This is a genomic window from Lysobacter oryzae DSM 21044, from assembly GCF_059568595.1.
Genome location: NZ_JCANTQ010000014.1, coordinates 55,764 through 111,952 on the forward strand (window position 1 = coordinate 55,764; position 56,189 = coordinate 111,952).

The 56,189-nt window shown below is 69.1% G+C and carries 51 protein-coding genes (2 of these 51 cut by a window edge); 18 read left to right on the forward strand and 33 right to left on the reverse strand.

The window, feature by feature from the left end:
- The 13 genes from BP05_RS14180 to BP05_RS14240 all read right to left on the reverse strand — a co-directional run.
- A protein-coding gene (locus BP05_RS14180; RefSeq protein ID WP_496364580.1) for a phytoene desaturase family protein crosses the window boundary here: on the reverse strand, positions 1–194 show its 5' end (the start). The gene continues 1,390 nt to the left of window position 1, outside the view; 194 of the gene's 1,584 nt are visible here — the first part of the coding sequence; its start codon is at positions 192–194; the stop codon falls past the left edge of the window.
- A gap of 81 nt (positions 195–275) precedes the next feature.
- Positions 276–1,487, reverse strand: a complete 1,212-nt coding sequence (locus BP05_RS14185; RefSeq protein ID WP_496364582.1) for an aminomethyl transferase family protein — start codon at positions 1,485–1,487, stop codon at positions 276–278.
- A gap of 20 nt (positions 1,488–1,507) precedes the next feature.
- Entirely contained in the window at positions 1,508–2,824 is a 1,317-nt protein-coding gene (locus tag BP05_RS14190) for an aromatic ring-hydroxylating oxygenase subunit alpha (RefSeq protein WP_496364584.1), read from the reverse strand.
- An 83-nt stretch (positions 2,825–2,907) separates the two neighbouring features.
- On the reverse strand, positions 2,908–4,233 hold the full coding sequence (locus BP05_RS14195) for an amino acid permease (protein ID WP_496364586.1): 1,326 nt from the start codon (positions 4,231–4,233) through the stop codon (positions 2,908–2,910).
- A gap of 31 nt (positions 4,234–4,264) precedes the next feature.
- Positions 4,265–5,578, reverse strand: coding sequence for a Xaa-Pro dipeptidase (locus BP05_RS14200; protein WP_496364588.1), 1,314 nt, complete (start codon positions 5,576–5,578; stop codon positions 4,265–4,267).
- Between the two features lie 30 nt (positions 5,579–5,608).
- Positions 5,609–6,763, reverse strand: a complete 1,155-nt coding sequence (locus BP05_RS14205) for a DmpA family aminopeptidase (protein WP_496364590.1) — start codon at positions 6,761–6,763, stop codon at positions 5,609–5,611.
- Positions 6,760–8,832: a S9 family peptidase gene (locus BP05_RS14210; protein ID WP_496364592.1), complete on the reverse strand. Its 2,073-nt coding sequence runs from the start codon at positions 8,830–8,832 to the stop codon at positions 6,760–6,762. Before BP05_RS14210 ends, BP05_RS14205 begins: the two co-directional genes overlap by 4 nt.
- A 3-nt stretch (positions 8,833–8,835) precedes the next feature.
- The gene (locus BP05_RS14215) at positions 8,836–11,421 is read right to left on the reverse strand and encodes a CehA/McbA family metallohydrolase (protein ID WP_496364594.1); all 2,586 of its coding nucleotides are present in this window, start codon (positions 11,419–11,421) and stop codon (positions 8,836–8,838) included.
- Between the two features lie 6 nt (positions 11,422–11,427).
- Positions 11,428–12,750, reverse strand: coding sequence for an acetyl ornithine aminotransferase family protein (locus BP05_RS14220; protein ID WP_496364596.1), 1,323 nt, complete (start codon positions 12,748–12,750; stop codon positions 11,428–11,430).
- An 11-nt stretch (positions 12,751–12,761) separates the two neighbouring features.
- On the reverse strand, positions 12,762–13,583 hold the full coding sequence (locus BP05_RS14225; protein WP_496364598.1) for a CoA-transferase subunit beta: 822 nt from the start codon (positions 13,581–13,583) through the stop codon (positions 12,762–12,764).
- Positions 13,580–14,419, reverse strand: a complete 840-nt coding sequence (locus BP05_RS14230; protein ID WP_496364977.1) for a CoA transferase subunit A — start codon at positions 14,417–14,419, stop codon at positions 13,580–13,582. Before BP05_RS14230 ends, BP05_RS14225 begins: the two co-directional genes overlap by 4 nt.
- 13 nt (positions 14,420–14,432) lie before the next feature.
- Positions 14,433–16,001: an aldehyde dehydrogenase family protein gene (locus tag BP05_RS14235; protein ID WP_496364600.1), complete on the reverse strand. Its 1,569-nt coding sequence runs from the start codon at positions 15,999–16,001 to the stop codon at positions 14,433–14,435.
- Between the two features lie 28 nt (positions 16,002–16,029).
- Positions 16,030–17,370 (reverse strand): aminotransferase family protein, encoded by a 1,341-nt coding sequence (locus BP05_RS14240; protein ID WP_496364602.1) that lies wholly within the window; start codon positions 17,368–17,370, stop codon positions 16,030–16,032.
- Positions 17,371–17,541: 171 nt separating this feature from the next.
- On the opposite strand from BP05_RS14240, the gene BP05_RS14245 reads away from it, so the two are divergent.
- The 4 genes from BP05_RS14245 (at position 17,542) to BP05_RS14260 (ending at position 24,325) form a co-directional block, all read left to right on the forward strand.
- Entirely contained in the window at positions 17,542–18,357 is an 816-nt protein-coding gene (locus BP05_RS14245) for an IclR family transcriptional regulator domain-containing protein (protein WP_496364604.1), read from the forward strand.
- A gap of 8 nt (positions 18,358–18,365) precedes the next feature.
- Entirely contained in the window at positions 18,366–19,547 is a 1,182-nt protein-coding gene (gene pcaF, locus BP05_RS14250; RefSeq protein WP_496364979.1) for a 3-oxoadipyl-CoA thiolase, read from the forward strand.
- A 123-nt stretch (positions 19,548–19,670) separates the two neighbouring features.
- Complete coding sequence (locus tag BP05_RS14255; protein WP_496364606.1) at positions 19,671–21,707, forward strand: tetratricopeptide repeat-containing sulfotransferase family protein; 2,037 nt, start codon at positions 19,671–19,673, stop codon at positions 21,705–21,707.
- Positions 21,708–21,790: 83 nt separating this feature from the next.
- Complete coding sequence (locus BP05_RS14260; protein ID WP_496364608.1) at positions 21,791–24,325, forward strand: TonB-dependent receptor; 2,535 nt, start codon at positions 21,791–21,793, stop codon at positions 24,323–24,325.
- A 60-nt stretch (positions 24,326–24,385) separates the two neighbouring features.
- Here the strand turns inward: BP05_RS14260 and BP05_RS14265 are convergent, their stop codons facing one another.
- Positions 24,386–25,330 (reverse strand): DMT family transporter, encoded by a 945-nt coding sequence (locus tag BP05_RS14265; RefSeq protein ID WP_496364610.1) that lies wholly within the window; start codon positions 25,328–25,330, stop codon positions 24,386–24,388.
- Between the two features lie 84 nt (positions 25,331–25,414).
- Between BP05_RS14265 and BP05_RS14270 the strand changes: the two genes are divergently transcribed.
- Positions 25,415–26,308 carry a DUF2785 domain-containing protein gene (locus BP05_RS14270; protein WP_496364612.1) on the forward strand — a complete coding sequence of 298 codons (894 nt, stop codon included), beginning with the start codon at positions 25,415–25,417 and terminating at the stop codon, positions 26,306–26,308.
- A gap of 82 nt (positions 26,309–26,390) precedes the next feature.
- Complete coding sequence (locus tag BP05_RS14275; RefSeq protein ID WP_496364614.1) at positions 26,391–26,744, forward strand: TfoX/Sxy family protein; 354 nt, start codon at positions 26,391–26,393, stop codon at positions 26,742–26,744.
- Positions 26,745–26,757: 13 nt separating this feature from the next.
- Here BP05_RS14275 and BP05_RS14280 read toward each other — a convergent pair whose 3' ends face one another.
- The gene (locus BP05_RS14280; protein ID WP_496364616.1) at positions 26,758–27,654 is read right to left on the reverse strand and encodes a LysR substrate-binding domain-containing protein; all 897 of its coding nucleotides are present in this window, start codon (positions 27,652–27,654) and stop codon (positions 26,758–26,760) included.
- A 162-nt stretch (positions 27,655–27,816) separates the two neighbouring features.
- On the opposite strand from BP05_RS14280, the gene BP05_RS14285 reads away from it, so the two are divergent.
- From BP05_RS14285 to BP05_RS14295, 3 genes are read left to right on the forward strand one after another with little or no spacing between them, the layout of a single operon-like run.
- On the forward strand, positions 27,817–28,212 hold the full coding sequence (locus BP05_RS14285; protein ID WP_496364618.1) for a cupin domain-containing protein: 396 nt from the start codon (positions 27,817–27,819) through the stop codon (positions 28,210–28,212).
- 4 nt (positions 28,213–28,216) lie between these two features.
- Positions 28,217–29,116: a DMT family transporter gene (locus tag BP05_RS14290; protein WP_496364620.1), complete on the forward strand. Its 900-nt coding sequence runs from the start codon at positions 28,217–28,219 to the stop codon at positions 29,114–29,116.
- A gap of 31 nt (positions 29,117–29,147) precedes the next feature.
- A complete protein-coding gene (locus BP05_RS14295) occupies positions 29,148–29,453 on the forward strand; it encodes an antibiotic biosynthesis monooxygenase family protein (protein WP_496364622.1) in 306 nt (101 codons plus the stop codon).
- A gap of 139 nt (positions 29,454–29,592) precedes the next feature.
- Here BP05_RS14295 and BP05_RS14300 read toward each other — a convergent pair whose 3' ends face one another.
- From BP05_RS14300 to BP05_RS14335, 8 genes are all read right to left on the reverse strand, one after another.
- Complete coding sequence (locus tag BP05_RS14300) at positions 29,593–30,447, reverse strand: DUF72 domain-containing protein (RefSeq protein ID WP_496364624.1); 855 nt, start codon at positions 30,445–30,447, stop codon at positions 29,593–29,595.
- Positions 30,448–30,571: 124 nt separating this feature from the next.
- Positions 30,572–32,407 (reverse strand): DUF885 domain-containing protein, encoded by a 1,836-nt coding sequence (locus tag BP05_RS14305; RefSeq protein ID WP_496364626.1) that lies wholly within the window; start codon positions 32,405–32,407, stop codon positions 30,572–30,574.
- A 109-nt stretch (positions 32,408–32,516) separates the two neighbouring features.
- On the reverse strand, positions 32,517–33,497 hold the full coding sequence (locus BP05_RS14310; RefSeq protein WP_496364628.1) for a hypothetical protein: 981 nt from the start codon (positions 33,495–33,497) through the stop codon (positions 32,517–32,519).
- Positions 33,498–33,517: 20 nt separating this feature from the next.
- The gene (locus tag BP05_RS14315) at positions 33,518–35,554 is read right to left on the reverse strand and encodes a gluzincin family metallopeptidase (RefSeq protein ID WP_496364629.1); all 2,037 of its coding nucleotides are present in this window, start codon (positions 35,552–35,554) and stop codon (positions 33,518–33,520) included.
- Positions 35,555–35,565: 11 nt separating this feature from the next.
- On the reverse strand, positions 35,566–35,868 hold the full coding sequence (locus BP05_RS14320) for a hypothetical protein (RefSeq protein ID WP_496364631.1): 303 nt from the start codon (positions 35,866–35,868) through the stop codon (positions 35,566–35,568).
- A gap of 124 nt (positions 35,869–35,992) precedes the next feature.
- On the reverse strand, positions 35,993–36,820 hold the full coding sequence (locus BP05_RS14325) for a peptidylprolyl isomerase (protein WP_496364981.1): 828 nt from the start codon (positions 36,818–36,820) through the stop codon (positions 35,993–35,995).
- 209 nt (positions 36,821–37,029) lie between these two features.
- Positions 37,030–37,491, reverse strand: coding sequence for a DUF1579 family protein (locus BP05_RS14330; RefSeq protein ID WP_496364633.1), 462 nt, complete (start codon positions 37,489–37,491; stop codon positions 37,030–37,032).
- A 345-nt stretch (positions 37,492–37,836) separates the two neighbouring features.
- Positions 37,837–38,322, reverse strand: coding sequence for a hypothetical protein (locus tag BP05_RS14335; protein WP_496364635.1), 486 nt, complete (start codon positions 38,320–38,322; stop codon positions 37,837–37,839).
- 165 nt (positions 38,323–38,487) lie between these two features.
- Between BP05_RS14335 and BP05_RS14340 the strand changes: the two genes are divergently transcribed.
- Positions 38,488–38,862, forward strand: coding sequence for a PadR family transcriptional regulator (locus tag BP05_RS14340; RefSeq protein ID WP_496364637.1), 375 nt, complete (start codon positions 38,488–38,490; stop codon positions 38,860–38,862).
- Positions 38,859–39,782: a sensor domain-containing protein gene (locus tag BP05_RS14345; RefSeq protein ID WP_496364639.1), complete on the forward strand. Its 924-nt coding sequence runs from the start codon at positions 38,859–38,861 to the stop codon at positions 39,780–39,782. Before BP05_RS14340 ends, BP05_RS14345 begins: the two co-directional genes overlap by 4 nt.
- Positions 39,783–39,857: 75 nt before the next feature.
- Here the strand turns inward: BP05_RS14345 and BP05_RS14350 are convergent, their stop codons facing one another.
- On the reverse strand, positions 39,858–41,159 hold the full coding sequence (locus tag BP05_RS14350) for a polyhydroxyalkanoate depolymerase (protein WP_496364641.1): 1,302 nt from the start codon (positions 41,157–41,159) through the stop codon (positions 39,858–39,860).
- An 80-nt stretch (positions 41,160–41,239) separates the two neighbouring features.
- Positions 41,240–41,833, reverse strand: coding sequence for a class I SAM-dependent DNA methyltransferase (locus tag BP05_RS14355; RefSeq protein WP_496364643.1), 594 nt, complete (start codon positions 41,831–41,833; stop codon positions 41,240–41,242).
- 85 nt (positions 41,834–41,918) lie between these two features.
- On the opposite strand from BP05_RS14355, the gene BP05_RS14360 reads away from it, so the two are divergent.
- Positions 41,919–42,371, forward strand: coding sequence for a CopD family protein (locus BP05_RS14360; protein WP_496364645.1), 453 nt, complete (start codon positions 41,919–41,921; stop codon positions 42,369–42,371).
- 269 nt (positions 42,372–42,640) lie between these two features.
- On the opposite strand, the gene BP05_RS14365 is transcribed toward BP05_RS14360, so the two are convergent.
- A complete protein-coding gene (locus tag BP05_RS14365; RefSeq protein ID WP_496364647.1) occupies positions 42,641–44,341 on the reverse strand; it encodes an alkaline phosphatase in 1,701 nt (566 codons plus the stop codon).
- Positions 44,342–44,568: 227 nt separating this feature from the next.
- On the opposite strand from BP05_RS14365, the gene BP05_RS14370 reads away from it, so the two are divergent.
- Together BP05_RS14370 and BP05_RS14375 are read left to right on the forward strand one after the other, a co-directional pair.
- Entirely contained in the window at positions 44,569–45,927 is a 1,359-nt protein-coding gene (locus tag BP05_RS14370) for a dicarboxylate/amino acid:cation symporter (RefSeq protein WP_496364649.1), read from the forward strand.
- A gap of 105 nt (positions 45,928–46,032) precedes the next feature.
- Positions 46,033–46,464: a GNAT family N-acetyltransferase gene (locus BP05_RS14375; protein WP_496364651.1), complete on the forward strand. Its 432-nt coding sequence runs from the start codon at positions 46,033–46,035 to the stop codon at positions 46,462–46,464.
- Positions 46,465–46,488: 24 nt separating this feature from the next.
- On the opposite strand, the gene BP05_RS14380 is transcribed toward BP05_RS14375, so the two are convergent.
- From BP05_RS14380 to BP05_RS14390, 3 genes are all read right to left on the reverse strand, one after another.
- Positions 46,489–46,977, reverse strand: a complete 489-nt coding sequence (locus tag BP05_RS14380) for an NUDIX hydrolase (protein ID WP_496364652.1) — start codon at positions 46,975–46,977, stop codon at positions 46,489–46,491.
- On the reverse strand, positions 46,977–47,837 hold the full coding sequence (gene bla, locus BP05_RS14385; RefSeq protein ID WP_496364654.1) for a subclass B3 metallo-beta-lactamase: 861 nt from the start codon (positions 47,835–47,837) through the stop codon (positions 46,977–46,979). The genes BP05_RS14380 and bla overlap by 1 nt, the downstream gene beginning before the upstream one ends.
- A gap of 80 nt (positions 47,838–47,917) precedes the next feature.
- On the reverse strand, positions 47,918–48,316 hold the full coding sequence (locus BP05_RS14390) for a hypothetical protein (RefSeq protein ID WP_496364655.1): 399 nt from the start codon (positions 48,314–48,316) through the stop codon (positions 47,918–47,920).
- A 102-nt stretch (positions 48,317–48,418) separates the two neighbouring features.
- Here BP05_RS14390 and BP05_RS14395 point away from each other — a divergent pair, with 102 nt between their 5' ends.
- Positions 48,419–48,907 (forward strand): acyl-CoA thioesterase, encoded by a 489-nt coding sequence (locus tag BP05_RS14395; protein WP_496364657.1) that lies wholly within the window; start codon positions 48,419–48,421, stop codon positions 48,905–48,907.
- Between the two features lie 65 nt (positions 48,908–48,972).
- Here BP05_RS14395 and BP05_RS14400 read toward each other — a convergent pair whose 3' ends face one another.
- Positions 48,973–49,620: a C40 family peptidase gene (locus BP05_RS14400; RefSeq protein WP_496364659.1), complete on the reverse strand. Its 648-nt coding sequence runs from the start codon at positions 49,618–49,620 to the stop codon at positions 48,973–48,975.
- A gap of 178 nt (positions 49,621–49,798) precedes the next feature.
- Positions 49,799–50,299, reverse strand: coding sequence for a C40 family peptidase (locus tag BP05_RS14405; RefSeq protein ID WP_496364983.1), 501 nt, complete (start codon positions 50,297–50,299; stop codon positions 49,799–49,801).
- 147 nt (positions 50,300–50,446) lie between these two features.
- Here BP05_RS14405 and BP05_RS14410 point away from each other — a divergent pair, with 147 nt between their 5' ends.
- Positions 50,447–50,926 (forward strand): FKBP-type peptidyl-prolyl cis-trans isomerase, encoded by a 480-nt coding sequence (locus BP05_RS14410; RefSeq protein WP_496364661.1) that lies wholly within the window; start codon positions 50,447–50,449, stop codon positions 50,924–50,926.
- A gap of 178 nt (positions 50,927–51,104) precedes the next feature.
- On the opposite strand, the gene BP05_RS14415 is transcribed toward BP05_RS14410, so the two are convergent.
- Together BP05_RS14415 and BP05_RS14420 are read right to left on the reverse strand one after the other, a co-directional pair.
- Positions 51,105–52,211 (reverse strand): M35 family metalloendopeptidase, encoded by a 1,107-nt coding sequence (locus BP05_RS14415; protein WP_496364663.1) that lies wholly within the window; start codon positions 52,209–52,211, stop codon positions 51,105–51,107.
- 83 nt (positions 52,212–52,294) lie between these two features.
- Entirely contained in the window at positions 52,295–53,884 is a 1,590-nt protein-coding gene (locus BP05_RS14420; protein WP_496364665.1) for a M4 family metallopeptidase, read from the reverse strand.
- Between the two features lie 252 nt (positions 53,885–54,136).
- Between BP05_RS14420 and BP05_RS14425 the strand changes: the two genes are divergently transcribed.
- Both BP05_RS14425 and hutG read left to right on the forward strand, forming a co-directional pair.
- On the forward strand, positions 54,137–55,396 hold the full coding sequence (locus BP05_RS14425; protein ID WP_496364985.1) for an NAD(P)/FAD-dependent oxidoreductase: 1,260 nt from the start codon (positions 54,137–54,139) through the stop codon (positions 55,394–55,396).
- Between the two features lie 49 nt (positions 55,397–55,445).
- A protein-coding gene (gene hutG / locus BP05_RS14430; RefSeq protein WP_496364667.1) for an N-formylglutamate deformylase crosses the window boundary here: on the forward strand, positions 55,446–56,189 show its 5' portion. The gene runs 39 nt beyond the window's last position; 744 of the gene's 783 nt are visible here — the first part of the coding sequence; its start codon is at positions 55,446–55,448; its stop codon lies off the right edge, out of view.

Genomic DNA, 56,189 nt, shown 5'->3' on the forward strand with positions numbered 1-56,189 from the left:
AGCAGGCTGACCACGTAGGAGAACTGGCTGAAGCGGTAACCGGGGAAGGGCTCGGCGGTCACGGCCGCGCCGCCGACGACTTCGCGGCGTTCGAGCACGGCCACCTTCTTGCCGGCGCGCGCCAGGTAGGCCGCGGCGATCAGGCCGTTGTGGCCGGCGCCGATGACGACGGCGTCGTATTGGTTGCTGCTCATGGAACCTCTCGTTGCGGATCGGGTGCGCGCACCCGACGGTGGATGCGATGCGTGGCGGGAATGGCGCTCGCTACTGCGCGCTTACTTCTTCTTCCATTCCGGCTCGTAGAACGGCAGCTTCACCACCTTGCCGGGCGCGTGCAGCCGCTTGTGCTCGACGGTGACTTCCATCGACAGCTGCGTGCCCGGCTCGTAGTACGGGCGCTGCAGGTGCACCAGGGCGATGTACTTCTTCAGCACCGGCGACCAGGTGCTGGTCGAGGCGTAGCCGACCTGCTTGCGATTCGCCTCCGTGGAGCCGTGCATCACCGGCAGGCTGCCGCGCACCGCCATCGCCGGCACCTGCGGCGGCAGGCCGACGGCGGCGAAGTGCTTCTCCATGCCTTCCCAGTCGACCTCGAAACCCACCAGCTTCCACGCCGAGCCTTCCTTGTGCTCGCGCTCGAGCGCGCGGCGGCCGACGAAGTAACCCGGCTTGTCCAGCGCCACCGCCCAGTCCAGGCCCATCTCCAGCGGCGAGGATTTCTGTCCTTCGATCCAGGCGTGGTTGGCGGCGGTGTAGTCGACATCGATCATGAACAGCCCGGCTTCGACGCGCGCCATGTCCATCGCGAGGATGCCGCAGGGCACGATGCCGTAATCGTGGCCGGCGGCCATCAGCGCGTCCCACACGTGCAGCGCGTCGGCGGCGTCCATCCAGATCTCGTAGCCGAGGTCGCCGGTGTAGCCGGTACGCGAAATGGTGACTGGCTTGCCGGCGAGCGTGTTGGCCATCACGCGGAAGTACTTGAGCTTGTCGAGCGATTTCTTGCAGCACAGGTTGAGCACCGTGCGCGACTTCGGACCCTGCAGGCTCAACGCGGCGACCTGTTCGGTGACTTCGGTAATCGCCACGTCCATGCCGACCGCGTTCATCGACAGCCAGCGCAGCGACGGCTCCGCGGAGGTCAGGCGGAACAGGTTCTCGTCCAGGCGCGCGATCGTGCCGTCGTCGAGCAGCTTGCCCTCGTCGTCGCACCAGCCGGTGTAGCCAACCTGGCCCACGGCCATCCTGTGCACGTCGCGCGGGGTGAGCTTGTGCAGCAGGCGCGCGGCGTCGGGGCCCTCGATCATGTACTTCATCAGCGGCGAGACGTCGATCATCGCGACGCCGTCGCGGATCGCCCAGTACTCGCGGTCGAGGTGGAGGTCGTAGGAGCCGAGCACGATGTGCCCGGCCCAGCGGCGCCAGTTCTGCGGCACGCTCAGCTTCGAGGTGCGCTCGTGGAAGGGGGTGTGCTTGAGTTCGAACATCGGAAGCGGGTTCTCGGGTGTTATTCGTGTTCGGTCATTTCGCAGGAGCTGGTGCGGTGCGCGCGCACGGTCGGCGGCACCACGCTGAAGTCGCCGGCGAGCGCATGCAGGTACCAGTCGATGAAGCGCTTGGGCGTGTCCTCGAACTCCGGATGCTGCGGGCCGGGCTCGAAGAACTGCGAGTTCACCCCGGCGGCGTTGAGGGTCATGATCCGCTTGTCTTCCAGCGTGGTGACGTGCCACAGCCAGACCAGTTCGTCGCGGTCGTAGTCGATGCCTTCGCGCGCATCGCCGCGCACGAACCACACGATCTCCATGTCGGTGCGGTCGATGCCCCGCGGCACGTAGCGGAACAGGATGCAGTGGTCCGGGTAGTTGAGCATGTAGGTGAGCGGGCCGAACTGGTAGTCGCCCGCGCCGCCGTCATAACCCTTGAAGTCGCCCATCAGCGGCGCCAGCGGCTCGCCGTTGCGGCTGCCGGTGCGGAAGCCGTCGAACAGCGCATAGCGGCTGGTGTACACGCAGGAACCGAAGCCGGGCGCTTCGCGGAACATGCGGTAGGTGGCCTTCTCGATGTCGGCCACGCCGGTTTCCCTGGCGGCGCGCTCCCACATCGCGCGGTTGATCGGCGCGACCACGTGCTCGCGCTCCTTGAACGTGTGGATCTTCGAGTACGCGCGGTGCGCGGTGTCGCAGTGGTAGCACTCGAGGTAGTTGCCGAGCGCGATCTTCCAGTTGGCATCGACCGAATAGGTCTCGCGGTGCGCGATCTTCGCCTGGTCGAGACGGTACGGCGCCATCTGCGCGTCGACTTCCTGCAGGCACTCGTTGAAGTCGTAGGCGTCGGGATCGAAGTTGATGAAGATCAGGCCGAAGCGCACGGCCACGCGCGCCTGCTTCAGGCCGTGGTCCTCGCGGCGGAATTCGGGCATCGCCTCCATGTGCCGCGCCGCGCGCAGGCTGCCGTCGGCGTTGTAGACCCAGCCGTGGTACGGGCAGACGAAGGTCTTGCAGTGGCCGGCGCTGGCCTCGCACACGCGCGAGCCGCGATGGCGGCAGGAATTGATCAGGGCGCGGACGGTGTCGTCCTCGCACCGCACCACGATCACCGACTCCTCGGCGATCTCGTACAGGAAGAAATCGCCCTTCTGCGGGATCTGGCTGACATGGCCGGCGTACAGCCAGCTCTTGAAGAAGATGTTGTTCAGTTCCTGCTGGTAGGTCACCGCGGAACGGTAGAAGTAGCGTGGCAACCCCGCATCGGGCTGCTGCAGCTGGGCGGCCACCGCACGCTGCAGGTGCTCGTGGTTGTCTTCCACATCTGGGACGAAGGTCATGCGTCAGTCCGGCAAGGGAGTTCGAAAGCGCGCATCCGTGCGACCCGCTGATCTTAGTCTCCGCGGGCAGCCCGGTGCAGGCGTCACGCGCGGCTGGCGACGAACGCGCGCCAGCGCATCAGCGCGTACAGCGGCACGCCGGCCACCGCGAGCAGCAGGCCGAGCTGGAACGGTTCGCGGCCCAGGCCGACGAAGGCGAACAGGACATAGACCGTGCCCAGCAGCCCCACGCCGAGCATGCCGCGCGCGGCGGTCCGGCCGCCGCGGCGCCACAGCACGGCCAACGCCAGCGAGCAGCACAGGTACAGCGGCAGGTTCGCCGCGGTCACGACCTTGCTGAGGAAGGTGAAGCCGTCGACCAGCGACTTGCTGTAGCTCATCAGCACCATGCCGCTGGCGAATACGCCGGTCACCAGCAATGCCACGGCGGGGGCGCCGCGGCGGTTGTTGCGCGCCAGGACCGCCGGCATCACGCCGTTGAGCGCCATGGTGCGGGTGAGTTCGCCGACCAGCAGGGTCCAGCCGTTGAGCGCGCCCAGGCCGCTGACCACCACGAACAACGCGAGCCAGCGGCCGAAGCCGGCGCCGGCGTGGCGATCCATCAGGGTCGCGAACGGCGCGCTCGCGCTGGCCAGTTCCTGCTGCGGGATCAGCAGCATCGGCACGGTCGAGACGATGATGTAGACGACCGCGGTCAGGATGGTGCCGGCCATGGTCGCGCGCGGGATCGTGCGCGATGGATCCTCGACGCGACCGGCGGGCACGGTCGCGGATTCGATGCCGAGCATCGCGAACAACGCGATCGTCGAAGCGGCCATCACGTCGCCCAGGCGCAACGGCGTCGTGGGCAGGTGTTCGGTATAGGTCGCGGGCGAGGTCAGCAGCAGCCACACGCCGAGCACGGCCACGGCGACCATCGGCAGCAGTTTCAGCGCCGTCGTCGCCACCTGCACGCGGCCACCGGTGCGAACGCCGAGCAGGTTGATCGCGACGAACAGCCACAGCAGGCCCAGCGCCATCAGCGCCGGCTGGATCCCCGCGAGGGCGGGGAACACGGCATCGATGTAGCCCACCACGCCGGTTGCGAGCGCCGCATTGGTGATCCACAACGAGACCCAGTAGCACCAGATCGCCAGGAACGCGGGAATGTCGCCGAGCGTGTGGCGGATGTAGCCGTACGGGCCGTCGGCCTGGGGTAGCTCGCGCGGCAGGCGGGCGAACACGCGCGCCAGCGCCAGGCAGCCCAGCACCGTTACCAGCCAGCCCAGCGTGGCGTTGAACCCGTACGGCGCGAGCGAGGCGGGCAGCAGGAAGATGCCCATGCCGATGGTGTTGCCGACCACCAGCGCGGTGCACATCCAGAAGCCCAGCTTGCGCTGCGAATCGTCTCCACCTTGCCCTGTCTGCATGTCGCGCCCCTGTTGGTGTCGCCGCCCGCGGCTAGCGGCCATCATTACCGCACTGGGCGCCGTCCGCACAGACCAGCGTCCCGCTCCTGATCACCGCCTGCACCCGGCGCAGCACGTCGATATCGGTGAGGGGGTCGCCGGCAACGGCGATCAGGTCGGCCGCCTTGCCGCTCGCGATCGAGCCGAGCTGGTCCGCGCGACCGAGCAGGCGGGCCGGGTTGATCGTCGCCGACTGGATCGCCTGCATCGGCGTCAGGCCGTAGCGGACCATGTAGGCGAACTGGCGCCCGTTGTCGCCGTGCGGATACACGCCGCTGTCGGTGCCGTAGGCGATGTTGACGCCGGCCTTGACCGCCCTGCGGAAGCCCTGCCGCTGCACGTCGGTGGTTTCCAGGTTCTTGCGCAGCTTTTCCGCCGACCAGCCTTCCTGCCGTCCCACGGTGTCGATGTAGTCGCCGTTGTAGATGTCGGCTACCAGCCAGGTGCCGTGCTGCTTCATCAGCGCGATGCCTTCGTCATCGAGATAGGAGGCGTGCTCGACCGAGCGCACGCCGGCGCGCACGGCGCGCTTGATGCCCTCGGCGCCGTGCGCGTGGGCGGCGACGAAACTGCCGCGCCTGGCTGCTTCCTCCACCGCGGCGCGGATCTCGGCCTCGCTGTATTCGGACTCGCCGGGCTCGGTACCGTCGGTGAGCACGGCGCCGGTGGCGATCACCTTGATGAAGTCGGCGCGGTGATCGAACAGGGCGTTCACCTTCTGCCGCACCTCGGCCTCGCCCCTGGCGACGCCGCGGCGGAAGTCGTCCGGCACCACGGTGCCCTTGGGCAGTCCGGTGATCTCGCCGCCGCCGCCGGGAATGGTGATGTAGGCGCCGGCCACGAACATGCGCGGACCGGGCACGTAGCCGGCGTTGATCGCATCGCGCAGCGCCACGTCGGCGAAGCCGCGGTAGACGCCGACGTCGCGCACGGTGGTGAAGCCGGCGAACAGCGTGTCGCGGGCGTTCTTCGCCCCGATGAAGGCATCGCGGGCCGGCGTGCTCTTCAGCGGACCGGCGGGATCGGCGGACTGGCCTTCGTCGGCGACGTGGGTGTGCATGTCCATCAGGCCCGGCAGCACGGTGTAGCGCGACCAGTCGATGAGCTTCGCGCCGCGGGCCGCATCGGCCGACCACGCCGCCACCGACACGATGCGGTCGTCCTCGATGCGCACCGCCTGGTCGGCGAGCACCTTGCCGTGGTCGACGTCGACCAGGTGGCCGGCGCGCACCACCAGCGTGCCGGCGTGGGCAGTCCCGCAGCCCAGTGCGAGGGCGAGGGCAAGCGATGCGCGCAATCGGGTCATGGCAATCCTGCGATGGGAGTGGTCGTGGGATCAGTGCGGCTGGTAGCGGCGATAGCGCTTGAGCAGTTTCACCAGCGCCGCGTGGTCGATGGCCCTGGCGTAGCGGCCGCCTTCGCCGCTCATGTCGCGCGCGGCGACCATGGCGTTGACGATGGCTTCCTCGGTGGCCTGCACGGTCGCTGCGAACAGGCCGTCGAGATGGTCGTTGCCGATGAACTCGGCTTGGCCGAGCGACTTGCCTTGCGCCGCGTCGGCATTGGCGGTGGAGAAGGCGACGAAGATGTCGCCCGAACCGTTGCCGGCGTAGCTGCCCATGCGCGCCAGGCCCATGCCCGCGCGCCTGGCGACACGCTTGAGCTGGTGCGGCAGCAGCGGGGCGTCGGTGGCGATCACGATGATGATCGAACCGGTATCGCCGGTGATCGAGGCGTCGGTGTAGACCCGATCGTTGCGCAGGTGCTGGCCGACCGGCACGCCGGCGATGCGCAGGGTGTCGCGCACGCCGTAATTGGCCTGCACCAGCGCGCCGATGGTGTAACCGCGTCCCTCCACGTCGAGGCGGCGCGATGCGGTGCCGATGCCGCACTTGAACTCGTGGCAGACCATGCCGGTGCCGCCGCCGACGTTGCCTTCGGCAACCGGGCCGCCCTTCGCGTCGCGCAGTGCCTGCGCGATGTGTTCCGGCTTCACGTGGAAGCCGTTGATGTCGTTGAGATGCCCGTCCCAGGTCTCGGCGACAACCGGCAGCGACCACCAGTAGCCGCTCGCATCGGCGCCGCCCGCCTTGATGCGTTCGGCGATCACCGCGTCGCGCACCACGCCGACGCTGTGGGTGTTGGTCAGCATCACCGGGCCTTCCAGCTGCCCGGATTCGTCGAGCCAGGCGGTACCGGTCATCTCGCCGTTGCCGTTGAGCGCGAACCAGCCGCCGAACACCCAGGTGTCCAGGCTGTCGTGTCCGCGCGGCAGGATCGCGGTGACGCCGGTGCGGACCTTGTGGCCGTCGGGGCGGTCTTCGACCAGGGTCACCTGGCCGACGGCGACGCCGGCGACATCGGTAATGGCGTTGAGCGTGCCGGGCGTGCCTTCGAACGGAATGCCGAGGTCGCGGGCGCGCTCGGCCGCCGCCGCATTCGCGCACAGCGCGCACAGGAGCAGGGACGCAAGGTTGCGCATCGCATTCATGGCGTGTCCTTCAGGAAAGGGTCGTACCAGCGCAGGTTGCGCTCGAGGCGGTCGCGCAGGTAGCTCGGCACGGTCAGCTGGTGGTTCTCGTCCGGATACAGCACCAGCTGCGTCGGCACATTGCGCGCGCGCAACGCCTGGTACATCTGCTCGGCGCCGAGGCAGGGCACGTTGAAATCGGCCTGCGCGCACTGGAACAGCGTCGGCGTAGCGATGCGGTCGGCGTGCAGGAACGGGAAGCTGGCGCGGTCGTACTGCGCGCGGTCGCTCCAGGGGGTGCCCAGTTCGAGCGTGTACTCGCGCACGTACTGGTCGTGGCCGTACATCGCATACATGTTGGAGGCGCCGGCGCCGCTCACCGCCGCCTTGAAGCGCGTATCGCGCGCGATCACCGCATTGGTCAGGATCGCGCCGTAGCTCCAACCGCCGATACCCAGCCGCTGCGGGTCGGCGATGCCCTGCGCGATGGCGTAATCGACGCCGGCCAGCACGTCGCCCGCGTCGAGGTGGCCCCAGTCGGCGTAGATGGCCCTGGCGAAATCGAAGCCGCGGCCGGAGCTGCCGCGCGGATTCACCGCCAGCACCGCATAGCCGTTGGCCGCATACACCTGCCAGTCGACCATGAATTCGTGGCTGAACTGGTACACCGGGCCGCCGTGCACGCGCACGATCAAGGGCAGGCGCTGGCCGGGCCGGGCGTCGAGCGGCCGCATCAGCAGGCCGTCGAGTTGCGTGCCGTCCGCGTTGTGGAAGCTGATGTCCTCGGCCGGCGCGAGCGTGCGTGCGATGAGGAACTCGTTGTGGTCGGCGAGGATGCGCAGGCCCGCATCCTCCACGGCGGCGATGCGATACGGGCGCAGGTCGCCGTCGCCGAGCACGACGATGCGATCCCGGGCGCCCTCGCGACGGGCCACGTCGAAGTCGTAGTCGAAGCGGCTGCCATGGGTGAGATCGCGGACCGCCCCGCTGGCGGGATCGATGCGCGCGAGGTGGGTGACGCGGTTCCGCTCGACAAGCGCGTAGATGCCGGTGCCGTCGGACGACCACTGCGGCTTGTAGAAGCAGCGGTCGATCGGGGCGGGAATGGATTCGCGGCCGCTGGCGACGTCGACGACCGCGAGCTGCCAGGGCGCGTAGTAGATCCATTTGTCCTCGCCGCTGCGCAGGTAGGCGATGCGCGTGCCGTCGGGGCTCCATGCCGGCCGCGTTTCCCAGTAGGGATCGAGGTCGGAACCGCTGAAGGTCGTGAGCTGGCGTTCCACCGCGCCGGCGTGCGGCTCGACGAGGTAGATGTCGTAATTGAGATGACGATCCGGATCGGCGCCGCGCTTGCTGACGTAGGCGATGTGCCTGCCATCGGGCGACCACGCGGGCAGCAGTTCGTCGTGCGCTCCGGACGTGAGCTGCTCGGCCTTGCCGCTGGCGATGTCGACCACGTACAGGTGGGTGCGGCGCGCGTCCAGGTAGCCGGTGCCGTCCTCCTTGAACTGGTAGCGCTCGGTCACGATCGGCGCGGGATGCTTCGGCCTGGGCGTGCCCGGCGGACGTTCCGGATCGCGCACGATCGCGGCGATCCGCTTGCCATCGGGCGACCAGACGTAGTCGTCGACGCCGCTGGGGAACGCGGTGATGCGTCGCGGCGTGCCGCCCGCGGACGGCATCAGCCATACCTGGCTGCGCGCGTCGTCTTCGGCCCGGTCGTCGCCTCCCCTTCCGGGGTTTGGCTTGCGCGGCGGCGGCGGCGCGTCGGAGAGGAACGCGATCGAGCGTCCGTCGGGCGACCACTGCGGCCGCGATTCGCCGTGCCTGGGCGTGCGCGTCAGCCGCTTGCGGCCCTTGCCGTCGTAGCCGACCCGCCACAGATCGGTCTGCGCGAGGTCTTCCTTGGCGTTGATGGTGCCGACGCTGTAGACCAGGGTACTGCCGTCGGGCGAGAGGTCGGGCTCGCCGACATCCGCCAGGCGCGCCATGTCGTCCAGGCCGAAGCGCGTCGGCTCCGCGGCGCCGGTAGCCGGGACCAGCAGCAGTGCGGCGACACCCGCCAGCAGAGGCATCGCGCGCTTGTGCATCGGTCAGTTCCCCTCGGCCTTGTGCTGGAAGATCGCGCGGGCGCCACGCAGGTAGTCGAGCGTGTCGCGCTTCTCCAGCGCGGTGTTGTAGTCGTCGCGCGCATCGGCGGCGGCGATCACCCGATCCAGCCAGGCGACGAAGTAAGCCGCATCGTCGCGTGCCGGTGGCGCACCCCCTGGCAGCGCGAGCCAAACCGGATTGGTGCTGGCATACGGGTACAGGTCCAGCACCCGCGGATCGGCCGCGTCGTTCCAGGCGCGCAGCAGCAGCCAGCCGCCCTCGGCGATGTCCAGTTCGCCGTGCGCATCCAGCGAGCGGCGATCGCCCGCCAGCGCGAAGCGCCTGAGCACGCGCCCGTTCTGCACGAGTTCGACGTGGTCGATGGCGACGGGCGAACGCATCGCGACCCTATACGGCTGCGTGCCGATGCCGGCCATCGCCAGCGTGTCGCCGGGCTTGCGTCCGCCCAGCAGCAGGCCGAGCAGCGGACCGTTGCTGACGAAGGCGTGTCCCGCCTTGAGCGGCGCCAGGATCGACGCCGCATCGGCGGGTTCGTTCGCAGCGCGCGCCACGGCGCCGACATCGACAAACACCCGGTTCATGCCGACGGGCCCGCGCAGCGAGGCGTAATTCGCCATCGCATCGGTGCCGGCGCCCGCGGCGAGGCGGTAGCCGAGGTTGAGCAGGCGGTACCACACCTCCGCCGTCGCCTTGTGGTCGGCGAAGCCGACGATTTCCAGGTAATCGACTTTGCCGTGCGCCACATCGGCCGGCAGCTGGTGGGTGAGTACGGCGTCCCTGGCCGGATCGGGCACGGTGTCGAACGGATGCACGTAGCCAACCAGCCCGTGCTGCGCATGCGCGAGATCGGCGATCACGCCGTTGTGCGGCCACGGGCTGGCCAGGGCGGTGTGGCGGTAGGCGCTGAAGTCCGGGGCGAGGAGGTGGTCGCCGAGGTTCAACAGGCCCAGGTGGCCCCAGTAGCTGGTGTGGAATTCCTGCGCATGGGCGATGTTGCGCGGCGCGCCGGGCGCCGCGGCGCCGAAGTAGGCGATGTCGGGGACGCGCTCTTCCTTGTTGACGATCAGGTTCTCGACCACGTCGAGATCCTCCGCGCGCGCCTGCCAGGCCAGGCGTTGCGGATCGTTGCGGTAGTGGCCGCCGTAGTTCATGTGCACGTGCAGGTCGGCGCTGAGCCAGCGGCCGAACTCGGCCGGCAGCGGCTGCGGCTTCAGCGCGACGGACACGTTCTGCGTGCGTCCCGCGATGGCGCGTACGTCCTGCTGCCAGATCGCGTGACCGAAGCCGTGCTGCACCGAGATCGTGGTGATGCCCGCCGGCACGTCCAGCGTGCAGGTGGCGTCGCAGTGGAAATACGCGGTCTCGATGCGTTGCTTGCCGCGGTCGAAGCCGTCGTCGGCATGCATCCAGGCCGAAGCCGGGGCATGGGCGCGGCCGTCGCTGCCGCGCACGATCACGCGTGCGGGCACCGGCCGACCGTCGCCATCGGTGATGGTGAGTTCGACGCGCCCGGTCGGCACCAGCGTGCGCCGCTGTTTCGCGATCACCACGTGGCGCGCGCCACCGACCACGTCGATGACTTCCAGCGCCGTGTTGCCGTCGGCCCCGCCGTTGCCGATGTAGGCGATGTGCTGGCCATCGGGCGACCAGCGCGCGTTGCGCCGTTCGCTGTCGCCGAACGTGAGCGGGAGCGGCGCCGCGCCCTGCAGCGTGCCCAGCCACAGCTGGTGGGTCTGCCGGCCGTGGTAGCTGCTGAACAGCAGGCGCCGGCCATCGGGTGCGAGTTCCGGACGCGCGCTCCAGCTGGTTTCCTCGCTGAGCACCTTCCGGCGTTGCGACGGGTCGCGCACGGACACCGTCCAGATGTCGCCCGAGCCCCAGCCGACTTCGGCGTTGCCGACGAACAGCAGGGTCTGCCCGTCCGGCGACCACGACGGATTGATCGCGTGGTCGAACGCCGAGTAGTAGTAGCGATCCAGCGCGCTCCTGCGTTCGCCCAACAGCGGCCGCGCGTTGTGCAGCCCGCTGGCGTCGATGTCGGCGACGAACAGGTTGAAGTGGCCTGCCTGTAACGAGTTCGTCCCCTGGGTGGAAACCCACGCCAGGCGGCGGCCATCGGGCGACAGGCGCGGCTCGACATTGACCGCGCCGTTCGTGGTCAGCGCCTGCGCGCGACCGCTCGCCAGGTCCAGCCGCCACAGTTCCATCGCGGCGCCGTCGTAACGGGTGAACACGACACTGCGGCCGTCGCCGGCGACATCCGGCTGGTAGTCGTAGGCGCCGCTCGCGTGGCTCAGTTCGACCGCTTCGTCGCCGTCGAGCCGCTGGCGCCAGAGCGAGCCGGCCATGCTGTACACCAGCGCCTGTCCGTCGGGCAGGAAACTCGCCGACGACGGACCGGTGGTCAGCTGCGGCAGGTACAGCTCGCGCCAGTAGTAGCTGTGCGGCAGGTCGACCTGCTTGAGCACCGGTTCGCGTCCCGCCGCGCGGACATCGTCGCCGCCGGGCGCAACGGCGCCCGCGAGCGCGATGGCGAGCAGGGCAACGCGCGCATGCGGACGACGCATTCGCGCTCAGGTCCCGGCGAGTGCTTCGTCGAGGCTGCGGCGGAGCAGGTCGACGCCCTCGTCGATCTCGTCCCGGCTCACGTTGAGCGGCGTCATGAAGCGCACCGTGCTCGCGCCGCAGGGCAGCAGGAGCAGTCCGTTGTGGAACGCGCGGGTGATGACGCGGTCGCACAGTTCGCGCGCGGGCGTGCGCTCGGCATCGGCGTCGACCAGTTCCATGCCGATCATCAGGCCCTTGCCGCGCACCTCGCCGATGCAGGCGTAGTCGCGCGCAAGCTGCTGCAGGCGTTCGACGAAGTACGCGCCGACTTCGGCGGCATTGGCGGCCATGCCGCCTTCGACCAGGTCGAGGGTTGCATTGGCCGCCGCGCAGGCCAGCGGGTTACCGCCATAGGTGTTGCCATGCGCGCCTCGCTTCCACTGCTCCATCAGGCGCTTCTTCGCGACCATGGCGCCGATAGGCAGGCCCGAACCCAGGCCCTTGGCGAGCGTCATGATGTCGGGGCGCACGCCACAGTGTTCGCTGGCGAACATGCGGCCGGTGCGGCCCACGCCCGACTGCACTTCATCGAAGACGAGCAGGATGCCGTGCTCGTCGCACAGCGCGCGCAGGCCGGCGAGGAAGTCGTCGGGCGGCACCAGGTAGCCGCCTTCGCCCTGGATCGGTTCGACCAGGATCGCGGCGACTTCCGAGGCGGGCAGGTTGCGCTCGAACAGCATGCGGATGTAGTCGAGCGTGGCCCGGCCCTGGTCGGCGCCGGCGAACAACGGGCGGTAGGGATTCGGGTAGGGCACGTGGGTGACGCCGGGCATCGTGGCGAAGAAGCCCTTCTGCTGCGTGTACTTGCTCGAGGTGAAAGCGAGCGAGCCCATGGTGCGGCCGTGGAAGCCGCCGAGGAAGCCGATGAAGCGCGGGCGTCCGGTGACGTAGCGCGCGAGCTTCAGTGCCGCTTCCACCGCTTCGGTGCCGGACTGGCAGAAGAAGCTCATCGCCGGCTCGCCCATCGGGGCGAGACGCGCCAGGCGTTCGCCCAGCGCGGTCATCTCCTCGTGCCAGTAGTCGCTGGAGATGTGCAGGAACTGGTCGGCCGCGTCCTTGACCGCCTGCACCACGCGCGGGTGCGCGTGCCCGGTGCCGCACACGGCGATGCCGGCGGCGAAATCGAGGAAGCGGTTGCCGTCCACGTCCCACACCTGCGTGCCGCGGCCGTGCGACATCACGAACGGGTAGTCGCGCGGATACGACGGCGAGATCACGGCCGCGTCGCGCGCGAGCATGGCGCGCGCCTTCGGGCCGGGCAGTTCGGTACGGATGTGCGGGCGGGACATGACGGTGGCCATCAGCAAGGCTCGGAGGGAAGGCCGGTGCGGCGCGTCCACGCCGGCAGTACCACCGGCCGGGAATGCGCTTCGCGGGTGCGCGCCTTCAACGCGCGCAGCGTATCGAGTTCCAGCGGCGTGGGCGGCGCGAGCGTGGCGATGTCGCCTGCGAGCCGCAGTGGCCAACCTACGGCCGCGCGGGCCTCGTCGATGTCCGCTTCGGCGAACAGGCCGCTCAGCTGCAATTCCTCGCTTTGCGGATGCGGCGTGAGCACGCCGAAGTCGGTGATCACGGCGCGCGGCCCTGTACCGCGCATACCGCTGCGCGCTCGCGCGCCGTGACCCTCGAAAAAGCCCGCACTGGTGCGGAAGTCCAACTGCTCGACGCAACTGCGCGGCGAGGCCTTGAGCATCACGAACGTCTGCCTGGCGTGCGCCGCGATCTCCGGCGCGCCGCCCGCGCCGGGCAGCCGCGTCGTCGGCGCGTCGTACGCGCCGATGACGGTGCTGTTGAGGTTGCCGAAGCGGTCGACCTGCGCCGCGCCGAGGAAGCCGACGTCGACCCGCCCACCCTGCACGTACCAGGCGAAGATTTCCGGCAGCGACACCACGCACGACGCCGTATCGGCGAGTTCGCCGTCGCCGATCGACAGCGGCAGCACGTCCGGGCGCGTGCCGAGCGTGCCGGATTCGTAGACCAGCACGATGTCGGGCGCGTGGGTCAGGCGCGCGAGGTTGCAGGCCTCGCTGGGCAGGCCGATGCCGACGAAGCAGACGCAGCGGTTCCACAGCATGCGGGCCGCGGTCACCGTCATCCATTCGTCGCGGGTGGCCGCCGTCATGCGGCCTTCCGCTGCAGGCTGGCGAGGAACTCGCCGTGGTCGGCGGTCTGCAGGACGTGCCGGTCCATCCAGGCGAGGAAGCCGTCGCGCTCGCGCGCGATCGCGTCCCACTGCCGATAGAAGGCGTTGTCGCGTGCGTAGTGGCCGTGGGCGTACGACGGGTAGGCGCCTCCGGGGCAATGCGACACGGCGGTGACGATCCAGTGCGGCAGCACGATGGCATTCATCGCCGGTGCCAGCGTTTCGACGATCTCTTCCACCGTCACCAGGAGCGTGCGCGCGGCCAGCGCGGCTTCGCGCTGCGCGCCGACGATGCCGTGCAGGGCGATGTTGCCGTCGCGGTCGGCGCGCTGCGCGTGCAGGATCGTGACGTCGGGATTAAGCGCGGGCACCGCCGCGAGCTGCTCGCCGGTGAACGGGCAGGTCAGCGCACGGATGCGCGGATTGACCCGCGCCAGATCGTTGCCGAGGTAGCCGCGCAGCACGCCGAACGGCAGGTTGGCCGCACCGGCGGAGTACGCCGCGGCCATGCCGGCATGGCTGTGTTCGTCCAGTTCCAGGGCATGCGGCCATTGATGTTCGACCGCATCGCGCAGCCGGTGCAACGAGCCCACGCCGGGGTTGCCGCCCCAGGAGAAAGTCAGCCCTCGCGCGCAGCCCATGCCGATCATCTGGTCGTAGATGAGGTCGGGCGTCAGCCGGATCAGGTGCAGGTCGCGCCGGCGCTGACGGATGAGCTCGTGGCCGGCGGCGAAGGGAATCAGGTGGGTAAAGCCTTCCAGCGCGACGCTCGCGCCATCGGGCACGTGCATCCGGATCGCCTCCGCCAGCGGCAGGAACTGCACGCGCCTACTCCACCACCGTGCGCGACTGCTCGCGCAGGTACTGCTGCAGGTAGTAGAACGATGCGATCGCCTTGCCGGTCGAGCCCGATCCCTTCCAGCCGCCGAACGGCTGGTAGCCCGGCCAGGCGCCGGTGGTCGCGCCCTGCGGGCGGTTGGCGTAGGTGACGCCGGCTTCGATGTTGTCCTGGAACCATGGCACCTCGTCCGCCGCGCCATAGAAGCCGGCGGTGAGGCCCATGTCGGTGTCGTTGGCCCAGCGCATCGCCTCGTCGCGATCGCGGTAGCGGTGCAGCATCACGATCGGCAGGAACATCTCCTGCTTCCACAGCGGATGGTCGATATCGGCTTCGGCCAGCACCGGCTCCACGTAGTAGCCGCGCGCCGCCCCGGCATCGCGCAACTGCCTGCCGCCGCGCAGCAGCCTGGCGCCGCCGGCCTGGAGGTGGTGCACGTAGCGGGCGTAGTTCTCGTACGCCGACGCGTTCACCACCGGGCCGAGCCAATGCTCGCGCCGGCGCGCGTCGCCGATGTCGATCGCGTCGATCTGCTGGTTTAGTTTCTCGATCAGCGCGTCGGCGACGGATTCGTGGACGTACAGCCGCGACAGCGCCGAGCACTTCTGCCCGCCCATGCCGAACGCCGAGCGCGCGATGCCCGCGGCGGCGCGGTCGAGGTCGGCGTGTTCGGTGACGATGCACGGATTCTTGCCGCCCATCTCGGCGATGCACGGGCGCGGATAGGCGCCGCCCGCCATCTGCTGCAGCAGGTTGCGCCCGACCGGCACCGAACCGGTGAAGGTGATGCCCGCCGTCAGCGGATGCTGGGCCAGCGCTTCGCCCGCTTCGCGACCCGCGCCCGACAGGTAGTTGAACGTGCCCTTGGGGAAGCCGGCGTCGCGCAGCACTTCGGCCAGCAGGCGCCCCGACCACGGGGTGTCGGTCGCCGACTTGAACACGACCGTGTTGCCCGTGACCAGCGCCGCCGCGACCGGTCCGCCGGCGAGCGCGAACGGGAAATTGAACGGCGCGATCACCACCCACGCGCCGTACGGGCGCATCACGCTGCGGTTGCGCGAGACCACGCCGTCGATCGGATCGTTCGGCAGCGGATGCTCGAAGCCGTGGTGCTGCTCGAAGTCATCGGCGTAGTGGTGGAAGAAGTCGACGGTTTCCTGCGCTTCGCCGAGCGCTTCCATGCGGTTCTTGCCGACTTCCAGGGTCAGCGCGGCGGCGATCTCGTAGACGCGCTGCTGCATCAGGTCGCCGGCCTTGCGCAGCAGCGCCGCGCGTTCGGCGACGGGTCGCGCGCGCCAGGAAGGATAGGCGGCATGCGCGGCGCGCATGGCGGCGTCCACGTCGTGCGCATCGGCGAGCGGGAATTCGCCGAGCACCAGCTGCGTATCGATCGGGCTGCGCTTGTGCGCCCATGCCGCGGGTTCGCGGTCGGCGCCATCGAGGAACAGCGGATGGCGCTGGCCGAACCCCGCCTCGAGCCTGGCCAGCGCAGCCTCGAACTGCGCATGCATCTCCGCGGGCGGGTTGAACATCGTTGCGTAGGTCAGCCGGAACGTCATCGCACGCCTCCATTCGCTGCGGGCAGGATCAATCGGGGAAGAAGCGGGTAAGCAGCCGGTCGAGCAGGGCGAGCGCGTCGGCGAGGTCCTGCTCGCTGATCACCAGCGGCGGCGCCAGCAGGATCAGGTTGCCGCGCGTGGCCAGCGACACGCCTTCGGCCATCGCCGCATCCACCAGCGCCTTGAGTGGAGCGGAGGTCTGCGGCCAGGGCACGTGCATCGCGCGGGTGACCGGGTTGGCGACGAGCTCGACCACCGCGAACAGGCCATGCCCGCCGCGCACGTCGCCGATCACCGCGTGCCGCCGCTGCAACTGCCGCAGCTGCGCATGCAGCGCGGCGCCCAGCGCGCGCGAGCGTTCGATCAGTCCCTCGTCGGCGTACGCCTGCAGCGCGGCCAGGCCTGCGGCGCAGGCGAGGGGATGGCCGCAGTAGGTCAGCCCCGCGTACAGCATTTCGTGCTCGAGGCACTCGGCGACGTCGTGGCTGAGCACGACCGCGCCCAGTGGTACCGCCGCGCCGGTGAGGCCCTTCGCCAAGGTCATGATGTCGGGACGCCCGGCGTCGCCATGGCGCTGCCAGGCGAACCACGCGCCGCAGCGGCCGAACGCGCTCATGACCTCGTCGGCAATGAGCCACACGCCGCGGTCCGCGGTGTGGCGACGCAGCGTCGGCCAGTAGTTGTCGGGCGGGACGATGCCGTTGGTGCCGGCATTGGGTTCCATCAGCACCGCGGCGACGTTGCCGGCGCCGAGGCGGTCGATGTGGTCGGACACCGCATCCGCGGCGAGCTTGCCGCACTCCTCGGCATCGCGGCTGTTGAACGGGCAGCGGTAGGCATATGGCGCGGCGACGTGGTGGACGCCGAGCGCCGCCGGATCCACCTGGCTGCGGGTGCGCGAATCACCGGAGAGCGCCATCGCCATGTGGGTCGCGCCGTGGTACGAGCGGTCCCGCGCGATGATCGCGCCGCGTGGCTTGCGTGCGGCCTGGCGCGCGATCTTCACCGCGTTCTCGTTGGCGTCGGCGCCGCCCAGGGTGAAGAACACCCGGCCGCCTTCGAATCCCGCGCGTTCCAGCAACGCCTGCGCCAGTTCCGCACGCGGCTGCGCGCCCCACGCGTTGGTGACGAAGCACAGCCGTTGCGCCTGATCGCGGATCGCTGCCACCAGGCGCGGATGCTGGTGGCCGAGGTTGCTGCACTCGGCCAGGCTGCTCATGTCGAGGATGCTGCGGCCGTCGGCCAGGTGCAGGCGGGCGCCTTCGCCGCCGACCACGGTGGGCGCGTCCCAGTCGGCCTGGACCGACCAGCTGTGCAGGACGGAGTCGCGCTCCGCCGGCAACACGAACGCATCCCCCGATCGCCCCATGGCCGCTCCCGACTGGATTTGCAAGGCACTTCGTGCGCAATGCGCACACGATGTGCGTATTGCGCACCATGCTATGAACGCCTAATCTCGCCGTCAACTCGCATCCGGCGCGCATTCAGTCGCAGGCGCCGATGCCCTCGGGGGCGAAGAACGGGGCGCCAGGTCGAACGCATGGCTAAGAGATCCGCGGACAGCGAACGCTTCGAAGACAGCCGCGACTACGTGCAGTCCATGGCGCGCGGGCTGGCGGTGCTCACCGCCTTCGACCGCGACCATTTCCGCCTCTCCCTGGGCGAGATCGCCACCCGCGCCGACCTGTCGCGCGCTGCGGCGCGGCGGCTGATCCTCACCCTGCAGCACCTGGGCTACGTGCGCGAAGTCGGCCGCAGCTACGTGCTCGGCCCGCGCGTGCTCGAACTCGGCTTCGGCTACCTGGGTTCGCTCAACCTCACCGATCTCGCCCAGCCGCTGATGGAAGACCTGGCGCGGCAGGTGAACCAGAGCAGTTCGATGGCGGTGCTCGACGGCCAGTCGATCGTTTACGTGCTGCGCGTGCCCGGGCAACGGGTGATGAGCGTGACCCTGGGCATCGGCGCGCGCCTGCCGGCGTTCTGCGCCGCGATGGGGCGGGTGCTGCTGTCGGGGCTTACCGCGCCGGAGTTCGAGGCGTGGATCGGCTCGTGCGCACCGGCGCGACTGACGCCGCATACCGTGACCGATCCGCAACGCCTGCGCCGCATCGTCGAAGACGTGCGCGGTCAGGGCTACGCCTACGTGGAACAGGAACTGGAAATGGGCCTGTGCTCCATCGCGGTGCCGATCCGCAATGGCGAGGGCCGCGTCGCCACCGCCATCAACGTCAGCATGCCGTACCAGCCGGATGCGGCGCGGCACGCACTCACCACGATCCTGCCGCCGCTGCAGCAGACTGCGGCCGCGATCGAGAGCTGCCTGCCCGCCGCGCGCCTGGCCCCGGTTACCGCATGAACCCAGGCGTGCGGCCGGTGTATCTCTGCGACGGGATACGCACGCCGTTCGGGCGCCATCGCGGCGGACTGTCCATGGTGCGAACCGATGACCTGGCGGCATTGCCACTGCGCCAGCTGCTCGAGCGCAATCCCGGTCTCGACGCCGCGGCGATCGATGAAGTGATCCTGGGCTGCGCCAACCAGGCCGGCGAGGACAACCGCAACGTCGCGCGCATGGCCGCGCTGCTGGCGGGACTGCCGGTATCGGTGCCCGCGATGACGGTGAACCGCCTGTGCGCATCGGGACTGGAAGCGGTCGGACAGGCCGCGCGCGCGATCGCGCTCGGCGAAGCGGAGGTGGCGCTGGCGGGTGGCGTGGAGGGCATGTCGCGCGCGCCGTACGTGCTGGGCAAGGCGGACGCGCCGTTCGACCGCGGGCAACAGCTGGAGGACAGCACGCTCGGCTGGCGCTTCGTCAATCCGCGCATGCGCGCGGCCCATGGCGTCGATTCCATGAGCCAGACCGCGGAGAACCTGGCGCGGGAACACCGCATCGGCCGCGCCGACCAGGATGCGTTCGCGCTGCGCTCGCAACAGCGGGCCGCGGCCGCGATCGCTTCGGGCCGGTTCGGCGCAGAAATCATGGCGGTCGCGACCTGCGCGACCGACGAACAGCCGCGCGCCGACACCACCATGGAAAAGTTGGCGACCCTGGCGCCGCTGCTCGGCGACGGCACCAGCATCACCGCCGGCAACGCCTCCGGCATCAACGACGGCGCCTGCGCGCTGCTGCTTGCGTCCGCCGAGGCCGTCGCACGCTGGCAACTGCAGCCGCGCGCGCGCGTGCTCGGCATGGCCGCGGCCGGCGTGGCGCCGCGCACGATGGGCCTGGGCCCGGTGCCCGCCATCGACCGGCTGCTGTCGCGCCTGGGCTTGGCGCTGGACGACTTCGATGCGGTCGAGATCAACGAGGCCTTCGCCGCGCAGGTGCTGGCGGTCACGCGCGCGCTCGGCCTCGCCGACGCCGCCGCGCACGTCAACCGCAACGGCGGCGCCATCGCCCTGGGCCACCCGCTCGGCGCGAGCGGTGCGCGACTGGCGTTGACGGCGATGCACGAGCTGGATGGATGCGGGCGCCGGCGCGCGCTGCTGGCCATGTGCGTCGGTGTCGGCCAGGGCGTGGCGCTGGCGCTGGAGACGGTGCGATGACGCGCGGATCGCATCCAGGCGGCGAATGCCGCTGGCGGCGCATCGCGGGATTTGGGATGCTTCGGGACAGGTTCGGCAAAACTGCATGGCGCCGTCCGGATGGATCCTGAGCGAGGAGGTTGGATGTCGACGAGTCCGCAGCCCGAGCCAACAGCGCCCCTCGAACAGGCGCTGGCGCATGCATCGCGGCTGCTCGACGTCGATCCCGCCCTCGCCAGTGCACAGGCCAGCGAGATCCTGCGCGTCGTGCCGGATCATCCGGTGGCGCGGCTGCTGCTGGCCACCGCGCACAACGCGCGCGGCCACTCGCAGGAGGCGGCGGACATCCTGCTCGCGCTCGCAGAAGCGCAGCCGAAGTCGGCGCGGATCCAACTGGAACTGGGCATCGCGCTCGGCCGCATGGGCCGCGGCGACGAAGCCCTGGCCGCGCTGCGTCGCGCTGTCGCGCTGAAGCCGGAGCTGCCCACCGCCTGGCTCGCCCTCGGCGACCATCTGACCGCAACCGGTGACACCGCCGCGGCCGACGCCGCCTACGCCAATCACGTACGCCATTCGGTCCGCGATCCGGCGCTGCTGAAGGCTGCCGCGGCGCTGGCCGACAACCGCATCCCCGAGGCCGAGCTGCTGCTGCGCGAACACCTGCGGCGGATGCCGACCGACGTCGCGGCGATCCGCATGTTCGCCGAGCTCGCCGCCCGACTGGGCCGGCACGAGGACGCGGAGAACCTATTGGCCCGCTGCCTGGAGCTCGCGCCCGGCTTCCACGCCGCGCGGCAGAACTACGCGCTCATGCTGCACCGGGCCAACAAGCCCGAAGCGGCGCTGGCCCAGATCGAACGCCTGCTCGCCGCCGATCCGTCCAACCTGGGCTACCGCAACCTCAAGGCCGTGGTCCTGTGCCGCATCGGCGACTACGTGCCGGCGATCGCGATCTACGACGAGTTGCTGTCCAGCTATCCGCTCAATCCGAAGGTATGGATGAGCTTCGGCCATGCGCTCAAGACCGCCGGGCAGACCGAGCGCGCCATCGCCGCCTACCGTCGCAGCATCGAGATGGATCCCGCGCTGGGCGAAGCCTGGTGGAGCCTGGCCAACCTCAAGACCTTCCGCTTCAGCGAGGACGACGTGCGCGCGATGCGGCAACAGCTGCTGCGCCCCGACCTCGCCGACGAGCACCGCCTGCACCTCGAGTTCGCGCTGGGCAAGGCGCGCGAAGACGCCGCCGACCATGCGGAGTCCTTCGGCCATTACGAGCGCGGCAATGCGATCCGCCGCGGCCAGCTGCGCTACAGCGCCGACGAAACCTCCGCGCGCGTGCGGCACATCCGCCGCCAGTACACCGGCGAGTTCTTCGCACAACGCGCCGGCGCCGGCAGCCCGGCGCGCGATCCGATCTTCATCGTGGGCCTGCCGCGCTCCGGCTCGACCCTGCTCGAACAGATCCTGTCCAGCCACAGCCGGATCGAAGGCACGATGGAGCTGCCGGAGATCACCTCCATCACCCGCGCGCTGCGCGCGCAGGGCGGGGGCCATGGCATGCCGTACCACGACGTGGTCGCCGCGCTGGACGCGGACGGGCTGCGTGCCCTGGGCGAGCAATACCTGGCGCACACGCGGATCCAGCGCAAGACCGATGCACCGTTGTTCATCGACAAGATGCCGAACAACTTCATGCACATCGGCCTGATCCACCTGATGCTGCCCAACGCGCGCATCATCGATGCGCGCCGGCATCCGCTGGCGTGCTGCTTCTCGGGCTTCAAGCAGCACTTCGCCCGCGGCCAGAGTTTCAGCTACAGCCTCGACGACATCGGGCGCTACTACCGCGACTACGTCGAGCTCATGGCGCATTTCGATGCGGCCCTGCCCGGGCGCATCCATCGGGTCGTCTACGAGCGCATGGTCGAGGACACCGAAGGCGAGGTGCGGCGCCTGCTGGACTATTGCGGGCTGCCGTTCGAGCCGCAGTGCCTGCGCTTCTTCGAGAACGAACGGCCCGTGCGCACCGCCAGCTCGGAGCAGGTGCGCCAGCCGATCTACCGCGAGGGCGTCGACCACTGGCGCCATTTCGAACCGTGGCTCGGGCCGCTCAAGGCGGCGCTGGGGCCGGTGCTCGACGCCTATCCCGCCGAACCGGAATTTGCCGAACGGCCGGACTGAGACCGGAAATCGCAACAGCAGTCCGCATTGCAAGACGAAGTCGCAAGTCGAATGACTCATAACCAGAACGGGGAGGGAAGTCGATGTACCGATCGAGAAAACCTGTGGGACCCACCGGTGCACGCCGCGCCCTGAGCCGCTTGCCGTTGACCGCGGCGATCTGGCTCGCGGTCAGTGGCGTCGCATACGCGCAGGATGCCGCGCCGCCGGCGACCAGCGACCAGCAGCCGGAGCAGACGACGACGCAACCCGCGGCGCCGGCTCCGAACAGGACGGCCACGCTGGAGGCGGTCACGGTGACCGCGCAGAAGCGCACCGAAAACCTGCAGAAGGTGCCGATCAGCATCCAGGTGCTGGGCACCGAGCAGCTGGAAGAGCTCAACGTCAGCGACTTCGACGACTACGTGAAGTTCCTGCCCAGCGTGTCCTATACCAGCGGCGGCCCTGGCTTCGCGCAGGTGTACATGCGCGGCGTGGCCAGCGGCGGCGACGGCAACCATTCCGGGCCGCTGCCGAGCGTGGGCATCTACCTCGACGAGCAGCCGGTCACGACGATCCAGGGCGCGCTCGACATCCACATGTACGACATCGCGCGCGTGGAAGTGCTGTCGGGCCCGCAGGGCACCCTGTACGGCGCCAGCGCCCAAGCCGGTGCCTTGCGCATCATCACCAACAAGCCCGATCCCGGTGGCTTCGAGGCGGGCTACAGCCTGGAGGCGAACAGCGTCAGCCACGGCGGCATGGGCTACTCGGCCGAGGGCTTCCTCAACGCGCCGCTCAGCGACAGTGCGGCGATCCGCCTGGTCGGCTGGCACCAGCACGACGCCGGTTTCATCGACAACAAGGCCGGCGAGCGCACCTTCCCGAGCTCCGGCATCACCATCAGCAACGCCCGCGACTGCGTGCCGGGCCCGTCCTTCGAATGCCATGGCCGCGCGAAGGACGACTACAACGACATGGACACGACCGGCGCCCGCCTGGCGCTGAAGGTCGACCTCGGCGACAACTGGAGCATCACGCCCGGGCTGATGGGCCAGCGCCAGGTCGAGAACGGCGTCTTCTACACCGATCCGCAAGTGGGCGAGCACGCGGTCACCCACTTCTACCCTGAAAAGTCCGAGGACACCTGGTGGCAGGCCGCGCTCACCGTCGAAGGCAAGATCGGCAACTTCGACCTGACCTACGCATTCGCGCACCTCAAGCGCGACACCGACGTGGACTCGGACTACAACGACTATTCGTTCTGGTACGACACGCTGTACAGCTACGGCGCGTACATCACCGATGACGGCGGCAACCTGATCAACCCGTCGCAGTACATCGTGGGCAAGGACCGCTACAAGAAGGACAGCCACGAACTGCGCCTGGCCTCGTCCTCCGACAACCGCCTGCGCTTCGTCGCCGGCCTGTTCTGGCAGACCCAGAAGCACGACATCGAGCAGCGCTACAAGATCGACAACTTCTCCAGCGACCTGTCGATCCACAACTGGCCCGACACGCTGTGGCTGACCAAGCAGGAGCGCGAGGACCATGACGAGGCGGTCTTCGGCGAGCTGTCGTTCGACTTCATCCCGGACGTGCTGACCGGTACCGTCGGCGCCCGCCACTTCCGGGCCGACAACAGCCTGCAGGGCTTCTTCGGCTTCAGCGCGGGCTTCTTCCCCGGCGCCGCCTACGGCGAACAGGTCTGCGTCGACCAGTTCGGGCCGGATCCGGCCAGCTGGGTGCCGTTCAATGGCGCCCCTTGCAAGGTGTTCGACAAGAACGTCAAGGAAACCGGCACCCTCGGCAAGGCCAACCTGACCTGGAACATCACGCCGACCAAGATGATCTACGGCACCTGGTCGGAGGGTTACCGTCCGGGCGGCATCAACCGTCGCGGCACGCTGCCGCCGTACCTCACCGACTACCTGACCAACTACGAGCTGGGCTGGAAGACGAGCTGGGCGGAAAACCGCGTGGTGTTCAACGGTTCGGTGTTCCGCCAGGAGTGGGAGGACTTCCAGTTCGCGATCCTCGGCGCCAACGGCCTGACCGAAATCAAGAACGCCAACCAGGCGCGCATCGACGGCCTGGAAATGGACCTCAACTGGGCCGCGACCTACAACCTGCACATCGGTGCCGGCGCGGCGTTCTACGACGCCAAGCTGACGGAGAACTACTGCGGCTTCACCGACGCGAACGGCAACCCCGTGACCGACTGCGCGGACCCCGAGGCGCCCAACGGCACGCAGCTGCCGGTGACGCCGAAGTTCAAGGGCACGCTGACGGCGCGCTACAACTTCAACGTCGGCGCGATGGACGCCTACTGGCAGGTGGCGGGCGTGCATGTCGGCGAGCGCCGTTCCGACCTGCGCATCGCCGAGAACGACCTGTTCGGCAACCTCGATGCGTACAACGTCGCGGACCTGTCGTTCGGCTTCGGCAGGAACAGCTGGAACCTGGACTTCTACGTCAACAACGTGTTCGACGAGGTGGCCGAACTGAACAAGTTCACCCTGTGCTCGGAGTTCGTCTGCGGTGCCTCCGGCGTGGTGCCGGAATACCCGAACGGACAGATCTACACCTCGATCAACCAGCCCCGCACGTTCGGGATCAAGTTCTCGCAGAAGTTCTGATCGCCACGAGTTGCAACACCGCGGCAGCCCGAAAGGGCTGCCGTTTTCTTGCGCGCCCGCCTACTCGGCCGCGCCCTTGCTCTCTGCGGTGCCGAGCAGCTCCGGCTGCAGGCGCTGCGGCTGGCCCAGCAGCGGGTGGATGAAGACCGCCGCCAGGATGATCGCCACGCCGAGGTAGAACTGCCCGCTCAGCTCGCGCTGCTCGCCGAGCAGCAGCACCGCCAGCACGATCGCGTACACGGGCTCCAGGTTCACCGCCAGCTGCTGCGCGAATGCGCTCATGTGGCGCAGCGCCACCAGCGACAGGGTGAACGGCAGCAGCGTGCAGGCCAGCGACAGGGCGAGCAGGAGCAGCAGGTCGCGCGTGCCTGGCACGACCAGCAGGTCGCCGGCGAAGCTCGGGAAGATCATCGGCATCAGCGGGGCCAGTGCGGTGAGCACCAGCGCACCGGCGCCGAGCTCGAGCGCGGTGACGGTGAGCGGATCGCCGTGTTCGACCAGGCGCTTGTTGAGCGAGCCGAAGATCGCGACCAGCAGGGCCGACAACGCCCCGACGGCGATGCCCGCGCGCATGCCATGCGGGACGCCGCCCACCACCAGCACCACGCCGGGCAGCACCAGCACGCCGAGCGCCAGTTCGCGCTTGGAGAAGCGCGTGCCGGTGAGCCACGGCTCGATCATGGCCACGAACACGGTGCCCAGCGCGATGCACGTCGCGCCGACCGAGGCGTTGGACAGCTTGATCGCGCCGTAGAAGGTGAGCCAGTGCAGCGCCACCAGGGCGCCGATCCCGGCATAGGCGAGCATCAGCCGCGGTCGCATCGCCCGCAGGCCGCGCCACACCCGCGGCACCAGCGCCAGCGCGGCGACCACGATAAGCAGGCGCCACCACACCAGCGGCAACGCCGGCAGCGAGATCGCCTTGCCGAGGATGGCGGTGAAGCCCCACAGCACCACGCAGAAGTGGATCTGCAGGAAAGTCTTGCGGGTGTCGCTCGTCGCCATGGTTTGCCGGGACCGCTCGCGGGGGGATGCGTTAGTTTTGCAGAGTCGCGGCGCGAGTGACGTCGTCGGAGAGATAGCGTGCATATGGTCTTGCGCAATCTGCTGGCGCTGTGGCTGTTTCCCGCCGCCTGGGCCGGCGCGGCCTGTCCCCCGGCGGGCCATGACGCCGCCGCGTTGCAGGCGTTGAAGGCGCGCGGCTTCGTGGTGGCGGACACGTCGGAGCGCGAACGTCTGGCGGTGGAGCTGGTCGATTGCCTGGGCGACCCCGATCCCGCGCTGCGCGACGGCATCGGCTTCGAGGCATTGTCCACGTGGATGCGCGGGCAACTTCTGTCCGACGCGACGCTGCCCACCCTGCACGATCGCCTCGTGCCCCTGCTGACCGCGCCGGACCCGCAAGGCTTCCGCAGGCCGTTCGCCGCGCTGGTGCTGTCGGAGATCGCGCGCACCGACCGCATCCGCCCGTGGCTCGATCCCGCACGGCGCGCGCGCCTGGTGGATGCCGCGGCGGCTTACCTGCGGGACGTGCGCGACTACCGCGGCTTCGTCGACGGGGAAGGCTGGCGGCACGGCGTCGCGCACGGCGCCGACTTCGCACTGCAGCTGGTCCTGAATCCCGCGCTCGACGCCGGCCAGCTGGATCAACTGCGCGACGCGGTGGCGGCGCAGGTCGTTCCCGCCCGACCGCATGCCTACGTCCACGGCGAATCGCTGCGCCTGGCGCGGCCCATCCTGTTCATCGCCAAGCGCGGCCCCTACGACGCCGCCGACTGGCAGCGCTGGCTGCAGACCGTCGCCGCGCCCGCGCCGTTGCCCGACTGGAACGCGGCCTTCGCCAGCGAAGCCGGGCTGGCACGGCGCCACGACGTGCTGGCATTCCTCACCGCGCTGTACCTGCTGGTGCAGGAGCAGGATGATGCGCAGGTCCGCGAACGCCTGTTGCCGGGCCTGCGCGCCGCGCTCGAGCAAATGCCATGAACCGCCTTGTTTCCCTCCGTAACCCGGCGACCGTGACTCGCAACAACTGCGTGCCGCCCGCGGTGTGGGAGGCCGCGGCGATATGAGCGAGGCCCTGGTCGAACACCTGCGCGACCTGTTCGAGCCGCTCGGGCCGATCGCGGCGCGGGCGATGTTCGGCGGCTACGGCCTGTATTTCGACGGGATGATCATCGGCGTGATCATCGACGAGGCGCTGTACCTCAAGGCCGACGCACTGACGCAGGGCGCCTTCGAGGCCGCGGGTTGCGCGCCGTTCGTCTACGACATGAAAGGCGCGCCGTTGACCCTGAGCTACTGGTCGCTGCCCGACGAGGCGCTGGATTCGCCGCAGGCGATGCGGCCCTGGGCGGAGCGCGCGATCGCGGCGGCGCGGCGCAAGCCGGCGAAGAAGCCGCGCGCCAAGCGCAAGCCGTAGCGGTCCCTGCCAATCAGGCGTGGGTGTCTTCGCGCGGCTGCGCCAGCAGCCAGTCGACGAACATGCGCGCGGCCGGCTTCAGGCGTTTATGCGCGGGGTACACGATGTAGTAACCCCAGCGCGCCTTCAGCGCGGGTCCGGGCAGGCGCACCAGCACGCCCGCGGCGAGATACGGCGCGACGATCTTGTCGCGCGCCAGCGCGGCGCCCAGGCCGTGCACCGCGGCGTTCAGCGCGGCCGTACTGTCGGTGAAGCGATAGCGCTCTTCCACCGCGGCCCCGTGCACGTCGGCGGCGCGCAGCCAGTCGTGCCAGCCCTGGCGCGCAAGGTCGGACACCAGCGGCAGGCGCGTGATTGCCGAGGCATCGCGCACCGCGTCCACGCCCGGCAACGTCGGCGACGCGACCGGAAACAGGTAGTCGTCCATCAGGTGGTGCGACGTCAGGCCCGGCCAGTGCCCGGGGCCGTGGCGGATGCCGAGGTCCGGCCCGCCCTCGTCGAAACGGGTCAGCGCGACCTCGGTGTCGATCGTGAGCCGCACGTTGGGATGCATTGCGGCGAACTGCGGCAGGCGCGGCTGCAGCCAGGTGTAGGTGAGCGAGTGCAGGGTGGTGATGTGCACGCGGTCGTGCTCGGAACGCGCGATGCGAAGGCTGCGCACGACGCCTTCCATGTCGGCCATCGCGCTTCCGGCCGCGTCGGCGAGTTGGCGGCCTTCGGCGGTGAGCGAGACGCCGCGCGCATGGCGCTGGAACAGGGTCACGCCCAGGCGCGCTTCCAGCTTGCGCACGTGGTGGCTGACCGCGCTGGCGGTGAGATGCAGCTCCTCCGCGGCATGGGCGAAGTTCTGGTGGCGTGCCGCGGATTCGAACGCCGCGAGGGCAGGGAGCAGGTCTGCGCGAAGGGCCATTCCGAGCCTCAAATCTGGCTTGTGTCTGTCGGCGAAAGTATGCGCTTGTGCCGCTTGCGCGTCTGCCGGAAATTGCTCGCAGCCGACCGTCAGGCTCGTGCCTGCCGCCGTCGTGCTCCTCCCCCCTCGGGCGCCGCGCGCCCATCGCCAACGGATAGAGCCATGGGCCGACTGGATGCGATTTCGGTTTCCACCGTGCAAGCCGCGCTGGTGGACGACATTCCCGCCGTGCGCATCGGCGCGGGCTGCACGCGCCGCGACCTGTCCTCCGACGGCAGCGTGCGCGTGTGGGTGGTGGACATGGAGCCGGGCAGCACCTGGCCCTACGTCGACGACCACGACACCGGCGAGCATTACTACGTGATCGAAGGCGAGGTCATCGAAGGCCGCGCGCGCTACGGCGCCGGCACCTACGTGCGCTTCCTGCCGGGCACCAGCCATAGGCCGCGCACGGACGTCGGCGTGCGCCTGATCGGCTTCAACCTCGACCCGTCGGCGATGGTCGCCGCGCGCGAAGCCGCGAGCCGGGCGCATCGCTTCAACTACAGCCAGGGCTGATCGCATGAACACGCTCGCCGCCGACCGACCAGTGTCCGGAGCCCGCACCAACGCCTGGCTGACGCCGGTGGAGCTGGCCGCCCTCGGCGCGATCTGGGGCGCCTCGTTCCTGTTCATGCGCGTCGCCGCGAAGGACTTCGGTGCGATGCCGCTGGTGGAAGTGCGCCTCGGCCTGGGCGCGCTGGTGCTGTTGCCGTTCCTGTGGCGCGCGCGGGCGCAGTTCGCGTCGCCGAAGCTGTGGGGCAAGCTCGGGCTGATCGGCGCGATCAACTCGGCGGTGCCGTTCATGCTGTTCGCGTGGGCCGCGCAACGCGCGCCGGCCGGCGTCGGCGCGATCGCCAACGCCATGACCGTGCTGTTCACCGCGCTGGTCGGCTTCCTGTTCTTCGGCGAGAAGATCGGCGCCAAGCGCGCGGTTGCGCTGTTCACCGGTTTCGCCGGCGTGGTGGTGCTGGCCAGCGGCAAGACCGCCGGCGCCAGCATCGGCTGGGCGGTGGTCGCGGGCAGCGCCGCGTCGTTCCTGTACGGCATCGGCATCAACCTGGTGCGCCGCCATCTCACCGGCCTGCCGCCGGCCGCGGTGGCTTCGGCGACCCTGGGCGCCTCGACCCTGCTCACCCTGCCGTTCGCCGTCGCCACCTGGCCGCAGCACGCGATTCCGCTGCAGTCGTGGCTGTCGGCGGGCATGCTCGGCGTGCTCTGCACCGGCGTCGCCTTCGTCATGTACTACCGCCTGATCGCGCGCATTGGCGCCAGCCGCGCCTCGACCGTGACCTACCTGATCCCGGTGTTCGGCGTGGCGTGGGCGTGGCTGCTGCTTGGCGAGGCCTTAACCTGGACGATGGCAATCTCGGCTGCGCTCATCCTCGGCAGCGTGGCCATGAGCCAGCAACCGTCGCGCTGACCCGCGACCGGCCCTCCCAGGAAGCACGGCCATGATCGCCCGACTCTGGCACGGCACCACCCCACTGGATCGCGCCGACGCCTACGCGACCTTCCTCGGCGACCGGGCGATGCCCGACTACCGCGGCACGCCCGGCAACCTCGGCGCACAGGTCCTGCGCCGCGACGAAGGCGACATCGCGCACTTCGTCACCGTCAGCTACTGGCAGGACGAGGACGCGATCCGCGCCTTCTGCGGCAACGACCTGCTCCAGGCGAAGTACTACCCCGAGGACGAAGGCTTCCTGCTCGAATTGGAGCCGCAGGTCATGCACTACGAAGTGCGCTCGGCCGGGTGATCCGGGCGTTGTAGTCGAGTAGGCGTGGTAGCCCGGGTAAGGCCGCAGGCCGCACCCGGGTGAAGGCGCGGCGCGAAGTTCGTCCCCGGGTGGTCGTGGTCCGCCAGCGCGCTGCGGCGCGTTGTGGCCTGTCGCAGCACTATCCGGTCGCGGCGCCCTGCAACTGCCGGATCAGCGCCATCGCCGCGGCCGGATTGCATTCCTTCGCCGCGCTGATGAAGTAGACATAGACGTCACGGCGTTCGGCCGGCGGCGTGCCGTTGGCGCAGATGTAGGGCAGGTCGTCGGGATGCCGGCCTTGGGCCCACAGCCGCGCGCGCTGCGCCCAATGCCCCAGTTCCTCCGCGGTGTAGCCGCTCTCGACCTCGCTGCGCGAACGCATCAGGCGCGCGTACACGAAATCGGTGGTCAGGTCGGCGAACGAGGGGTACTCGCGCGAGTCGGTGAACACCGTGCCGAGGTTGCGCTCGCGCATCAGCGCGATGAAACGCGCGTCGACGAAGGCCGAGTCGCGCACGTCGAGCACGTGGCGCAGGCGGCGGCCATCGACTTCGGCGGGAAGCAGGTCGAGGAAGGCGGTGAAATCCTCGCGCTCCAGTTTGCGCTCGAACTGCCAGACCACCGGGCCGAGCCGGTCGCCGAGCGAGGCGATGCCGCCGAGGAAGTCGTCGATCTGCCCGCCGGCCTTCGCCAGCACGCGCGACTGCACGATGCGCATCGGCGCCTTGAGCGAAAACACGAAGCCCTCGGGCGTTTCCGATGCCCATTTCGCGTACGTCGCGGGGCGCTGCGCGCCGTAGTAGGTGCCGTTGATCTCGATCGTGCTCAGGTGCCGCGATGCGTATTCGAGCTCGCGCCGCTGGACCAGGCCGGCCGGATAGAAGTTGTTGCGCCAGGGCGCGAAATTCCAGCCGCCGACGCCGACGCGGATGCCGTCGATGGCGGCCACGCTGGAACCGGACCAGTCGTCGGGATGGGCGGGCTTGCGGCTCATGCGGGCCTGATCGGAGAAGGGGCCCGTGAATCGTAATGGCAGGAGGCCTTACCTGACGAAACGGCGAAGGCTCCGGGTACCGGGCAAATGGCGCGCCCCCCGGTCGGGGGCGCGCCACCGGCGGTCACTTGATGGGTTCGTCCAGCATCAGCTCGCGGGCGAAGCGGCCCGGGGGCGAGCCGAACGACAGCAGCTTGTCGTGGTACGCCTTGAGGTTGAACTTGTCACCCTCGCGCTTCTGCACCTCGTTGCGCAGGTCCATGTGCTCGCTGTAGCCGACGAAGTAGGTCGGCAGCTGCGCCGAGGTCAGCGACGCGCGCACCCACTTGCCCGCAGCCTCGCGCTCCTGCTGGAACGTTGTCACCGTCATCAGCTTCATCGCGTCGTCGCGGCTCATGCCATCGACGTGCACGGCCTGGTCGAGGATGGCGTTGGCCATCGCGCGCAGCGCCCACTTGCGCTGGATCAACTGCATCAGCGGGTCGTTGTCCATGTAGCCGGCGTCGGCCATGACCTTCTCGCCGTACATCGCCCAGCCCTCGATGAACGAGCCCGAGCCCAGCACCGCGCGCAGCGTCGACGGGTACTTGTTGGAGTGCCACAGCTGCAGGTAGTGGCCCGGCATCGCTTCGTGGATGCTCAGCTCGTGGATCGAGCGGGTGTTGTATTCGCGCAGGAACGAATCGACCTGCTTGGCATCCCAGTCATCCGGGATCGGCGACACCGCGTAGAACGTATCCAAGCCCTTGTCGAGCGGGCCGGGCGAGTCGCAGTAAGCAACGGCGACGCCGCGTTGGAACTCCGGCATCAGGATGATCTGCACCGGCGAATCCGGCGCGCTGACCAGCTGCTTCTCCTGCACGAACTTCGTCGCCTGCGCGGTGGCCGCCTTGGCGAGGTCGACGACCTTGTCGCGCGCCGGGCGATCGGCGTAGGCCAGTTCGAGTGCCGCTTCGATCGTCTTCTGCTGCTGCTCGTCGCTGGGGGCGTCGGGCATTTCCTTGGGCGCGCTCGGCTTGCCGGCCAGCACCTTGCGCGCGATGTCGTACATCTCGGCGCGGGTCTGCTTGATCGCGGCCTCGGCGCGGGTGCGGATTTCCTGGCGGGTCAGCGGCGAGTTCAGCGCGAACGCCAGCTTCTCGTCGTACAGCTTCTGGCCGATGCGGAAATCGCCCTTGGCGTTGGGCACCAGGGTCTTGTCGAGCCATGCCTGGTTCTCGGCGACGGCCTTCTTCAGTGCCTCGGCCGCGGTCTCCAGGCGCTTGCGATCGTCGCCGCTGAGCTCGCCGGCATGCGTCAGGATCATGTCGTCGACGATGCTGGTGATGCCGGCGTTCTGCTTCTGCACGGTTTCGGCGTGGATCTTCGGCACGCGCGCCAGATCGAGGTTCTCGCGCATCTGCGCGAACAGCGCCGGGATCTTCTCCATGCGCGCGGTGGCGGCCTTCAGGCGCTGCGGCATCGGCGCGAAGTCGCGCGCCATCAGCGTGTACAGCGCGCCGCCGGCGAGGCCGTTGTAGACCTGCGGGTCCCACGCCCAGCTCTGCAGCGTTTCCATCTGCCAGATGTCGTAGCGGATCTGGTTGCGCAGAATGGCGAGGTCGACCTGGTTCTCGCGCGAGAGCTTGGCGGCGTCGAGGGCGTCCACTTCGGTCAGCATCTGCTTGCTGAAATCGACGAACTTCTGCCGGCCGGCCGCGCTCAGGTCCTCGATGCGGTCGTCGAAGTCGTGCTTGCCGGTCTGGGTGGCGCTGACCGGCTGCTGCTCCAGCCAGCCATCGAGCCAGCGCTTGGAGACATCGGCGAATCTGGCGTCGGCTTCGGCCGTGGACGCCTGCGTGCTAGCGGGCGTGGCGGCGGGCGCAGGGGTTTCCTGTTTCTGGCAGGCGGACGTGGCGATCAGCAAGGCGAGGGCGAGAGTGGATGGAGCGACTCTGGAAGCAAGCGGACGCAGGCGCATGGTGGTCTGTACATCTCGGATGGGCGGCACAGCCGCGATTGCCCGAGGATATCGCCATGCCCGTCGCGATGCGCGGGCCGTTGGTTTGCACCAAGGCGAAACGGCGCGCTCAGCCGATCCGCGTTGCGCCTGCGCCGCGGTCCGCTGCTTGGGCGGCGCGTGCTGCCAGCGCGCCGGCGGCGAGGTCGGCGAGGCCATGCAGGCGCGCGCTGCGGCCCCAGGCCAGCGCCGCCACCGCGAGCTGCGCGCAGGCCCAGGCGAGCAGCCATCCCGGCCAGTGCCCGCTATCGAGCAGTGCGCGCATGCGCAGGAAGCCGAGCGCCAGTCCGATGCCCAGGCCGCTGGTGCCCAGGTAGACGAGCATGGTCGCGCCGGGACGCTGCAGCAGCAGCGCCAGTCCGCGCCGCCACGCCACCACGACCGAACGCAGGCCCGGGTCGGCGCCGAGCTGCCCGCGCCCGGCCTCGATCGTGGCGTGGACGAGCAGCGCCAGCAGCGCCGGCAGGAACCAGCCGGCAGGCGTCGGCACCAGGCCCTCGTCGGTCGCGGCGAAACGCAACGCCAGCGCTTCGATGCCGACGATCGCAGCCGAGCCGATCGCCACCGCGATGCCCACCAGCAGCAGCGACCAGGCAAGCATCCGCAGCATGCGCGGATACTCCGCGAGCCCGGCACGCAGGGTCGCGCCCAGGCGCAGGCGATCGCCACTGCGGACCTGCGCGAGGATCATTCCGTTCAACCACGGCGACAGCAGCAGCGCGAGCAGCAGGGCGAAGCCGGTGCTGGCGCCGAGGACGACGCCTGCGTCCGGCATGCCGTCGAGCGCGTCGGCGAGGAACGTGGCGGAAGCGGCGGTGGCCGCGGCGTGCGGCGAGTGTCCCGCCTGCAGGTACAACCAGAGTGTCGCAGGCAAGGCCGCCGCCACGGTGGGGAGCCACAGCGCCACCACCCAGGCCAGCAGCACCTGCGGATGAAAGCCGCTGCGTACTCCGGTCAGCAATGCGCTCCATCCGGTGCGGGGCGCGATCGCTTCGGCAACAGGCGGCGTTTCCTCGGGCGCGCGGAAGCCCGCAGTGGCGTCGGTCGGCATCCGCGGCGCGGCCTGTGCATTCACAGCTGCGCCACCCACGTGCTCGCGAACTGCACCAGCCCGGCTATCTGCTCGCTCCAGCGTGCCACCGGTCCGGCCTGCACGCGCAGCGTGCGGCCATCGTCGAAGCGGTTGCGATCGAGTCGCCGTTGCCGCTGCGGATCCAGCACCGCCGATACGGCAGGCGCCCGGGTGGTCCACTGGAAGCGGACGCGGTTGCGCGCGTCGTTCCATTCGACGGTGCGGGTGCTGCCGTCGGCAAAGGTGACGGCCAGCGCCTGCGGCACGATGGCACCGTCGCGCTGGACCACGACTTCGGTGCGATACGCAAACGTTCCTGTGCGGGGCGACGCACGCCGGCGCCGGCGATCGTCGATCGCCTGACGCACGTCGGCCGCCTTGACCTCGACCCGTGACCCGTCGCGCAGCACGTAGCCGGCCTGCGGCACCAGTTCCACGCTACTGAAACCGGCAATGCGGTCGTTGACGGGCTGGCCGGCATCCAGGATCGCGAATGCCTGCAGGAAGGGTTCCGCACGGCCGCTGGCATCGGCCATCAACCAGCGCACCTGGCCCGTATCGGGATAACCCACGCGCGCGCTGTGGCGCCAGGCCCGGAACGCGCGGTCGATCGCCGCGGTGCCCACGCGCAACTGCAGGTCATGCAGCACGCGCGCGACCCAGCGCGCGCGTGCGGCCTCGTCGTCGTCGCGTTCGCGCACGCGCGTGCGCTGTGCCGCGAGCACGGCCTGCCACGGTGCGACCAGGGCGTGCAGCCATCCGGTCCGTTTCGCATCGGCCTCGCGGGCGGGCACGAAACGATCGGCCCAGTAGCGCTGGATCCCGGCGCGGAAATCGTCGTCGGTGCTGTCGGGCAGGTACGCCGAACCGATCGCGGCGACCACGTGCCGTTCGATGTCCTCGACGGCATCCGTGCGCGGCGCGGACGGCACCGCGAACAGCCCGGGCACGGACTGCGCCGCTAGGGTCGAGGCATTGCGCGGCGCGACCACTGCGTTGACGGTGCTGGCCGGATATGTGCCCAGTGCCGCGGTGTAGCGGGCGAGGGCATCGGCCATCGAACCCAGCACGCGCACCGCCGTGGCGGCCTGGCCCGGGCGGTAGTACACGCGCAGCGTCACCGGGCTGCCGTTGCCGGCGACATACGGATACTCCAGCGGCTGGGCGAAAAAGTTGCGGTCGGCCGCCCACGCCAGCGTCGCCGCGCCGTACTGCAGGAAGTGGTAATTGCGACGCCCGTTGCGCGTGCGCGCGACGTCGAGCGTGTGGCCGCTGGACACGGCGACGTAGTCGGGGGGCACTTCCATGTGCACGTCGAAATCGGCGCGTTCGCGATCGGCCAGGCTGCCGGCGAACGCGGGTGCGTTCCAGCGCAGCGCAGGCGCGCCGCGCTCGCCGGGCAACTGCAGCATGGCGACCTGCGGGAACCAGGCGCTGGCGAAGTGGAAATTGCCCGCCCGTCCCGAACTCGCCCAGGCGCCGGGCAGGCGCGCATCAAAGCCCAATTCCAGGGTGGTGGTCGCGCCCGGGGGCACCGGTCGCGGCAGCTCGATGCGCACGACGCTGTGGTCGGTGGACGGGACGTCGCCCGTCTGCACGTACGTCCACGCGGCGTCCGTCCCGTCCTGGCGCAGGAACCTGATCTGGCTGTAGCCCCATTCGCCCTGCGCGACCTCCGGCTCGGCCCCGCGCGCACGCTGTCGCGCCATGTAGCGCGTGCCCTGGCTTTCGAAGGCGTTCAAGTCCTGGTGCAGGTACAGCGCGCACACCGTGGCCGCGCTGCGGTTGCGCCAATGCACGCGCTGGTTGGCGCGCAGCGTGCGCGTGCCGGGGTCGAGGGTCGCGCCGATCTCGTAGCGCGTCGTGCGCTCACCCGAGCGCAGCGGAATCGGCGTGCGCGTCTGCAGGTTCGCGAACGAGGCATCGCCGTCCACGCCGACTACCGGGATTTCGATGCAGCCGTTGGCGCCGGCCGCCGCTTCCGCGACCGGGACGAGGCACAGCGCGACGACGAGCACGGCTGTCGGCCGCCACATCGATGCGGATCCTATTGGCCCCATTCCGCGTCGGATTCGAACTCGACGATCACGTCCAGTTCGAACGCCAATGCCTCCACCGCCTCGCGCACCTTGCGCGCGGTGGCGTCGTTGGGCGCTTCGATCTCGAGTTCGTGCACGCCGGGGCCCTGGTCGTCGGGCAGGCCAGCGGAGCTGGAATCGTCGTCGTCCATGTGGCCCATGAGGTCGGCCACTTCTTCGACGTGTTCGATCCCTTCGATGCTCGCGAGCAGGTTGCTGATCGCGCGGGCATCGTCCTCGCTGCCGGTGATCCGCATACGCAGTTGGGGCATGGAACGGCCTCCGCTTGGGCCGCTTGAGGCTAGGCGTGGGCGCCGCAAGGGCGCGTGACGGCGATGTGCCGCACCCAAACAGAAAGGCCGCCCGGAGGCGGCCCTGTTCGCGCCGGCTGGCGGCTCATTGCTTGGGCGTACGCACCGGCAGCGGCACGTTGCACAGGTCGATGTGCCCGGCCGGGCGCTTGTACCACTCGTCGCGGCGGTTGCGGCGCGCCTCGACCAGCTGGGTGAAGGCGGGCGAATCCGTGCGCAGCAGTTCCAGCGGCACGCGGTCCTTGTCCGGCACTTCCGACGCCAGCCGGATCGCCTTGATCGGCGTGCGCTGTTCGGGCTTCTCGTAGAAGCCGAGCGCGCCGGTGCCGCGCGGCAGCACCGACAGGAATTCCATGCCCTGCACGACGCGACCGACCACGGTGATGTTGCGGTCGAGCTGGCGCGGCGACTGCCCGGTGACCACGTACAGCTCGGTGCCGTTGCTGGAATCGGCGGCGACGTCGCGACCCGCGCCGATGGCGCCGTAGCAATGCGCCAGCCAGGCCTTGCCGGCCTGGGGATCGCGCGCGGCCGGGAACCCATCGGCGAAGCCGACCTGCGGCGCCCAGCCGTCGCTGTCGGGCAGGCGGGTGAACTTCACGCCCTTGCTGGCGCGTTCGAACTCCGCGGGAAGTTTGGCCTTGGCGCCGCCGAGCGGCTTGCGCTGCTTGTCGTCCTCGGCCGCGTCGCCCCATTGCACGACGAAGTTGTCCTGCGAGCGGTTGATGCTCAGCCCGTTCCAATAGCCTTCCTTGGCCAGGGTGCGGATATTGGCCACGTGCGCCGGGGCGAAGCCGGGCGCCAGCTCGATCACCACGCGACCGGAAGCGAGGTCGAGGTAAAGCGTGTTGGCCGGGTCGAGCGTGCGCCAGTCCGCCGGCTTGGTCGCGTCGAGGATTTCCTGGGTCGACATGGGCTTGGCCGCCGCCGCATCGGGCTTGGCGGCGGCTGGCTTGGTCGCCGCCTTCTGCGCCGCGGCTTTCGGCGCGGGCTTCTTCGTCTTCGCGGCGTGCGCCGTGCTGGCGAACGCCATCAGGATGGAGAGCAGGATTACGCGGTTGACGTGCATGGAAGCTCCTGTGGGCGCGGCGATGCGGCGCGACGCGCGCCGCACGCGGTCGTTCATTCGCGGCGGTAATCCCCGCGCATGAATTCGGTGAAGTCGGATTGGCCGGGAAAGCGGTTTTCGATGACGAAGCGGTAGCGGTCGGGACCGAACTCGTAGCGGTAGCGCGCCTCGCCGCGTGGCGTCTTCTTCTCGAACAGCAGGGTCTCGCCGTCCCAGCGTCCGCGCGCGGGCTCGGGCGGGAAGCCCATGCTGTCGAACCACCACCACAGCACGTCGCCGGTGCCCGGCTCGATCAGGAAGATGCCGTGGCCATGGAAGCTGGCGCGCCCGTCCTTTTCTTCCTCGTACTCCTGGATCAACGCCATGCCATCGAGGCCGATGCGGCAATGCGTGCGCCCGGTCGCCGCGCCGCCTTCGCCCCACGGCGAGGGCGCGAGCTGCTCGGCGCCGGACCAGTGGCCATGCAGGCGGGAAAACAGGCGCTGGTGCTCGGCGCCGGGTCGCGGCATATCCATCGTGCGGGTCCGTTGTCGGTTCGCGGGGACGGACGGCGAGGATACGCGAAAGGCCCGCGCCGGCACGACCCGGTCAGGCCAGCTTCGTGACATCGTCCACATGCCGATAACCTCGCCAAGCTCCGTGCGATGAGGTAACGCGCCAAGTGTCGAAAGCGTGGACCAGCAATGCGCGAAATGCTGGCGATAGGTTAGGTCTCGCACCCCAGCCACCGGACCAGGTCCAGGTCATCGCCGTCAGCGATCCGGATGCGCGCGGGAGCGCTGGCCATGCCTTCTGTCGCTCGCTGGAGGCGCGAGCATACGTGCGGCCAGCGTTCCCGGACGCGCCGGGCCGCTTACCCGTCAGCGTGCGGACTTGCGGGCGGCCTTCTTCGCTGGCGACTTGCGCGTGCTCTTGCGGGCGGTCTTCTTCGCCGTCGACTTGCGCGCGGTCTTCTTCGCAGGCGACTTGCGGGTGCTCTTGCGGGCGGTCTTCTTCGCCGTCGACTTGCGTGCCGTCTTCTTCGCCGGCGACTTGCGCGTGCTCTTGCGGGCGGTCTTCTTCGCCGCCGACTTGCGTGCCGTCTTCTTCGCCGGCGACTTGCGCGCGGTCTTCTTCGCGGCGGACTTGCGTGCGGTCTTGCTCGCGGCCTTGCTCGCGGCCTTGCGTGCGGTCTTCTTCGCGGTTTTCTTGCGGCCGCGGGCGCCGCCGGTCTGCTTGTTGACGGTGGCCCAGCCAATGCGCTCGGCCTCGGCTTCGGAGCCGCCGCGTTCGCGCACGCTCTCCTCGATGTGTTCGGCCTGGCGCTTCTGCTTGCTGGAATAGGCGGACTTGTCTCCACGGGGCATGGACGTCTCTCCGCGCCGCGAACCGGGCGGCGCAGGCTGGCTTTATCAGGTCGCCGGTAGAGGCCGCGCGAGTTCCCGGCATGACCTGTGGCACCCCGTGACTAATGGCAGAGCCGGTATAGCGAAGTTCGCAGTAGTGTTGCCTTCAAGCTACCGGACGACGCCATGACCCCTCCCACCGATTCGCTGGACAGCCACCTGCGCAAGTTCCAGAAGGAGCTCAGTGCGGGCACCGTTTCCCTGGCCCTGCTCGCGGTGCTGGGCACCGCCGGCGAGCCCATGTACGGCTACCAGATCGCCAAGCGCCTGGAACAGGAAGGCGAGGGCGTGCTCAGCGGCAAGCAGAGCGCCTTGTATCCCGTGTTGCGCAACCTGGAGGGCGGCGGATTGCTCGACAGCTTCGTCGAGCCCTCCGTGTCCGGCCCGCCGCGCCGCTACTACCGCATTACCGAAGCCGGGCGCGAAGCCCTCAGCGGCTGGTCCGCTGCCTGGCGCGCCACCCGCGATTCCGTCGACGCCGTACTTGGGGAAACCAAATGAACGCCACCGTCCTGCCCACGACCATTCCCGACTACCTGGAGCAGCTGCGGCGCTCGCTGGCCGGCGCCGACCCGGCCCTGGTCCAGGATGCGCTGTACGACGCGGAGGAATACCTGCGCTCCGAGCTGTCGGAGAACCCGGGCAGGTCCGAGGCCGAAGTGATCGCCGCCGTCGCCGGCAGCTACGGCGCGCCGGACGAGGTCGCCGACATCTACCGCGACACCGAGGTGAAGGTGCAGAGCGCGCTGCGCACGCCGCCGTCGCGCCCAGTGGCGAACGGCCGCTCGTGGTTCGCGCGTTTCTTCGGCGTGATAGCCGAGCCGCGCACCTACGCCTCGCTGTTCTACATGCTGCTGGCGCTGGCGACCGGCATCTTCTACTTCACCTGGGTCGTCACCGGCGTGTCCCTGTCGGCGGGCCTGGCGGTGCTGATCATCGGCATTCCCTTCGTGATCCTGTACTTCGGCTCGGTACGCGTGCTGTCGCTGGTCGAGGGCCGAATCGTCGAGACCATGCTGGGGGAACGCATGCCGCGCCGGCCGCTGTACTCCACCCGGGGCAGGCCGCTGCTGGAACGGATCAAGGAACTGTTCACCGATCCGCGCACCTGGGCGACGCAGCTGTATTTCCTGCTGATGCTGCCGCTGGGCATCGCCTACTTCACGGTGGCGGTGACCGGGCTGTCGGTGTCGCTCGGGTTGATCGCCGCGCCGGTGGTGGCGCTGTTCGGCGGTACCGATGCCGGCGTCTGGATCGACGACATCAACGTTGTCGGCATCGACGGCTGGTGGGCGCTGCCGCTGTGCTTCGTCGTCGGCGTGTTCCTGCTGTTCGTGACCCTGCACGTCGCCCGCGGCGTCGGCTACCTGCACGGCCAACTGGCCAAGCACATGCTGGTGAAGACCTCGCAGTTCGACTGACCCGAGGCGGGGAAGGATGAAGAAAAGGCCCGGCATTGCCGGGCCTTTCTGCGCTGCTGACCAGACGGACCGGGGCTAGCGCTTCGCGTACTGCGTGATGAAGTCGCGCACCTGCGGATACACCTGGGTGCGCCAGCGGCGGCCGCTGAAAATGCCGTAGTGGCCGGCGCCTTCGACGGTGAGGTGGCGGTGGTCGTCCGCGGCAATGCCGGTGCACAGCGCATGTGCGGCGCGCGTCTGGCCCTGGCCGGAAATGTCGTCGAGTTCGCCCTCGATCGTCATGATCGCGGTGTCCTTGATCGCGCCGGGATCCACGCGCTCGCCGCGCACGACCCACTCGCCCTTTGGCAGCAGGTGGCGCTGGAACACCACCTCGACCGTCTCCAGGTAGTACTCCGCCGGCATGTCGAGGACGGCGTTGTATTCGTCGTAGAAGCGGCGGTGCGCCTCGGCGTCGTCGAGGTCGCCCTTGACCAGGTCCTGGTAGAAGTCCCAGTGCGACTGGAAATGACGCTCCGGATTCATCGCCACGAAACCGCCGTGCTGCAGGAAACCGGGATAGACGCGGCGGTTGTGGCCGGGATAGTTCGGCGGCACCGCGTGCACCAGGTTGGCCTCGAACCACCACAGCGGCTTTTCCGTGGCCAGGTCGTTGACCTTGGTGGGATTCTGGCGCGTGTCGATCGGGCCGCCGAACATCACCATCGAGCGCGGCGTGGGTTCGCCGCGCGCGGCCATCAGCGACACCGCCGCGAGGGTCGGCACCGTGGGCTGGCACACGCTGATGACGTGCAGGTTGTCCGCGCCGATGGTGCGGATGAATTCCTCGATGTAGGCGACGTAATCATCGAGATGGAACGCGCCGTGCTCGAGCGGCACCATGCGCGCGTCGATCCAGTCGGTGATGTAGACCTTGTGGTCCTGCAGCATCGTCTTGACCGTGTCGCGCAAGAGCGTGGCGTGGTGGCCCGACAACGGCGCCACGATCAGCACGGACGGATCGCCCTTGAATTCGGTGATGCTGCCGGGGTCGTCGGCGAAGCGCTTGAAGCGCAGCAGGCGGCAGAACGGCTTGTTCAGCACTTCGCGCTCGACCACCGGATAGCTCTTGCCGTCCTTCTCAATCGAATGGATGCCGAATTCGGGCTTCTCGTAATCCTTGCCGATGCGGTACATCAGCTCGTAGCCGGCGGACAGGCGCGAAGCGCCCGGCAGCGACGACAGCCAGCTGCCCTGCGCGCCGAACATGCGCGCGTTGGCCTCGGCCCAGTAATTCCACGGCTGCATCCAGGCGCGGCCGAGTTCGTGCAGGTGGTAGAGCAGCATCGCGTAGGGGCCCCTGTTACCCCGCTGGCGCGTTTTGATGCGCCGCAGCATAGCCGATGGGGTGCGGGGGTTTGTGAAGCGGGTCGCGGAACGGGCCGCGGCGGCGGGCGGATGTTCCCGCCTTCAGGATCTCAGCCGTCGATTTCGAGCGCGGTCGCGTGGCCGCGCAGCGCCGGCGACAACCACAGGTGTGATCCGATCCGCTGGAAGCCCAGTTTCTCGAAGCGCTGGCGGTAGAAGCGCGCGGGCCGGTTGCGGAAGTCGTGCTCGTCGCCCTCGGCGCCGTCCTCGCGGGTGAAGGTTTCCAGGAAGGCGACGCCGCCGCAGAGCTCGGCGAGGCCCGGCAGGCCGCGATCGAGTTCGCGCGCATCGAGGTAGTGCATCACGTCGCTGCACACCAGCAGGTCGACCGGCGGGCAGGGGCGCAGCAGGGCGAAGTCGCCGAACGCGGCGAGGTGCACGTTGCGCCGCGCGCCGAAGCGGCGCACCGCGTACTCGCTGCTGTCGAAACCGAGGTACTTCGCGTTGGGCCGCAGCTTGAGCAGCGGCGCGCGCCACACGCCTTCGCCGCAACCGATGTCGAGCACGGTGCGCAACGGGCGCTCGAGGTGGTACTCGGCGGTGGTCACGGCCATCGCGACCTTGCGCGCGAGACGCGCAAGGTCGCCGATGCCGCGCTGCCGGTACCAGGTGTCGAAGTAGTGCTTGTCGTAGCGCTTGCTCATCCGGTGCGTCGTCGCTGTTGTCGAGCGCCGGTCGTGAACGGCGGCAGGGCGTGTCATGCTATCGCGAGTCCTCGCGGAGCCCGACATGCACGCCTATTTCTGGATCAAGACCGCCCACCTCGTGTTCGTCATGGCGTGGATGGGCGGCGTGTTCTACCTGCCGCGCATCCTCGTCAACATCGCCGAGGCGGGGAACGATCCCGCCGTTCGCGCGCGGCTGGTGCTGATGGGGCGGCGCCTGTACCGGTTCGGTCACACCATGTTCGGACTGGCGTTCGTGCTCGGCCTGGTGCTGTGGCTGGGCAACCGCCTGGTCGCCGAATTCCCGACCATGGTGGCGCCTGGCACCGGTTGGCTGCACGCCAAGCTCGCGCTGGTCGCGCTGATGCTGGCGCATTACATCGTTGGCGGACGCTGGCTCAAGGCCGCCGAGGCGGGACGCCCGCTGCCGTCGTCGCGCACGCTGCGCTGGTTCAACGAACTGCCGGTGTTGCTGCTGGTCGCGATCGTGTACCTCGTACTCGCCAAGCCGTTCTGAGGGAGCGTTCTCGCACGCTGCGGCACGGCCGGCAATGCCGCGGGCCAGTGCCATCGCGGCGCGGTGCTCGCCAAGCCGTTCTGAGGGAGCGTTCTCGCGCGCTGCGGCGCTGCCGGTAATGCCGCAGGCCAGTGCCATCGTGGCGCGGTGCTCGCCAAGCCGTTCTGAGGGAGCGTTCTCGCGCGCTGCGGCGCGGCCGGCAATGCCGCAGGCCAGGGCCATGCGGCGCGGTGCGCGCAAAGCCGTTCTGACCCGGCGTGGCGCGACGATCAACGCGCCTTGAATGAATCCGGGTCAGGCAGCACGACCGGGACGCCGTTGGCATCGCAGTCGCCGGCGGCGCACAGCTTCTTACGTAGCGCCGGCATCGCCTGCAGCATGAAGTGGAAGATGGTGTTCTGCTCCACGCTGCCGCGCACCGCGCTGCTGCCCGGGCCGCGCGCCCAGATGCCCACGTCCTCGCCGCCGTGCGATTCCTGCGCGAGTGGCGCGATCGCTTCCTGCATGTAATCCGGGTCCCCGGTGTCTACGGCCGTGAGGTCGGGGCGTCCCGTTGCCGGCTTGTTGGTGCGCACATCGTGCGGATAGCGCTTAGCGCCTGCGGGCTGCGCATCGCTGGCGCCGGAGTAACCGGGGCCGTTGGCGTAGTTGAGCGTGGTCAGCGGCAGGCCGAGCAGGTCGCGGGCATAGGCGCCGTCGGCATCGTCCTCGCCGGTACTGCCGCGCACCTTGCCCAGGATCGGATTGCCGCGCACCGGATAGCCGGAAAAGCTCAGGGTGTGGGCGTGGTCGGCGGTGACCAGGATCAGGGTGTCGTCGGCGGAGGTCATCTCGTCGGCGGCGCGCACCGCATCGCTCAAGGCGATCGTGTCGGTGAGCGCGCGGTAGGCGTTGCCATTGTGGTGCGCGTGGTCGATGCGGCCGCCTTCGACCAGCAGCACGTAGCCGTTGCGATTGCCCTGCAGGTGGGCGATCGCGGCGCGGGTCATGTCCGCGAGCGACGGTTCGCCGGCCACGTCCTGCGCGCGTTCGTGCTCGTAGCGCATATGGTTGGGCTCGAACAACGCAAGCAGGGGCTCGCCGGCGGGCGCGGCCGCCAGTTGCCGCGCATTCCAGGCGTAGCTGCCGCGCGGATGGCGCTGGCGCCACTGCGCGATCAGGTCGCGGCCGTCCTTGCGCAGGCCGTGCTGGTGCGGATATTCGGGATCGGACTGGGCTTCCGGCATGAAGCTGGCGCGTCCGCCGCCCATCAGCACGTCCAGGCCGTTGCCATACGGCGACTCGACCAGCTGGCGCGCGATGTCGACACAGCCGTGCGCGCGGTCTCCGGCGCGCGCGAGGGCCACGTCGTTTTCCCAGTTGCGGTGCGCGGAATGGGTGAACGCGGCGCCGGGCGTGGCGTGGGTCACGCGCGTGGTGGTGACGACGCCGGTGGCCAAGCCGGTGCTCGCGGCGAGCTCCCACAGGGTCAGCATCGGCGTCCCCAGCGCCGCCGCGCAGTCGCCGAGCCTTGCTTCCTGGCCAATGCTGAGCACGCCGGCGCGCGTCTTCACGCCGGTGGCCATCGCCGACATCGTGCCGGCCGAATCGGGCGTCTGCGAATCGGTGTTGTAGGTCTTGCTCAGGGCGGTGGCGGGGAAGTTTTCCCAGGCCAGCCGGTTCTCCTCACCCGACGCGCCCTTGCGCTGGCCTTCGAGGATGCGCGCCGCGGCCACGGTGGTCAGGCTCATGCCATCGCCGACGAACAGGATCACGTTCCTGGCCCGGCCCTGCATCGCGCCCCGCCCTGCCGCCTGCGCCGCGCCATCGCGGAACCACCAGGCAGGCGTTTCCCCACCGGGCCGCTTGATCGCCGGGACCTCCACGGTGAACGACGCCGGCGGCGCGACCGCAGTGCGCGTTGCGGCGCTGGCGCAGGCGCCGAGCAGGGTGGCGAGCAGGGCGATGCCGATGATGCGGAACGAATGCATGCAGGTGTGAGCCGGAAGCAGGAAGCCGGCGGATTATGCCAAGCCGGTGTGCCGTCCTCGTGCCGGCTTCGTGCGGGCGGTTCCGCTTTGCCGGATCCGGTTGCTTACATGGCCGATTGGAACAACGGATTGCATCCGCGTGTCCCCGCGTCCACGTCCGCTCCGCTATGGTGCGGGCTTCCGCGGTGGGTCGATGCGGGCCCCGGGCGCGATGGAGGTTGCGAATGATGACGCTGGTTTCCGGCTGGTTGCGGATCCCGTTCTGGCAACGCGTGGTGCTTGGCTTCGCGCTCGGCGCGCTGGCCGGCTGGTTGCTCGGCAAGGATGCGGAGACGTGGTTCGGCCCCCTCGGCGACGTGTACGTCAACCTGATCAAGATGATCGCGGTGCCGCTGGTGTTCTTCGCCGTGATCAACGCGGTGAGTGCCCTGCACGGCCAGAAGTCGATAGCCGCCCTCGGTGGCCGCACCTTCCTGTGGTTCGCGGTCACCGCGGTGCTGGCGGTAGGCGTGGGCCTGCTCACGGGCTGGATGGTGAAGCCGGGTGCGGGCGTCGATGTCGGCACGCTGCAGGTGGCTTCGGATTACGTGCCCAAGACGCCGCCGGGCCTGGTCGACGTGCTGTTCAACATCGTGCCGTCCAATCCCATCGCCGCGATGGCGGGCGCGGACACCGCCAGGACCGCCGACGGCATGAAGGTGCTGGTCCCGCGCAACGGCACGGTGCTGCAGGTGATCTTCTTCGCCGGGCTGATCGGCTTCGCCCTGGTGAAGCTCGGCGAGAAGACCGCCAACCTGCGCAAGCTCTGCGGCGAAGCCAGCGAGACGATGATCCAGGTCACCCGTTTCGTGCTGGAGTTCACTCCGCTGGGCACCTTCGGCCTGATCGCCGCGCTGGTGGGCGGCTACGGCTTCGAGCAGCTCAAGCCCCTGGGCAGCTTCGTGGTCGCGCTCTACGCGGCCTGCGCCATCCACATCCTCGTCGTGTATCCCGCCCTGCTGCTCGCGCACGGGCTCAATCCGCTCAAGTTCTTCCGCGGCGCGGCGCCGGCGATGCAGGTGGGGTTCGTCGCATCGTCGAGCTTCGCCGCGATGCCGGTATCGCTTCGCAGCGCGATCCACAACCATGGTGTCGATCGCGACTACGCCGCCTTCGCCGTGCCACTGGGCGCGACGATCAAGATGGACGGCTGCGGCGCGATCTATCCTGCGCTTGCGGCGGTGTTCATCGCCCAGTACGCCGGCATCGACCTCACCTTCGACAAGTACCTGGTCATCGCGCTGGCCTCGGTGCTCGGCAGCTTTGGCACCGCGGGCGTGCCCGGCACCGCGGTGATCATGGCGACCGTGGTGCTCAGCGCGGCCGGGCTGCCGCTGGAGGCGATCGGCTATCTGTACGCCATCGACAGAATCCTCGACATGATGCGCACGATGACCAATGTGACGGGCCAGATGCTGGTGCCGGTGCTGGTGGCGAAGGAGACCGGACTGCTCGATCGCGAGGTCTACGAGGCCGCTTCCAGCAATGTTGGCGTGGCCGAGGGCGAAGCGGCGGAAGTGCGCGCCCCGACCAGCAACAGTGCCTGAACCCGTGCAAGCGCGGGTCGTTCTACCTCACGCGCCCTTGTCGGCGGACCGCGGCAACATGCATGCGGACGCGGCAGCGCGCGTCCGGAACGCGGAGAAGACGCAATGGCCAACGAGAACATCCAACTGGTCGAGCACTTCCCTGATGCCGCCGAGTACTGCCGCTTGCGGTCCGAGGCCGGCATGTCGCCCAAGACGCTCGAGGCCGCGCGCAAGGGGCTGCCCAACACCTTGTATGGCGTAAGCCTGCAGCGCGATGGCGAGGTCGTCGGCATGGGCCGGATCATCGGCGATGGCGGCTGCTTCTACACCGTGGTGGACATCGCCGTCTCGCCCGCTTACCAGGGGCAGGGGCTGGGCAAACAGATCATGGCCGCGCTCGACGCGTGGTTGCGCAAGAACGCCGAGCCTTCCGCCTACGTAACGCTGGTCGCCGACGGCGAGGCGCGCCATCTGTACGCGAAATACGGTTTCGTCGAAACCGCTCCCGCGTCGGTCAACATGGAATACATGGTCTCGCCGCATCCGCTGGAATGAAGCAGCGCGGCCAAGCGCGCCGGTTCATGCGCGCGAAAATTTCCAGGAGACCATGCGGCCGTCGCGGTAGGGCATGACCCCATGGAAGAGCCGCGGATCGTCGTCGAACACCAGCGGCAGGAATTGCCGATCGCCTTCCCACATCGGCAGCTCGTGCAGGCGCCCGCGCGGAACCCAGTCCAGCGTGCCTTCGGCGTTGCGCTCGAACGGCGTGCCGCTGAAGCGCGTGATCAGGAACACGAAGCCGAGCCAGTCCTCGCCCTGCTTGCCGAAGCCGGGCCAGCTGATCGTCCCGCGCAGCGACAGGTCGATGCAGTCGATGCCGGCTTCTTCGTGGATCTCGCGGCGCATGCCGGCGAGGACATCTTCGTCCGGTTCGATCTTGCCACCCAGGCCGTTGTACTTGCCCAGCTGGTGATCGTCCGGCCGCGCGTTGCGGTGGACCATCAGCACCCTGGTCCCGTCCGCCGAGAGCACGTAGCCCAGCGTCGCCACGATCGGCGTGTAGGGCATTACGGCCGCTCCTGGCGCTGGCTCGCGAGTTGCGCGTCGAGGCGGGCCTCGGCCTTGTCGGCATAGCCGCCGCAGGTCATCGGCGCCGGGTAGGGATTGGCGGCGTCGGCCGGCGCCCAGCCGCTCGCATCGGGGTGCGGCGTGATCAGCACGTCGCAGGGCAGGGCGCGCACGGCGGCGAAGCCGCGGCGGTAGTCCTCGACGATGCGCGGGTATTTCGGATTGGCGAGCAACCGGTAACCGGGCGCCGACAGGCTGTCGGCATAGGCGATCGCCAGCGGCTTGCCTTCGCGGGTGTCCGACCAGGTCCAGCTCAGGCTGCCCGGCGTGTGCGCCGGGGTGAAATGCGCCACGAAACGCAGCCCGCCCAGGTCCACCGCTTCCCCGTCCATCACCAGCCGATCGGCCTGCACCGGCGGATACAGGATGTCGTCGCCGTAATGGATGTCATTGCTGCCGCCACGCGCGAGCAGCGCGGCCGATTCGGCATTGCTGATCACGCGTGCGCCAGTGGCGCGCCGGAGCGCAGCGATCGGGCCGGCGTGATCACCATGCGCATGGCTGTGCAGGATCAGCTTGAGTTCCTGCGGCTGCACACCGAGTTCGCGCATCCGCTTGAGCAGCATGTCTGCCGCTTGCGGCAGGCCACCGTCGATCAGCACCGCGCCCTCCGGCGTGCGGATTAGCAGGGCGGTCAGGCCCTGCGTGCCGATGTACCAGGTGTGATCGGCGAGTTGGAGCGGCGCCACCGGTTGGCGCCAGGCGTCGTCTGTCTCGTAGCGCGACGACTGCGGCAGCACCGGTTCGGCGGCGTGGGCGAGCGGTGCCGCAGCAAGCAGCCAGAAAACCAGGTGTCGCATCGTGGAGCGCCGTGCATGGGGTGCGACAGTGTCGGCGATCGCGCCGGGCCAGGCCAGTGCGCGATCGTGTGGCCGTCGGATCAGGCGCGTGGCGTAGCCACGCGCGCGGCCAACCAGGCCAGCGGTAGCGGCATGGCGATCCCGACGATCGTCATCCACAGCGGATGCGGAATCAGCAGGTTGTTGCCGATCACGCCGAGGACGACCAGGACGCCGATGACGAGCGCGGCGGCGGTCCGGTGCCGCGCGATGCGTGCCGCAAGCCAGCCGGCCCCGAACGCGGCGACCATCCAGCCCGCAACGACCAGCAGCATGGCCTGGGGCGGAGCCGAGGCGATGTGCGCGGCGAGCGCCTGCGGATCGCGCAGGTCCACGCCAGGCGCCGGACGATGCAGGTAGAGGCTCGCGAACTCGCACAGCGAAATGGCCAGCCAGGCCACCACCACGCCGGCGAGGATGCCCAGGATCGTTCGGCCCATCGTCGTTCTCCCCAGAAGTTCCGGCGAGCATCGCCCACGCCCAAGTGCCGTCGCAAGGTGCACACTTCCACTCCTTGCACGGTTGACCCGGACGCGACAGCCATGAGCGGACAGCAACGCGAACTCACCCTGCGCTTCCTCGCGCAACCCACCGACGTCAACTACGGCGGCAAGGTCCACGGCGGCATGGTGATGAAGTGGATCGACCAGGCCGGTTACGCCGCGGCGGTCGGCTGGAGCGGGCGCTACAGCGTCACCGTGGCGGTGGGTGGCATCCGCTTCGTCGCCCCGATCCGGATCAGCGACCTGGTCACCGTGTCGACCAAACTGGTGCACACCGGGACCAGCAGCATGCATTTCGCCGTCGACGTGATGGCCGTCGACCCCATCGGTGGCGAACCGCCGCGGCTGTGCACGCACTGCGTGATCGTATTCGTCGCGCTCGACGGCGTGGAAGGCAAACCCGTGGCCGTGCCGCCGTTGCGGATCGCCAGCGATGAAGACCGGCGCCTGGCCGAGTACGCGACGAAGGTGATGGAACTGAGCAAGGGCATCGAACAGACCATCGAGCGCTACCGGGTGGCGGACTGACGGTAGCGGACGGGTCGAAACAAAAAAGCCGCCCCGTGGGCGGCCTCTCATTCGATGGTCGGGGCTCAGCTGCCGGTGGCGACGCCCAGGCGGCGGGCCTGCAGGAAGCGGCCGCTCCAGTACCCCTTGTCCAGGCTCGAGACGGTCACGTCCTTGCCGGTGCGCGGTGCGTGCACGAAGCGGCCGTCGCCGAGGTAGATCCCCACGTGGTTCACCCGGCCCTTGAGGCCGAAGAACACCAGGTCGCCGGCCATCAGCTTGGCGCGGTCGGTGACCAGTTCGCCGTTCTTGGCCATGTCGCGGGACACGCGCGGCAGTTCGATGCCCAGCGCGCTGCGGAAGACGTAGCCAACCAGGCCGCTGCAATCCAGGCCCTTCGACGGATCGGTGCCACCCCAGCGATAGGGCGTGCCGAGCAGGGCGAGCGCCTTCTGCAGGACCGACTGCACCTTGCCGTCGGTACCGGCCGGGGTGCCGATCGCTTCGGCGGGCAGTTCGAGGGCGGCGGCGGGATTCAACAGTCGGTTGGCATCGGCAACCAGGCCCAGTGCGCGGTCGGTCAGCGACACCTTGGGAGCGTCGACGGTCGCGGCGGCAGCAGCGGTGACGGCGGCCTGGGGCTTGGTCGGGAACGGGGCGTCATCGTCGGCCGGTGCGGCCAGGACGCCGAACGCGGGCGCGCACAGCGCCAGCGCCAGGGAAAAACGAAGCATGACCCGGGCGGGCCGGGTAAGGGTGGTGCCAGCAGGGCGGCCGTACTTTCGGGTCGTCACGCGGTCATCACTGAATCAGAACCGGGGCCGATGATGCCTACCCGGGTGGGGGAGGTTGTTCAGAAAAAGTTAACTTGTCGTTAACCGCGCTGCCCGATTGGCCAAAACGGGCGCCCGGTCACTCCAGCACGCGTCGGGCGCCGGAGTAGTGGTCGCGCCAGTAAGGGCCGTCCAGGTAATCCAGACGAACGGTGCCGCCGGTGCTCGGGGCGTGCACGAAGCGGCCTTTGCCTACATAGATGCCCACGTGGGACACGCTGCCCCCGGACCCGAAGAACACCAGGTCCGCCGCCGCGAGCCGATCGGGCTGGATGCGGGGCCCCTGCCAGCCGGCGAGTTCGCGGGAGGTGCGCGGCAGCCGCAGGTCCAGCACGTCGCGATAGACGTAGTTGACCAGGCCGCTGCAGTCGAAACCGCTGTCCGGCGTGTTGCCGCCGTAGCGGTAGGGGGTGCCGACAAGGCCGATGGCCCGCATCAGTACCGCATTGGCGCGAACCGGGTCGGCCGGTGTAACCAGTGGCCACTCGCGATGCGCGGGCAACGGCTGCCGGACCAGCTTGTCCCCGCCACAGGCCGACAGCGCCACGCAGAGGGAAAGGAGCAGGCCGCCCGCTGGCATGGGGCGGACCTTGCCGGGATAATGCGCGGCTCCCTCGGCGGGGCTCGGAACTGGCGTCTTCACGCCCCGGAGCTTGGCCGTTCACGCCGTTGCCGGCAAGGCGCCGGCACTTCCGGCCGCCGTGGCGGCCCACTACCGAGTCACGCAATGAAGATCGAGAAAGACCGCGTCGTCAGCTTCCATTACACCGTCAGCGAGCAGGGCCAGGAACCGCTGGAAAGCTCGTTCGGCCGCGACCCGCTGGTGATCCTGGTCGGCCACGGCAACATCATTCCGGGCCTCGAGCAGGCAATGGAAGGCCGCGAAGCCGGCGACAAGTTCGAAGCCGACGTGGCTGCCGCCGATGCCTACGGCGAGAAGCGCGAAGGCCTGACCCAGCGCATCCCGAAGAAGCATTTCGGCGCCCAGCGCCTGGAGCCGGGCATGCAGGTGATCCTGCAGACCAACTTCGGCCCGCGCGCCGTAACCGTCCAGAAGGTCGGCATGAGCGTGGTCGACGTCGACCTCAACCATCCGATGGCCGGCAAGGACCTGCACTTCGCGATCGAGATCGCGGACGTGCGCGAGGCCTCGGCCGAGGAAATCGAGCACGGCCATGTGCACGGCGAAGGCGGCCACCACCACTGATCGCAAGCGATCGTGCGTTCCTGCAACGGCCCGCCTCCAGCGGGCCGTTGTCGTTTTGGCCATCCCCACGAGACGGCGCGGGCAGGGACGCCCCGAGGAACGGTTGCGCGCCTGGAAAGCGCGCAAAAAGAAAACGGCCCGCTCGCGCGGGCCGTTCCTCATTGCAACTTCGCTTCGCTCAGTTCTGGAACGGGTTGTTCTCGGCGAAGTATTCGTGGTTGTCGGCGTTGTCGAGCGCCGAGGCGGGATCGGAGATCGCCAGGCTCTTCGCGCCCGACTGCCCGTAGACGTGGTCGTCGGTGCCGGCCGTGACGTTGAAGTGGCTCATTTCATGGATCAGCGTGCCGGCCTTGGAGTCGGTGCCCGTGAGCGGGGCGCTCCAGAAGGCGCGGCACACGAAGATCTCATACGGCCGGGTCGGATAGACGTAGGCGTAGTAGCTCTGGTTGCAGCCGCAGTTGATCTTGATCTGGCCCGAGTTCTGGTCCATCGCCGAATCGATGGAAACGAAATGCTGGCTGGCGGTGTTCCAGCGGGAGCTGGTGTAAGCGCCGAACCAGGTGGTGTAACGCGCGCCCACCGTATTGCCGGCGAGGTAGCCCTTGCCGTTTTCCGAGTACTTGCGCGCCTCGACGACGGCCTTGCCGGCGCCGTCGATCTGCGTGGTCGAGCAGCCGACGAAGGAAACGCCGTTGACCACGGTGCCGCCGCCGCTGCCGGGCTTGCCCTTTGCCGTCGCCTGGCCGCCCTTTGCCTCCAGTACGTCGGCGCCGTCGACCCACAGGCGCAGCGGCACGGACTGGATGGCCATCGGCATGCCGTTGGCATTCTTCAGCATCTCGCCATTGGACAGGGAGGCGTGCTGCAACGGCGAGGCCAGGGTGACCAGGTACTCGCCGCTCTTGGACATGTCATAGCTGCCCGAGAGGTCGATGGTCGTGCGCAGGGTCTCCCCGGCGCGCAGGATCGCGAAGTCGGCCGCGCTCGGCAGTCCGCGCTTGATCATCGGCCCCTGGTATTGCACCGGCTGGCCGTCGCGGCTCACCTGGAACAGCTTGGCCTCCATGAATTCCGACGGCAGCTCCCACTTCGGCACGCGCACGGTGTGGTTGCTGGTGTTGCTGATGGTGACTTCGACCGAACCCAGGAAGCCACCATTGGATGCCTGCGCGGCGATCACGCTGACGCGCAGCGGATTGGCCTTGGCGGACGGCTGTGCGGACGCGGCGGCGGCGATGGTGCCGACGAGCACGGCGGAGCAGCACACGACGTTGATCAGCTTCATTCCAAGTTCCTCTCTTTGGACGGGGGACAGCTGGGATCGAAGAAGGGTGGCCCGCTTGCGCGGGCCACCCGGTTACGTCTGGATCAGTTGACGCCTGCGGCGCTCCATGCGCGCGCGACGGTGTTGTATTCGGCCGAATTCAGGCCGTACAGATCCTTGGCTGCATTCAACGTGGCGGCGCGGGCCTGCGGGTAGGTCGTGCTGGAGGTGAAGTACACGTCCATCGCGCGGTACCAGATCGCCGCCGTCTTGACGCGGCCGATGCCGGCGATGGCGGTGTCGCCGTTGCACACCAGCGAGGCCGAGGTCAGGTTGTAGCTCGTGCCCGCGCCGAAGCCGGCCGGGACCACGGCGCCTTCCGACAGCAGGTAGGCGAAGCGGTTGGCGACGCCCGAGCTGTAGTGCGGATCGACGCGACGGCTGAAGCCCCGGCTCGGGTAGCACACCGACGAGCCGCCATCGAGGTCCTGCTTGAACATCTGGCGCAGGGCCTTGGTGCCGTTCGGGTTGGAGATGTAGATCTTCTCGCCGATCAGCCAGTCGCCCGGATCGTTGGCATTGGCGACGGACCACTCGACCATCGTGCCCATGATGTCGGACGAGGCTTCATTGAGGCCGCCGGCATCCATCGAGTAGGCCAGGCCATTGACCGCGGCGGTCACGCCGTGGGTCATTTCATGGCCAGCCACGTCGAGCGCGACCAGCGGACGGTAGGTGACGCCGTCGCCATCGCCGTAGCGCATGCAGAAGCAGCCGTCGCTCCACGAGGCGTTGACCCAGTTGCTACCCACGTGCACGAGGCTCTTGGCGCCGATGCCGTCGTTCTTGATGCCGCTGCGGCCGAAGGTGTTCTTGTAGTAGTCCCAGGTCGCGGCCACGCCGTAATGGGCGTCGGCGGCTGCGGTGGCGCGGTCGGAGTTGCTGCCGTTGCCCCAGACGTTGTCGGCGTCGACGTACTGCGTGCCGGTGGTCGAGGTGGTCGAACCGTTGTTGTTGTCGAGGGTGTAGCCGTTGCCGCGGGTGGTGTCCTTCAGCTCGTAGCCGCCGGCGATCGAGTTGGTGTTGATCGTGACGGTGCCCAGGGTCAGCGTGTTGCCGGTGCCGACGGCAGCAGCGGTTTCGACGGTGTCCCAACCATCCAGGACCTTGCCGTTCTTCGCATCGACGAAGTAACGCATCTCGGTCGGAGTCTGGTCGGCCTTGATGCCGTTCATGCGCACTTCGTACGCCAGCGCCGGCTGGGCGCCACGGGCATAGACCACCAGGCTGGCGGTCGGCACGCCGCGGAAGCCGGGACCAAATTCGGCGCCGGCTTCGACGATGGCCTGGTCGGCGCTGATCTGCGGGACGAGATCCGGGCGGCCCTTGGTCTTCAGGGTCAGCGTGGCGTTCTTGAACTGGCCATTCTTCGAATGCACGACCACGTCGCCGCCGATGACCGGCAGCCCGCGGTAGGCGCGGTCGAAACGCACATGCTCGGTGCCGTCGCGATCGACGACGACGTTCTTGACGGCGAAGCTGTCGGCGTCGGCGCGCTGGACGGCGGAGGCGGCCGACCCATCGACCAGGCCCTGGGCGCGCAGCGCGGCGGGCGAGTCGGTCTTGGCGGCGAAAGCGGGAGCGGAAACGGCGAGCGCGGCCAGAACGGCCGTGCTGAGAAGACGAACTTGCATTGAAGAATCCCTGTCGAGTGATGGAACCGGACGAATCCGGAGACTGCGCACATACACTTCCCCGAACCGGTACAGCGGCGTCGGAAACGTGAATTTGGCGACCAGTCCGGACTGCGGCCCATGCAGCACGGCGGGCGGTGTAGCCGCCAAATTAGGTTCGACTTTGCCGAATCTGTCATGACGCAGTGCAACAAAATGGAGCCAGTGGCTTCTCGTACGCAGCAATTCATTCCAAAGCGAACCCAAATTCAGATGCACAAGAACAACCAGGATGTGGTGGTCGTAGGCGCCGGCGTGGTCGGGCTGGCCAGCGCGCTTGCGCTGCTCGTGGCCGGACGGGGCGTGCGCGTGATCGATGCAGGCCACATTGGCGGCGGCGCCTCCCATGGCAATTGCGGCACGATCACGCCCAGCCATGCACCGCCCCTTGCTGCGCCCGGCATGGTCGCCGTGGCGCTGCGGTGGATGCTCACGCCCGACGCGCCGCTGTACATCAAGCCGCGCATCGATCCCGGGCTGTGGCGCTGGCTGCTCGGGTTTGCCGCGCGCTGCAATCCCGGCGACTGGCATCGCAGCGCGCAGGCCAAGTCGGCGCTGCTAAACGATTCGCGCGCGCGGCTGGCGCAGTGGGTGCGCGACTTCGGTATCGAATGCGAGTTCGCCGAAGCCGGCGTCGATTACGTGTTCCGCGACGCGCGCGCTTTTGCGGAAGAACAGCAGGACATGGCCGCGTTGCGCGAATTCGACGTGGCCGTCGAGGCGATCGACGGCCGCCGCTATGAGGCCCTGGAGCCCGCGCTCATCCCCGGGGTCGCCGGCGCGATCCGTTTCGATGGTGACGCGGTGCTGCGTCCGGACCGCTACGTGGATGAACTGGCGCGACTGGTACGCGAACGCGGCGGCGAGATCATAGAGCAATGCACGTTCGAGTCCGCCGATCCTGGGCACGACGGCGTAACGCTGCGGACCTCTCGGGGCGAGCTGCGTCCGCGCGATGTGGTGTTCGCGTTGGGCGCCTGGTCGCCCAGGCTGGCGGATGCGATCGGGTTCCCGGCGCTGCGGCGCGCCATGCAGCCGGGTAAGGGATATTCGATCACCTATTCCGCGCCGTCGCTGGTGCCGCGCCGTCCGCTGGTGCTGCGCGAGCGGTCCGTGTGCGTCACCGCATGGGGCAGCGGCTTCCGCTTGGGCAGCACGATGGAGTTCTCCGGGTACGACGACACGCTCAACGAGCGGCGCCTCGCCGCGCTCGAGCGCGGTGCAGCCGAGTACCTGCGCCGGCCGGTCGGGCCGGAGGTGCGCGAGAAGTGGTACGGCTGGCGGCCCATGTGCATCGATGACGTGCCGTTGATCGGGCGTGTTCCCCACCGCGATGGCCTGTGGCTGGCGACTGGCCACGGCATGATGGGCGTGAGCATGAGCGCGGCGACCGGCGAGCTGGTCGCGGACCTCATGACCGGCCGCGACTGCGCGGTGGATCCCACGCCCTATCGCCCGGAACGCTTCCGCTGAGCGCTCACCGGGCGGATAGAGACGACGAGCAACGACTGCAGGAGCAGCCATGACCCCGATATTCGAACTCCACCGCGGTACCGCGCCGCTGCTGGTGAGCCTGCCGCACAACGGCAGCGACATTCCTGCGGCGTTGCGCGAACGCATGGTGGAGCGCGCGCGGGCGGCGCCGGATACCGACTGGCACGTGTCGCGCCTGTACGCGTTCGCGCGTGAGTTGGGGGCATCGATGCTCGTGCCGCGCTATTCGCGCTACGTGATCGACCTGAACCGTCCGCCCGACGACACCTCGCTGTATCCCGGCCAGAACACCACTGGCCTGTGCCCCGCGGTGCAGTTCACTGGCGCCCCCGTGTACCTGGATGGACAGGCGCCGTCCGCGGACGAGATTGCAGCGCGCATCGAAGCGTACTGGCGGCCGTACCACGCAGCGCTCCAGGCCGAACTCGCGCGCATCCACGCCGCGCACGGCAATGCCCTGCTTTGGGAGGGGCATTCAATCAAGGGCAGCGAGCTCGAATTCCTGTTCCCGGGCCGGTTGCCCGATCTCAACCTGGGCACCTCCGGCGGCGCGAGCTGCGCGCCGCAGCGGCAGGCCCGAGTCGCAGCCGCGCTGGCGGCGCAGTCGCGCTACGACTACGTGGTCAATGGCCGCTTCAAGGGCGGCTACATCACCCGGCACTACGCCGATCCGGGTCGCGGCATCGATGCGATCCAGCTGGAAATCAGCCAGCGCATCTACATGGACGAGGCAACGTTCGACTACGACCCCATCAAGGCCGCGCAGGCGCAA

Excerpts from the sequence above, each read along its gene's own strand:
- BP05_RS14185 (WP_496364582.1), bottom strand. The coding sequence starts at position 1,487 with ATGTTCGAACTCAAGCACACCCCCTTCCACGAGCGCACCTCGAAGCTG.
- BP05_RS14190 (WP_496364584.1), bottom strand. The coding sequence starts at position 2,824 with ATGACCTTCGTCCCAGATGTGGAAGACAACCACGAGCACCTGCAGCGT.
- BP05_RS14195 (WP_496364586.1), bottom strand. The coding sequence starts at position 4,233 with ATGCAGACAGGGCAAGGTGGAGACGATTCGCAGCGCAAGCTGGGCTTC.
- BP05_RS14200 (WP_496364588.1), bottom strand. The coding sequence starts at position 5,578 with ATGACCCGATTGCGCGCATCGCTTGCCCTCGCCCTCGCACTGGGCTGC.
- BP05_RS14205 (WP_496364590.1), bottom strand. The coding sequence starts at position 6,763 with ATGAATGCGATGCGCAACCTTGCGTCCCTGCTCCTGTGCGCGCTGTGC.
- BP05_RS14210 (WP_496364592.1), bottom strand. The coding sequence starts at position 8,832 with ATGCACAAGCGCGCGATGCCTCTGCTGGCGGGTGTCGCCGCACTGCTG.
- BP05_RS14215 (WP_496364594.1), bottom strand. The coding sequence starts at position 11,421 with ATGCGTCGTCCGCATGCGCGCGTTGCCCTGCTCGCCATCGCGCTCGCG.
- BP05_RS14220 (WP_496364596.1), bottom strand. The coding sequence starts at position 12,750 with ATGTCCCGCCCGCACATCCGTACCGAACTGCCCGGCCCGAAGGCGCGC.
- BP05_RS14225 (WP_496364598.1), bottom strand. The coding sequence starts at position 13,583 with ATGACGGCGGCCACCCGCGACGAATGGATGACGGTGACCGCGGCCCGC.
- BP05_RS14235 (WP_496364600.1), bottom strand. The coding sequence starts at position 16,001 with ATGACGTTCCGGCTGACCTACGCAACGATGTTCAACCCGCCCGCGGAG.
- BP05_RS14240 (WP_496364602.1), bottom strand. The coding sequence starts at position 17,370 with ATGGGGCGATCGGGGGATGCGTTCGTGTTGCCGGCGGAGCGCGACTCC.
- BP05_RS14245 (WP_496364604.1), top strand. The coding sequence starts at position 17,542 with ATGGCTAAGAGATCCGCGGACAGCGAACGCTTCGAAGACAGCCGCGAC.
- BP05_RS14255 (WP_496364606.1), top strand. The coding sequence starts at position 19,671 with ATGTCGACGAGTCCGCAGCCCGAGCCAACAGCGCCCCTCGAACAGGCG.
- BP05_RS14260 (WP_496364608.1), top strand. The coding sequence starts at position 21,791 with ATGTACCGATCGAGAAAACCTGTGGGACCCACCGGTGCACGCCGCGCC.
- BP05_RS14265 (WP_496364610.1), bottom strand. The coding sequence starts at position 25,330 with ATGGCGACGAGCGACACCCGCAAGACTTTCCTGCAGATCCACTTCTGC.
- BP05_RS14270 (WP_496364612.1), top strand. The coding sequence starts at position 25,415 with ATGGTCTTGCGCAATCTGCTGGCGCTGTGGCTGTTTCCCGCCGCCTGG.
- BP05_RS14275 (WP_496364614.1), top strand. The coding sequence starts at position 26,391 with ATGAGCGAGGCCCTGGTCGAACACCTGCGCGACCTGTTCGAGCCGCTC.
- BP05_RS14280 (WP_496364616.1), bottom strand. The coding sequence starts at position 27,654 with ATGGCCCTTCGCGCAGACCTGCTCCCTGCCCTCGCGGCGTTCGAATCC.
- BP05_RS14285 (WP_496364618.1), top strand. The coding sequence starts at position 27,817 with ATGGGCCGACTGGATGCGATTTCGGTTTCCACCGTGCAAGCCGCGCTG.
- BP05_RS14290 (WP_496364620.1), top strand. The coding sequence starts at position 28,217 with ATGAACACGCTCGCCGCCGACCGACCAGTGTCCGGAGCCCGCACCAAC.
- BP05_RS14295 (WP_496364622.1), top strand. The coding sequence starts at position 29,148 with ATGATCGCCCGACTCTGGCACGGCACCACCCCACTGGATCGCGCCGAC.
- BP05_RS14300 (WP_496364624.1), bottom strand. The coding sequence starts at position 30,447 with ATGAGCCGCAAGCCCGCCCATCCCGACGACTGGTCCGGTTCCAGCGTG.
- BP05_RS14305 (WP_496364626.1), bottom strand. The coding sequence starts at position 32,407 with ATGCGCCTGCGTCCGCTTGCTTCCAGAGTCGCTCCATCCACTCTCGCC.
- BP05_RS14310 (WP_496364628.1), bottom strand. The coding sequence starts at position 33,497 with ATGCCGACCGACGCCACTGCGGGCTTCCGCGCGCCCGAGGAAACGCCG.
- BP05_RS14315 (WP_496364629.1), bottom strand. The coding sequence starts at position 35,554 with ATGTGGCGGCCGACAGCCGTGCTCGTCGTCGCGCTGTGCCTCGTCCCG.
- BP05_RS14320 (WP_496364631.1), bottom strand. The coding sequence starts at position 35,868 with ATGCCCCAACTGCGTATGCGGATCACCGGCAGCGAGGACGATGCCCGC.
- BP05_RS14325 (WP_496364981.1), bottom strand. The coding sequence starts at position 36,820 with ATGTCGACCCAGGAAATCCTCGACGCGACCAAGCCGGCGGACTGGCGC.
- BP05_RS14330 (WP_496364633.1), bottom strand. The coding sequence starts at position 37,491 with ATGGATATGCCGCGACCCGGCGCCGAGCACCAGCGCCTGTTTTCCCGC.
- BP05_RS14335 (WP_496364635.1), bottom strand. The coding sequence starts at position 38,322 with ATGCCCCGTGGAGACAAGTCCGCCTATTCCAGCAAGCAGAAGCGCCAG.
- BP05_RS14340 (WP_496364637.1), top strand. The coding sequence starts at position 38,488 with ATGACCCCTCCCACCGATTCGCTGGACAGCCACCTGCGCAAGTTCCAG.
- BP05_RS14345 (WP_496364639.1), top strand. The coding sequence starts at position 38,859 with ATGAACGCCACCGTCCTGCCCACGACCATTCCCGACTACCTGGAGCAG.
- BP05_RS14350 (WP_496364641.1), bottom strand. The coding sequence starts at position 41,159 with ATGCTGCGGCGCATCAAAACGCGCCAGCGGGGTAACAGGGGCCCCTAC.
- BP05_RS14355 (WP_496364643.1), bottom strand. The coding sequence starts at position 41,833 with ATGAGCAAGCGCTACGACAAGCACTACTTCGACACCTGGTACCGGCAG.
- BP05_RS14360 (WP_496364645.1), top strand. The coding sequence starts at position 41,919 with ATGCACGCCTATTTCTGGATCAAGACCGCCCACCTCGTGTTCGTCATG.
- BP05_RS14365 (WP_496364647.1), bottom strand. The coding sequence starts at position 44,341 with ATGCATTCGTTCCGCATCATCGGCATCGCCCTGCTCGCCACCCTGCTC.
- BP05_RS14370 (WP_496364649.1), top strand. The coding sequence starts at position 44,569 with ATGACGCTGGTTTCCGGCTGGTTGCGGATCCCGTTCTGGCAACGCGTG.
- BP05_RS14375 (WP_496364651.1), top strand. The coding sequence starts at position 46,033 with ATGGCCAACGAGAACATCCAACTGGTCGAGCACTTCCCTGATGCCGCC.
- BP05_RS14380 (WP_496364652.1), bottom strand. The coding sequence starts at position 46,977 with ATGCCCTACACGCCGATCGTGGCGACGCTGGGCTACGTGCTCTCGGCG.
- bla (WP_496364654.1), bottom strand. The coding sequence starts at position 47,837 with ATGCGACACCTGGTTTTCTGGCTGCTTGCTGCGGCACCGCTCGCCCAC.
- BP05_RS14390 (WP_496364655.1), bottom strand. The coding sequence starts at position 48,316 with ATGGGCCGAACGATCCTGGGCATCCTCGCCGGCGTGGTGGTGGCCTGG.
- BP05_RS14395 (WP_496364657.1), top strand. The coding sequence starts at position 48,419 with ATGAGCGGACAGCAACGCGAACTCACCCTGCGCTTCCTCGCGCAACCC.
- BP05_RS14400 (WP_496364659.1), bottom strand. The coding sequence starts at position 49,620 with ATGCTTCGTTTTTCCCTGGCGCTGGCGCTGTGCGCGCCCGCGTTCGGC.
- BP05_RS14405 (WP_496364983.1), bottom strand. The coding sequence starts at position 50,299 with ATGCCAGCGGGCGGCCTGCTCCTTTCCCTCTGCGTGGCGCTGTCGGCC.
- BP05_RS14410 (WP_496364661.1), top strand. The coding sequence starts at position 50,447 with ATGAAGATCGAGAAAGACCGCGTCGTCAGCTTCCATTACACCGTCAGC.
- BP05_RS14415 (WP_496364663.1), bottom strand. The coding sequence starts at position 52,211 with ATGAAGCTGATCAACGTCGTGTGCTGCTCCGCCGTGCTCGTCGGCACC.
- BP05_RS14420 (WP_496364665.1), bottom strand. The coding sequence starts at position 53,884 with ATGCAAGTTCGTCTTCTCAGCACGGCCGTTCTGGCCGCGCTCGCCGTT.
- BP05_RS14425 (WP_496364985.1), top strand. The coding sequence starts at position 54,137 with ATGCACAAGAACAACCAGGATGTGGTGGTCGTAGGCGCCGGCGTGGTC.